Source organism: Spirosoma litoris (assembly GCF_054776755.1).
In genome coordinates this window covers 57,672-115,342 of record NZ_BAAHBI010000029.1, presented here as the reverse complement: position 1 = coordinate 115,342, position 57,671 = coordinate 57,672, and the positions used below count along the sequence as shown (strand labels likewise).

At 48.2% G+C, this 57,671-nt stretch carries 50 protein-coding genes (2 of these 50 cut by a window edge); 26 read left to right on the top strand and 24 right to left on the bottom strand.

Annotated features, from left to right (window positions below; translation table 11 throughout):
* Together ACYVGR_RS17450 and ACYVGR_RS17445 are read right to left on the bottom strand one after the other, a co-directional pair.
* On the bottom strand, window positions 1-378 hold the start of the coding sequence (locus ACYVGR_RS17450) for a PDDEXK nuclease domain-containing protein (protein WP_460958934.1). Its footprint begins 618 nt before the window's first position; 378 of the gene's 996 nt are visible here — the first part of the coding sequence; the start codon lies at window positions 376-378; the stop codon falls past the left edge of the window.
* An 82-nt stretch (window positions 379-460) separates the two neighbouring features.
* Window positions 461-1,804: a PQQ-dependent sugar dehydrogenase gene (locus ACYVGR_RS17445; protein WP_460958932.1), complete on the bottom strand. Its 1,344-nt coding sequence runs from the start codon at window positions 1,802-1,804 to the stop codon at window positions 461-463.
* Between the two features lie 160 nt (window positions 1,805-1,964).
* Here ACYVGR_RS17445 and ACYVGR_RS17440 point away from each other — a divergent pair, with 160 nt between their 5' ends.
* The 17 genes from ACYVGR_RS17440 to ACYVGR_RS17360 all read left to right on the top strand — a co-directional run bounded on the left by ACYVGR_RS17440 (window position 1,965) and on the right by ACYVGR_RS17360 (window position 26,689).
* Entirely contained in the window at window positions 1,965-3,650 is a 1,686-nt protein-coding gene (locus ACYVGR_RS17440; RefSeq protein WP_460958930.1) for a PA14 domain-containing protein, read from the top strand.
* Between the two features lie 118 nt (window positions 3,651-3,768).
* Window positions 3,769-4,107: a tRNA-binding protein gene (locus tag ACYVGR_RS17435; protein WP_460958928.1), complete on the top strand. Its 339-nt coding sequence runs from the start codon at window positions 3,769-3,771 to the stop codon at window positions 4,105-4,107.
* Window positions 4,108-4,139: 32 nt separating this feature from the next.
* The gene (locus ACYVGR_RS17430) at window positions 4,140-6,170 is read left to right on the top strand and encodes a plastocyanin/azurin family copper-binding protein (RefSeq protein ID WP_460958926.1); all 2,031 of its coding nucleotides are present in this window, start codon (window positions 4,140-4,142) and stop codon (window positions 6,168-6,170) included.
* Between the two features lie 115 nt (window positions 6,171-6,285).
* Window positions 6,286-6,819: a hypothetical protein gene (locus ACYVGR_RS17425; RefSeq protein ID WP_460958924.1), complete on the top strand. Its 534-nt coding sequence runs from the start codon at window positions 6,286-6,288 to the stop codon at window positions 6,817-6,819.
* Between the two features lie 82 nt (window positions 6,820-6,901).
* Window positions 6,902-8,287, top strand: a complete 1,386-nt coding sequence (locus ACYVGR_RS17420) for a M28 family metallopeptidase (protein ID WP_460958922.1) — start codon at window positions 6,902-6,904, stop codon at window positions 8,285-8,287.
* 287 nt (window positions 8,288-8,574) lie between these two features.
* Window positions 8,575-9,849, top strand: a complete 1,275-nt coding sequence (locus ACYVGR_RS17415; RefSeq protein WP_460958920.1) for an aminotransferase class V-fold PLP-dependent enzyme — start codon at window positions 8,575-8,577, stop codon at window positions 9,847-9,849.
* A 68-nt stretch (window positions 9,850-9,917) separates the two neighbouring features.
* A complete protein-coding gene (locus ACYVGR_RS17410; RefSeq protein WP_460958918.1) occupies window positions 9,918-11,912 on the top strand; it encodes an alpha/beta fold hydrolase in 1,995 nt (664 codons plus the stop codon).
* Window positions 11,913-12,080: 168 nt separating this feature from the next.
* A complete protein-coding gene (locus ACYVGR_RS17405; protein WP_460958916.1) occupies window positions 12,081-12,542 on the top strand; it encodes a hypothetical protein in 462 nt (153 codons plus the stop codon).
* A gap of 468 nt (window positions 12,543-13,010) precedes the next feature.
* A complete protein-coding gene (locus tag ACYVGR_RS17400; protein WP_460958914.1) occupies window positions 13,011-14,183 on the top strand; it encodes a pyridoxal phosphate-dependent aminotransferase in 1,173 nt (390 codons plus the stop codon).
* Between the two features lie 109 nt (window positions 14,184-14,292).
* Window positions 14,293-15,867 (top strand): flavin monoamine oxidase family protein, encoded by a 1,575-nt coding sequence (locus ACYVGR_RS17395; protein ID WP_460958912.1) that lies wholly within the window; start codon window positions 14,293-14,295, stop codon window positions 15,865-15,867.
* 87 nt (window positions 15,868-15,954) lie between these two features.
* Window positions 15,955-16,971 (top strand): Hint domain-containing protein, encoded by a 1,017-nt coding sequence (locus tag ACYVGR_RS17390; RefSeq protein ID WP_460958910.1) that lies wholly within the window; start codon window positions 15,955-15,957, stop codon window positions 16,969-16,971.
* 189 nt (window positions 16,972-17,160) lie between these two features.
* Window positions 17,161-17,619 (top strand): RidA family protein, encoded by a 459-nt coding sequence (locus tag ACYVGR_RS17385; RefSeq protein WP_460958908.1) that lies wholly within the window; start codon window positions 17,161-17,163, stop codon window positions 17,617-17,619.
* 176 nt (window positions 17,620-17,795) lie between these two features.
* Window positions 17,796-20,663: an ATP-binding protein gene (locus tag ACYVGR_RS17380; RefSeq protein WP_460958906.1), complete on the top strand. Its 2,868-nt coding sequence runs from the start codon at window positions 17,796-17,798 to the stop codon at window positions 20,661-20,663.
* A 585-nt stretch (window positions 20,664-21,248) separates the two neighbouring features.
* Entirely contained in the window at window positions 21,249-21,647 is a 399-nt protein-coding gene (locus ACYVGR_RS17375) for a LytR/AlgR family response regulator transcription factor (protein ID WP_460958904.1), read from the top strand.
* 296 nt (window positions 21,648-21,943) lie between these two features.
* The gene (locus ACYVGR_RS17370) at window positions 21,944-23,152 is read left to right on the top strand and encodes an acetyl-CoA C-acetyltransferase (RefSeq protein ID WP_460958902.1); all 1,209 of its coding nucleotides are present in this window, start codon (window positions 21,944-21,946) and stop codon (window positions 23,150-23,152) included.
* Window positions 23,153-23,240: 88 nt separating this feature from the next.
* The gene (locus tag ACYVGR_RS17365) at window positions 23,241-25,409 is read left to right on the top strand and encodes a 3-hydroxyacyl-CoA dehydrogenase NAD-binding domain-containing protein (protein WP_460958900.1); all 2,169 of its coding nucleotides are present in this window, start codon (window positions 23,241-23,243) and stop codon (window positions 25,407-25,409) included.
* 71 nt (window positions 25,410-25,480) lie between these two features.
* Window positions 25,481-26,689, top strand: a complete 1,209-nt coding sequence (locus ACYVGR_RS17360) for an ATP-binding protein (protein WP_460958898.1) — start codon at window positions 25,481-25,483, stop codon at window positions 26,687-26,689.
* On the opposite strand, the gene ACYVGR_RS17355 is transcribed toward ACYVGR_RS17360, so the two are convergent.
* The 3 genes from ACYVGR_RS17355 to ACYVGR_RS17345 form a co-directional block, all read right to left on the bottom strand.
* Entirely contained in the window at window positions 26,658-27,716 is a 1,059-nt protein-coding gene (locus ACYVGR_RS17355) for an AraC family transcriptional regulator (protein ID WP_460958896.1), read from the bottom strand. The genes ACYVGR_RS17360 and ACYVGR_RS17355 overlap by 32 nt on opposite strands.
* A gap of 79 nt (window positions 27,717-27,795) precedes the next feature.
* Window positions 27,796-30,546: an outer membrane beta-barrel protein gene (locus ACYVGR_RS17350; protein ID WP_460958894.1), complete on the bottom strand. Its 2,751-nt coding sequence runs from the start codon at window positions 30,544-30,546 to the stop codon at window positions 27,796-27,798.
* Between the two features lie 110 nt (window positions 30,547-30,656).
* Window positions 30,657-31,448 carry a GLPGLI family protein gene (locus tag ACYVGR_RS17345; protein WP_460958892.1) on the bottom strand — a complete coding sequence of 264 codons (792 nt, stop codon included), beginning with the start codon at window positions 31,446-31,448 and terminating at the stop codon, window positions 30,657-30,659.
* A gap of 123 nt (window positions 31,449-31,571) precedes the next feature.
* Here ACYVGR_RS17345 and ACYVGR_RS17340 point away from each other — a divergent pair, with 123 nt between their 5' ends.
* From ACYVGR_RS17340 to ACYVGR_RS17330, 3 genes are all read left to right on the top strand, one after another.
* The gene (locus ACYVGR_RS17340) at window positions 31,572-33,080 is read left to right on the top strand and encodes a sensor histidine kinase (protein WP_460958890.1); all 1,509 of its coding nucleotides are present in this window, start codon (window positions 31,572-31,574) and stop codon (window positions 33,078-33,080) included.
* Between the two features lie 3 nt (window positions 33,081-33,083).
* Entirely contained in the window at window positions 33,084-33,761 is a 678-nt protein-coding gene (locus ACYVGR_RS17335; RefSeq protein WP_460958888.1) for a response regulator transcription factor, read from the top strand.
* Between the two features lie 228 nt (window positions 33,762-33,989).
* Window positions 33,990-34,388, top strand: coding sequence for a nuclear transport factor 2 family protein (locus ACYVGR_RS17330; protein ID WP_460958886.1), 399 nt, complete (start codon window positions 33,990-33,992; stop codon window positions 34,386-34,388).
* A gap of 12 nt (window positions 34,389-34,400) precedes the next feature.
* On the opposite strand, the gene ACYVGR_RS17325 is transcribed toward ACYVGR_RS17330, so the two are convergent.
* The 4 genes from ACYVGR_RS17325 to ACYVGR_RS17310 form a co-directional block, all read right to left on the bottom strand.
* Window positions 34,401-34,976 carry a ribonuclease HII gene (locus tag ACYVGR_RS17325; RefSeq protein WP_460958884.1) on the bottom strand — a complete coding sequence of 192 codons (576 nt, stop codon included), beginning with the start codon at window positions 34,974-34,976 and terminating at the stop codon, window positions 34,401-34,403.
* A gap of 233 nt (window positions 34,977-35,209) precedes the next feature.
* The gene (locus tag ACYVGR_RS17320; protein WP_460958882.1) at window positions 35,210-36,271 is read right to left on the bottom strand and encodes a VWA domain-containing protein; all 1,062 of its coding nucleotides are present in this window, start codon (window positions 36,269-36,271) and stop codon (window positions 35,210-35,212) included.
* 5 nt (window positions 36,272-36,276) lie between these two features.
* Entirely contained in the window at window positions 36,277-37,305 is a 1,029-nt protein-coding gene (locus tag ACYVGR_RS17315; protein WP_460958880.1) for a hypothetical protein, read from the bottom strand.
* 7 nt (window positions 37,306-37,312) lie between these two features.
* Complete coding sequence (locus ACYVGR_RS17310) at window positions 37,313-38,173, bottom strand: DUF58 domain-containing protein (protein WP_460958878.1); 861 nt, start codon at window positions 38,171-38,173, stop codon at window positions 37,313-37,315.
* A gap of 84 nt (window positions 38,174-38,257) precedes the next feature.
* Between ACYVGR_RS17310 and ACYVGR_RS17305 the strand changes: the two genes are divergently transcribed.
* The 3 genes from ACYVGR_RS17305 to ACYVGR_RS17295 all read left to right on the top strand — a co-directional run bounded on the left by ACYVGR_RS17305 (window position 38,258) and on the right by ACYVGR_RS17295 (window position 40,075).
* Window positions 38,258-38,641: a DUF4296 domain-containing protein gene (locus ACYVGR_RS17305; protein WP_460958876.1), complete on the top strand. Its 384-nt coding sequence runs from the start codon at window positions 38,258-38,260 to the stop codon at window positions 38,639-38,641.
* A 256-nt stretch (window positions 38,642-38,897) separates the two neighbouring features.
* Window positions 38,898-39,710 carry a polyprenol monophosphomannose synthase gene (locus ACYVGR_RS17300; RefSeq protein WP_460958874.1) on the top strand — a complete coding sequence of 271 codons (813 nt, stop codon included), beginning with the start codon at window positions 38,898-38,900 and terminating at the stop codon, window positions 39,708-39,710.
* Between the two features lie 176 nt (window positions 39,711-39,886).
* Complete coding sequence (locus ACYVGR_RS17295) at window positions 39,887-40,075, top strand: hypothetical protein (protein ID WP_460958872.1); 189 nt, start codon at window positions 39,887-39,889, stop codon at window positions 40,073-40,075.
* A 112-nt stretch (window positions 40,076-40,187) separates the two neighbouring features.
* Here the strand turns inward: ACYVGR_RS17295 and ACYVGR_RS17290 are convergent, their stop codons facing one another.
* The 5 genes from ACYVGR_RS17290 to ACYVGR_RS17270 all read right to left on the bottom strand — a co-directional run bounded on the left by ACYVGR_RS17290 (window position 40,188) and on the right by ACYVGR_RS17270 (window position 43,297).
* Window positions 40,188-40,448: a DUF167 domain-containing protein gene (locus ACYVGR_RS17290; protein WP_460958966.1), complete on the bottom strand. Its 261-nt coding sequence runs from the start codon at window positions 40,446-40,448 to the stop codon at window positions 40,188-40,190.
* A 4-nt stretch (window positions 40,449-40,452) separates the two neighbouring features.
* The gene (locus ACYVGR_RS17285; RefSeq protein WP_460958870.1) at window positions 40,453-40,842 is read right to left on the bottom strand and encodes a tautomerase family protein; all 390 of its coding nucleotides are present in this window, start codon (window positions 40,840-40,842) and stop codon (window positions 40,453-40,455) included.
* Window positions 40,843-40,949: 107 nt separating this feature from the next.
* Window positions 40,950-41,852 carry an SDR family oxidoreductase gene (locus tag ACYVGR_RS17280; protein WP_460958868.1) on the bottom strand — a complete coding sequence of 301 codons (903 nt, stop codon included), beginning with the start codon at window positions 41,850-41,852 and terminating at the stop codon, window positions 40,950-40,952.
* 73 nt (window positions 41,853-41,925) lie between these two features.
* Complete coding sequence (locus ACYVGR_RS17275) at window positions 41,926-42,648, bottom strand: peptidylprolyl isomerase (RefSeq protein ID WP_460958866.1); 723 nt, start codon at window positions 42,646-42,648, stop codon at window positions 41,926-41,928.
* A gap of 22 nt (window positions 42,649-42,670) precedes the next feature.
* Entirely contained in the window at window positions 42,671-43,297 is a 627-nt protein-coding gene (locus ACYVGR_RS17270; RefSeq protein WP_460958964.1) for an ATP-binding cassette domain-containing protein, read from the bottom strand.
* 144 nt (window positions 43,298-43,441) lie between these two features.
* Between ACYVGR_RS17270 and purN the strand changes: the two genes are divergently transcribed.
* Window positions 43,442-44,014 carry a phosphoribosylglycinamide formyltransferase gene (gene purN / locus ACYVGR_RS17265; RefSeq protein WP_460958865.1) on the top strand — a complete coding sequence of 191 codons (573 nt, stop codon included), beginning with the start codon at window positions 43,442-43,444 and terminating at the stop codon, window positions 44,012-44,014.
* 20 nt (window positions 44,015-44,034) lie between these two features.
* A complete protein-coding gene (locus ACYVGR_RS17260; protein WP_460958863.1) occupies window positions 44,035-44,433 on the top strand; it encodes a hypothetical protein in 399 nt (132 codons plus the stop codon).
* 53 nt (window positions 44,434-44,486) lie between these two features.
* On the opposite strand, the gene ACYVGR_RS17255 is transcribed toward ACYVGR_RS17260, so the two are convergent.
* Together ACYVGR_RS17255 and ACYVGR_RS17250 are read right to left on the bottom strand one after the other, a co-directional pair.
* Window positions 44,487-44,720, bottom strand: a complete 234-nt coding sequence (locus tag ACYVGR_RS17255) for a DUF4834 domain-containing protein (RefSeq protein ID WP_460958862.1) — start codon at window positions 44,718-44,720, stop codon at window positions 44,487-44,489.
* 128 nt (window positions 44,721-44,848) lie between these two features.
* Window positions 44,849-46,402, bottom strand: a complete 1,554-nt coding sequence (locus ACYVGR_RS17250; protein ID WP_460958860.1) for a M28 family peptidase — start codon at window positions 46,400-46,402, stop codon at window positions 44,849-44,851.
* Window positions 46,403-46,495: 93 nt separating this feature from the next.
* Between ACYVGR_RS17250 and ACYVGR_RS17245 the strand changes: the two genes are divergently transcribed.
* A complete protein-coding gene (locus tag ACYVGR_RS17245; protein WP_460958858.1) occupies window positions 46,496-48,223 on the top strand; it encodes a DUF6044 family protein in 1,728 nt (575 codons plus the stop codon).
* Window positions 48,224-48,288: 65 nt separating this feature from the next.
* On the opposite strand, the gene ACYVGR_RS17240 is transcribed toward ACYVGR_RS17245, so the two are convergent.
* From ACYVGR_RS17240 to ACYVGR_RS17205, 8 genes are all read right to left on the bottom strand, one after another.
* On the bottom strand, window positions 48,289-49,185 hold the full coding sequence (locus ACYVGR_RS17240) for a LysR family transcriptional regulator (RefSeq protein WP_460958856.1): 897 nt from the start codon (window positions 49,183-49,185) through the stop codon (window positions 48,289-48,291).
* 2 nt (window positions 49,186-49,187) lie between these two features.
* Window positions 49,188-49,850 carry a DUF3226 domain-containing protein gene (locus ACYVGR_RS17235; RefSeq protein ID WP_460958854.1) on the bottom strand — a complete coding sequence of 221 codons (663 nt, stop codon included), beginning with the start codon at window positions 49,848-49,850 and terminating at the stop codon, window positions 49,188-49,190.
* 3 nt (window positions 49,851-49,853) lie between these two features.
* Window positions 49,854-50,963, bottom strand: coding sequence for an AAA family ATPase (locus ACYVGR_RS17230; protein WP_460958852.1), 1,110 nt, complete (start codon window positions 50,961-50,963; stop codon window positions 49,854-49,856).
* A 171-nt stretch (window positions 50,964-51,134) separates the two neighbouring features.
* Entirely contained in the window at window positions 51,135-51,593 is a 459-nt protein-coding gene (locus tag ACYVGR_RS17225) for a DsrE family protein (RefSeq protein WP_460958850.1), read from the bottom strand.
* Between the two features lie 28 nt (window positions 51,594-51,621).
* Entirely contained in the window at window positions 51,622-52,692 is a 1,071-nt protein-coding gene (locus ACYVGR_RS17220) for a c-type cytochrome (RefSeq protein ID WP_460958848.1), read from the bottom strand.
* 3 nt (window positions 52,693-52,695) lie between these two features.
* Window positions 52,696-56,343 (bottom strand): ABC transporter permease/M1 family aminopeptidase, encoded by a 3,648-nt coding sequence (locus ACYVGR_RS17215; protein WP_460958846.1) that lies wholly within the window; start codon window positions 56,341-56,343, stop codon window positions 52,696-52,698.
* 54 nt (window positions 56,344-56,397) lie between these two features.
* Window positions 56,398-56,757, bottom strand: coding sequence for a four helix bundle protein (locus ACYVGR_RS17210; protein ID WP_460958844.1), 360 nt, complete (start codon window positions 56,755-56,757; stop codon window positions 56,398-56,400).
* Between the two features lie 77 nt (window positions 56,758-56,834).
* Window positions 56,835-57,671, bottom strand: the 3' portion of a protein-coding gene (locus ACYVGR_RS17205; RefSeq protein WP_460958842.1) for an ABC transporter ATP-binding protein. The gene runs 63 nt beyond the window's last position; only the last 837 of its 900 coding nucleotides appear in the window; the start codon falls outside the window, past its right edge; it ends in the stop codon at window positions 56,835-56,837.

Here is a 57,671-nt window from a genome sequence, read left to right as displayed (position 1 = left end):
AGTTGCCTGCATATAAAAAAGGCGCTCCTTTTTATCTCTTGAATTAGACATAATAGCCAAATGATGGCTCCAGGGAATTTGTGTCAACACTGTTGACACAAATTCATCATGTTTATAAGCTTCATAGAATTGCCTCATCCGGTAGAGGTTCCGACGATCAAAGCCACGCAGTGCTGGCTCTTTCTTACGAAGATGATTGGCCAATTCCTGAACAGTTGCATCACCCCATTCTGCCTGAGCAATTTTATCACTTACATACTGCCCAATGCGCCAATACAAATCAACTAATTCGGCATTTACAGCCCGGAGTGCCCGTTGTTGGGCCTGCCGGATTAGGTCAAGAACATTATCAAATTGCTCGACAAAGGTTACGGACATAGATGTATAAGCAGGGGAATAAAAAACCCGCGCCGAAATAAACGATTTCAGCGCGGGCCAAACAAGAATTTGTATCTATTATTTATTTTTTAGCATACTTAACCTTCCAGACTTTCCCTTTCACAGAATCACTAATGTATAAGGCGCCATCAGGACCTTGCGCCAATCCTACAGGCCGGGCTACCGCATCGCCGGGGCTAGCCAGATCGAGTTTTCCGGCATTCACGTCAGTACCTGGCTTGCCGAGTTCGGGAACACCTGCAAAGTTTTCGGCAAAGACTTCGTACTTACCCGACGGACGACCATCTTTCCCGAACGGAATGAAGGCCACAAAATAACCGCCCTGTTTCAGGGGTGCCCGGTTCCAGGAGCCGTGGAAACACACGAAGGCACCGTTTTTGTAACGAGCGGGGAAGCTATTGCCGGTGTAAAACAACAAATCATTAGGTGCCCAATGGCCGGGAAACGCCATGATGGGTTTGTCTTTTCCAGCGCAACGATCCTCTTTGGTGCCATCGCCACCATATTCAGGAGCCAGAAATTTCTTGTTCTTGTAATGGTCGTTGTAACAATAGGGCCAACCAAAATCCGACCCCTCTTTTACCATCAGAAATTCTTCGGAAGGCAGTTCGGCACTTACTTCATCGGTAAATACACCGCCCCAGTTATTCAGATTATCCCGGCCATGTTGCAGGGCATAGAGCGTATTGGTGGCCGTGTTCCAGTCGAGGGCAACGGCGTTCCGAATACCCGTTGCATAGCGTTTGCCATCGGCTTTGTGTTGGTTCAGTTTATTCGCGTCGAAAACCCAGATGCCGCCGTACTCTTCCAGAATGGGGCAAGGGTCCATCCCCTTCGAACCTTTCTGACGGTCTTTCTCCTGACAGGCATTCGATGGCGCGCCGAAATTCACAAACAGTTTTCCATCCGGCGAAATAGCCAGTGATTTACTCGCGTGTTGGCGTTGGAGGGTCAGCCCTACAATAATCGGTTCGGCAGGTGTGGTTTCCAGAACCTTCCCGTCGGTCAGTTTATAGCGGTAAACCGACGTATCTGAAGAAGCATAGAGATAATTATTATAAATCCCCATTCCAGTACCGGTATTGGTACCAAACATCACCGTCTGGTCGGATTTCCCGTCGCCATTGCTGTCCATCAACTCAACAATACCTTTGCCCTCATTGAGTTTTTCTAGTTTAACAAAAACCGTTCCCGCTTTATCCACAGCCATGTGTCGTGCTTTTCCGAGGTTATCGGCAAAGACCGTTGCCTGAAAACCACTTGCTAATTTAATAGCTCCGTTATCAGGAGGGCTTACAGACTGGACATGCGTAATAGCTGTTGATGAAGGCCGTGATTTGATCGGTTTCTGGGGGCCTGCAACGACTGAGGTTACAGCCGTCAATAAAAGCAGAGCTGCTTTCATAATGAATAGGATTGAGTTTGCAGTATGCCTACCTAAACGGGCGATTTTCACTAAAAGTTTTTTAATCAAATCCGCAAACCGTTCTATTTCGGTAATTTTGGAAAGTATCTATAATGACCCGGCTATTTTTCCCAGGCAAATGAATAAACTCGTCACCTTAATGACTCGACAAATAGCCGCATTATCGTTAGGCTGGCTACTGTCGGTACCTGTATACGCTCAGAGTGATTTACCACCCGTATCACTAGCTCAATTAACCCGTCCGGCTGGCTGGCAATTGGTAGGGTCGGTGTCGCCAAATGCAGAGAGCACGTCCATGAAGACCACATCAGGAGCCAATGTGTTGGTCGGTTCCAGCGCCCCCTTAACCCTGCTGACACCAACAGCTGACTTTCGCGTGCGTTTCGAGACGCTGATGACAGCTGGTGCCGATGTCGTGCTTACCTTACCCAACGGCCAGTCGATTAGTCTGGCTCATTCGCAGGAAATTGCCCGGATACTGAAAGCTCCTGGTTTGTGGCAGACAGTTGAATTGTGGTACAAAATCGGTACGACCAAGTCATCTTCTATGCTCGAAAAACTCGCGATCAACGGAGTAACCGTACGCGAAGGACAAACGGTAGCAGGAACGGCACTTGGCCCCCTTACAATCATGGCAAAAACAGGATCGGTGGCGTTACGAAACGTTGGTTACCGGGTAATGACGCCCCGCATTGTCGCGCAATGGGCCGGTCCATTGAGCTACACCATTGTCGAAGGGGGATATATCCAGAGTCCTGAAGAAGCTGTGAAGAAGAAAGTCCTGAAACAGGATACGACCGCCCTGTTGAACTACGAAGTCTCGTATGGTCAGCCTCGCCAATACACTATCTTTTTCACAGGAAAATTAAACGCTTTGCAAACAGGCGATTACCGTTTTGATCTGAATCAGGGCGGACTAGCCGCTTTATGGATTGACGGCAAAGAAGTATTGCCGATTAACCACCTTGAATTGGGGATGCCCAATGCGAATACTATTCCCCTAACGGCGGGGCCTCATGACATAAAGGTCTATTTCTCTCGCTCCTGGTTCCGGCCAGGTCTGGGCCTGTATGTATCGCAGGCTGGTACACGCCCACAACCGCTGCACGCACCGACTTCGCTCCCAGAACCTGATCCGGTGGCGGTTGTTAGCGTAAACCCCGATTTCAGCGATGCCGGAAACCAGGTTCAGCGCATTCGTTCATTTGTGCAACTGCCCGGCGAGAAAACGAAACGGACGCATAGTTTGTCGGTTGGTTCGCCCGTTGGCATTCACTACACGGTCGATCTGAATCAGATGGCGTTACTGCAAGTCTGGAAAGGCGACTTTGCCAATACAACCGAAATGTGGTACGAACGTGGTGAGCCGCAACTCTTAGCGCCACTGGGACCTCCCGTTTATTTGCCCGCTCAAACACCATTGATGGTGCTAACGAACGACGCGGCAGCCTGGCCCGATAGTGTGGGCGAAAACATTCTGCAATACAAAGGATTGAGCATCAATAAGCAGGGAGTTCCTATGCTTACGTATACGCTAGCGGGCGCCACTGTTACAGACGCTACGCGAGCAGAAGGGAACGCGCTGGTTCGGACGTTAACATTGGCAGGCTCACCCACGGGAGCGCCTTATTGTCGGGTGGCTTCCGGATCAGTGATAGAGGAAGTCAGCAAAGGTTTATATGCCGTTAATGACCGGAGTTATTACATTCAGATCGATCCAAAAGCGAAAGTAAAAATGCGCCAGAGCAACGGCAAGCAAGAGTTGCTCCTGCCTGTCGACTTAAAAAACGGAACTGGTTCGGTGCACTATTCGATTGTATTTTAGACGGGCAAGTATTGTCAAGATTGGTCAAGTAGTCGTCAGGAATCGACTACATACAACTTTTGACTATCATCTGACAATTGCCTGACCACTTTTGACCATTCCTGACCACCCTTTGACTATGAATGACCAAATCACTTGGGCAGACTTTGAGAAAGTGGAAATCCGGACGGGCACCGTTATTGCGGTCGAATCGTTTCCACAAGCGCGCAAACCAGCCTATAAACTGACGATTGATTTCGGCGAATTGGGCACGAAGCGAACATCGGCGCAACTAACCAAACTCTATCAGTCAGATGATCTGATTGGCAGGCAAGTCGTGGCAGTAGTCAATTTCCCGCCCAAACAGATTGCCACCTTTATGAGCGAATGTCTGGTGCTGGGAGCCGTTGCCGACGATGGTACCGTAACCCTGCTCCAAACCGAACGCCCAACCCAAAACGGATTACGAATTGCCTAAACTAATTGACAATGTATACTGTACAATGCAGAATGAATAAGCTAATGCGTGTAGCGGTGCTTATATTCGCTCATTCACTCATTCTCTCATTCTCTCATTTTTCTTTCGCCCAACGCCCGGCGAGTGAGGAAGATTATTACCGGATCATCACCATACCCATTCCTGAAGATATCAAACTCGAAGTGGGCGGTATGGCTCCGCTACCCGATGGCCGATTAGCGGTCTGTACACGCCGGGGTGATGTTTGGTTAATCAGTAATCCCTACATGCAGGGCAGCCGGGTGGCTACCTTCAAAAAGTTTGCGTCGGGTTTGCACGAGCCGCTGGGTTTAATATGGCATCCCAAAGGATATTTTCTGTGTACGCAACGGGGTGAGGTAACCAAGCTGGTCGATAACGATGGCGACGACGTAGCCGATGAATATAGTTCGTTCTACAAATGGCCGCTATCGGGTAACTACCATGAATACAGCTATGGCCCGCTTCTGCTGCCCGATGGCGATATGGTCATTACGCTCAACCTCGACTGGATTGGTTATGGAGCCAGCCTGGCTAAATGGCGCGGCTGGATGCTCAAATTGACCGAAAAAGGGGAAATGACGCCTTGGGCAACCGGTCTTCGCTCACCAGCCGGTTTCGGTATTCTTCGCGATGGCAGTATTCTCTACACCGAAAACCAGGGCGACTGGGTCGGATCAGGCCGGATGACTCATTTAACGAAAGGCGCTTTTGCGGGTAACCCAGCCGGTCTTCGCTGGTCGGGGGAGCCGGGTTCGCCCTTAGCCCTCAAACCCGAAGATGTACCGAGTACGGGCAAACCTATGTTTGAAGTCGCTAAAACGATCAAAGAGTTGAAGGTTCCGGCCGTGTGGTTCCCGCATACACTCATGGGTATTTCCACTTCCGATTTCAAACAAGACACAACAAATGGCGCTTTCGGTCCCTTTAGCGATCAGCTTTTTGTTGGTGATCAGGGCCACAGCAAAATCATGCGCGTAGCCCTTGAAAAAGTAAACGGCGAGTGGCAGGGCGCTTGTTTCCCCTTCCGCGAAGGCTTTCAATCGGGCATTATCCGTACTGTTTGGGGGCAGGATGGCTCCATGTTCGTGGGGATGACAAGCCGAGGCTGGGCGGCTACCGGGAAAGACCCATACGGTATCCAGCGGTTGGTCTGGAGCGGCAAAACACCCTTCGAAATGAAAACGATCACGTCCAAACCCGACGGTTTCGAAGTAACGTTTACGCTGCCTGTTGATCGTAAAACGGCTGAAAACCCCGAAAGCTATAGTCTGAACAGCTTCACCTATCGGTATCACCGAACCTACGGCAGTCCGATTGAAGATGCGAAACCCGTCCCTATTCGCGGGGTAGTGGTTGCTCCCGATGGCATGAGTGTCCGCATCGTTGCCGATACCGTTCTTCGGGAAGGCTTTATTCATGAATTAAAAGCCGAAGGCATTCGATCAGCTTCGGGAAGCATGCCACTGTTGCATGCAACGGGTTACTACACGCTGAATGCTATTGCGCCAGGTGAAAAATTAACGCTCTCTGCACGGGCTGTTGCCATCGCGAAATACGAACATGCCGATATGATGGCGATGGAGAAAAAGGCCGCTACAACAGCTGCCAAAAACGTGAAAGCCGTCAACGCCAAACGCGTTGTAACAATGCCCGCCGATTGGACCAACGGCCCCGATCAATCCCTGACCATCGGCACCAAACCAGGGCTAAAATTTGACGTCGATAAGCTGGAAGTAAAAGCAGGCAGCAAGATCAAACTCGTGTTCAACAACAACGACGATATGCTGCACAACTGCGTCATTACTAAACCAGGCGCAGCTAATGCCGTTGGCGATGCAGCTTTGCGATTGAACCTGAACGGCCCTAAAATGAATTACGTCCCCAATTCGCCCAACGTCTTGTTTCACACAAACATTCTTCAACCCGAAACATCCGAAACGATCTATTTCCTCGCCCCTACTGAACCCGGCGATTATCAGTTCGTTTGCTCATTCCCTGGCCACTCATCACTGATGCAGGGAACGTTGAAGGTCGTGAAGTAGCGCCGTACAGGGCTATTCCTTTCCGTTTATCATTTACAAATGACGCTTTCTACGAGAGCGTCATTATTTTTACATTCTGCTGTAGCTCTAGTGTGCATTTTTCCGTTTTACTCCTATGCGAACCGTTTTACTGCTCACCACACTACTCCTATCGTTATCAACGTACGCCCAGCAACGACGACGTGACGACGATACCTCACACTATCGTAACATACCTGTTCCGGCGCATCTGTTGCCTATCGAACGCGCCTTCGGCTCATCGTCAATTGGAAGTGTGTATTTCTATGGTGGGAAAAGGCTCTCGTCACCCTATTCGCTGGAAATCCCGTTTTACGAACTAAATGATCCCGATGTATCGCATCATTTCCAGGCATTTCGCACCCTAACAACCTTGAGTCGTTTGACGGCCATTGCTCCGTTAGCCTATATCCTGTTAACCAGTAATCGAAATAATGGCACCTACTGGTCGGTGTATGGTGGCTCCATAGCGGCCTCGCTGACACTCGCTATCATCGGTAATGGTCAGGTGAGCAAGGCCGTTACGCGCTATAACGAGATGCTTCGGCAACCCCGGGTGAGTATATCGGCCGCTCAAACACCAATAAGCGGGCAATTTGCCGTAGGAGCAGGTTTATCCTGGTCATTCTAGGCAACATCTCGGGCATTTCCTGGTAGCGTAGGCCCTTGGTTTGCGCTTTTTTGTTAGCTTCGCTGAGATAATCAGCAAACACATGCAAACCAGAACGTTACTTCCTTTTTTTCTTCCATTCTTTCTTCTTTCTCCCCTACTCAACGCCCAAACGATTTTAAATCGAGACCCGCAAATCGCCGATCTAGTCAGTCAGGTTTCGGCCGATAGCCTGCGGGCGCACATCAATGGACTTGTTAGTTTCGGAACCCGTCATACCTTGAGTGTCCCTACGGATGCCAATGCGCAGGTTGCCAAAAAAGGCTTAGGGGCCGCTCGCCAATGGATTCTGGGTAAGTTCAATCAATATGCCAAACAATCGGGCGGCCGCATGACCGCTACCCTCGATACCTGGACACTACAACCCGATGGCAAACGTGTGGATAAACCCGCCAATATGGGCAACGTGATGGCCACCCTGAAAGGCACCGATCCTAACGATGACCGGGTTTTCATTGTACAAGGCCACATGGACAGCCGCGTTACCAACGTCATGAACCGCGAATCAGACGCGCCGGGCGCTAACGATGATGGCTCGGGAACAGCTGCCGTCATTGAGCTTTGCCGCGTGATGAGCAAATCGTCGTTTCCGGCTACGGTTATTTTCGTTACGCTGACGGGCGAAGAACAGGGTCTGCTTGGTGCCGAACACTTGTCGGAGCGGGCGGTTAAAGAAAAATGGAATCTGGAAGCTGTATTGAACAACGATATTATGGGCAGCAACAACAGCAGCGATACCCGTATTATTGACAATACCCGACTCCGCGTTTTCAGCGAAGGTCTGCCTGCCAGCTTGCTCAAAGATACCACTGGACGAATCGGTCAGATTCAACGATTTGGTAATGAAAACGACGGAAAAGCCCGTACGCTCGCCCGTTATCTGAAAGAAATTGGCGAACGCTACGTCGAGAATCTGGAAGTGGTGATGGTGTACCGCAACGACCGCTACCTGCGTGGGGGCGATCATACACCTTATGTTCAACGGGGTTTCGCAGCTGTGCGTATGACCGAGATGAACGAAAACTACGAACACCAGCATCAGGATTTACGTACCGAAAATGGTACAGAGTTCGGTGATTATCCCAAGTTCATGGATTTCGAATATCTGCGTAAAAACACAGCGGTCAATCTGGCAACACTCGCCAATCTGGCCAAATCGCCAACGGTACCTCAGAAAGTGACAGTTGATGTGCGGAATTTAACCAACGCGACGGTGCTGTATTGGCAGGCTCCTCAGGCGGGCAAGGTGAAAGGTTATTACGTACTGATGCGCGAAACGTACTGGCCTTTCTGGCAGAAGAAATTCTTCACAACCAAACTTGGAATGACCCTGCCCTTCTCAAAGGACAATTATTATTTCGCAGTGCAGGCCGTTAGCGAAGATGGAAATGAAGGTTTGCCCGTATTGCCCGTACCTAATTTGCGGTAAATAGAGAACCTGTTTAAACTTTTTCTAATCCAGCCATAATTAGTGCTTTTTTGTCATCCCGACCGGTCCGCCGGTGCGGCAGGAGGGATCTTCGGGGACAGATTAGCCAATAGACTCACCCGAAGATCCCTCCTGCGTCGGGATGACAAAAAAGCCATTGAAAGAAAAGTTTAAACAGCCTCATATTTATTGAACACAGAGCCACAGAGAACACAGAGTTTTAATACTTTTTTCTTTGTGATCTCTGTGTTCAATAGTTTTTTCTTCACAACCTCAACTCCTTTCTCATGCCTTCCCTCTCTAAACGACAATTTCTTAAATCCCTCGTCGGTACGGCTGCCTTATCGACCTGGGCAGATCTGGAAGAAACGCTGGCGAATGTGGCATATATACCAGCCCGTACGCTGGCAAAAGAGGAAGAGTTTTGGGGCAAAATCCGAACGGCATATCCCGTAACGGATAAGTTTATCCAGCTCGAAAACGGCTATTATTCACTGGCCGCGCAACCCGTGATGGATAGCTACCTGAAACACATTCAGACTGTAAACGCTGTATCGTCTTATTATATGCGAACCCGCCAGTTTGCGGATAAGCGTGAGTCGCAAACGCAACTGGCCAATTTACTAGGCTGCTCACCTGATGAACTCATTATCACCCGAAACACCACCGAATCGCTGGATACGGTTATTGGTGGACTGAGCTGGAAAGCAGGTGACGAAGCCATCATGGCGATGCAGGATTACGGTGCCATGCTCGATATGTTCAAGCTTCAGGCGCGAAGGCATGGTATTGTCAACAAAACGGTTTCGTTGCCCAACCACCCCAAGTCCGATGAGGAAATTGTGAGTCTGTACGAGCAAGCCATCACACCCAAAACCCGCCTGCTCATGGTTTGCCACATGGTCAACATTACGGGTCAGATTTTGCCGATTCGTAAGATAACCGAGATGGCCCACAAACAGGGTGTTGAGGTGTTGGTCGATGGCGCGCACGCCTTTGGACAGTTCAATTATAAACTAAGCGACCTCGGCAACTGTGATTATTACGCCAGCAGTTTACACAAATGGCTGGGTACTCCCCTGGGGGCGGGTATCCTGTATGTTCGGAAAGACAAAATCGCTTCCCTCTGGCCGATGTTCGCCGATAGCAGCGTTCCCGACAACGATATTCGTAAACTGAATCATACCGGAACCCACCCGGTAGCCACCGATCTGGCGATTCAGGACGCCATCCGATTTCAGGAGTCCATTGGTCTCGAACGAAAAGAAGCCCGGCTTCGCTACCTGCAACACTACTGGACCGATCAGGTGCGGCACCACCCCAATATTGTACTAAATACCTCCGAAGACCCAGCTCGCTCCTGCGCCATTGCCAACGTTGGGATAGCCGGAAAGCCGCCCGCCGACTTAGCAAAAGTGCTGTTCGACAAGTATAAAATTTTCACCGTTGCCATTGATTACCCAAGCGCTGGTATACAGGGGGTGCGCATAACTCCTCACCTGTATACGACTACTGCCGAGCTGGACCAGTTTGTAAAAGCGCTGAAAGAGTTAGCAGGATAATGTAGGATAACGCGAACGTCTACGTTCGTGCTATCACAGATACAGATACATAGTCTCTTTTTATCAATATGACCCGATCAATCTTAGTCTTCTCCCTGACCCTATCGGCATTTGCCAGCCTTGCGCAGGCGCCGACTAAAAAGCGTCCTATGACGCCAAAGGATATCTACCGATTACAGACCGTCAGCGATCCGCAGGTTTCGCCCGATGGCAAATGGATTAGTTATGGCCTATCGACGGTGGATACCACAAAAGATAAACGTAATTCTGATTTGTGGATGGTGAGCTGGGATGGTAAGGAGTCCGTTCAGCTCACGAATAGTCCGGATGGTGAATCAAGAGCTCGGTTCAGTCCCGATGGAAAATACATCTCCTTTGTATCGGCGCGGCAGGGTGCTACCAAAGGGCAAATCTGGCTAATGGATCGCCGGGGGGGTGAAGCCAAAAAACTCACCGACTTAAAAACCGATCTGGAAGATTACGTCTGGTCGCCGGACGGTAAAAAGATCGCCCTGGTTCTACGCGATCCCGATTATGCCGACTCCGCGAAAACCAAAGTCCGGAAACCCTATGTACTCGACCGGTACCATTTTAAGGCAGATGTAAAAGGCTATCTGGAAAAAGGCGCTGTTCACTTGTATTCATTTGATGTCGCCACGAAAAAGATCGATACATTAACGACAGGCATCTATGATGAAACATCCCCGGCCTGGTCGCCGGATGGATCGCAACTAGCGTTTGTGAGTAACCGAAGCGATGATCCTGATCGGAATGAAAACACGAACCTATACGTAATGGAGGCCCGTAAAGGGGCAGCCATGAAGCAGCTAACAACCTGGACAGGTTCCGACAACAACCCGGTCTGGAGTCCCGATGGCAAGTACATCGCGTATCTTCGGTCAACGGCATCCGGCAATTTCATCATGTATGATCAACCTATTCTGGCCGTTATTAGTCGGGAAGGTGGCGAAACTACCCTTCTTTCCAAAACGCTGGATCGTCCCGTTCGTAACCCGAAGTGGTCCAAAGATGGCCAATCGATTGCGATACAAGTACAGGATGATCGGCAAACGTACATTGGCCGCTATACCTTTCCTGAAGGAAAATTTGCTGGGCTAACCGGCGGCAATCGGGTATTCAGCAATCTGGAATCAACACCCGACGGTAATTGGGTTGCCCTTATGACCGACCCACAAACACCCGGCGAATTATACGCGATTGAAAACGGAACTCCCCGGCGACTGACACGCGTCCATGATGATTTCCTGACCCCGCTTGAGTTGGCTACTGTCGAAGGGTTTAGTTCGAAAAGTAAAGACGGCACGCAGGTATCCAACGTCCTCTATCGCCCAGCCAACACACCATCGGGCAAAAAACTGCCGACCATTTTCTACATTCATGGTGGCCCCGTGTCGCAGGATGAATTTTCGTTTGACCTGACCCGGCAACTACTCGCGGCTGGTGGCTATGCGGTAGTTGCAGTTAACTATCGGGGTAGCAATGGCCGTGGTCTCGACTACACCAAAGCGATCTACGCCGATTGGGGCAACAAAGAGGTGCAGGATATTCTGGGCGCTGCCGATTATGTTGTTGAGAAAGGTATCGCCGACCCCGACCGACTCGGTATTGGCGGCTGGAGTTATGGGGGTATCCTGACCAATTACACCATCGCTACCGATACCCGTTTTAAAGCTGCGGCTAGTGGTGCCGGGAGTTCACTACAACTCTCGATGTATGGCATCGACCAATACACCAACCAGTACGAAACGGAATTGGGCGCTCCCTGGAAAAACACCGACAAATGGCTGAAGCTGTCGTACCCATTCCTGAAAGCGGATCGGATCAAGACACCAACTCTGTTTATGGCGGGCGAAAAAGACTTCAATGTACCGTCGGCAGGTAGCGAACAGATGTTTCAGGCGTTGCGCTCATTAGGTATTCCGACGCAATTAATCATCTATCCGGGTCAGAATCATGGCATTACGGTACCTAGTTATCAGAAAGATCGTGTGGATCGATATCTACAATGGTTTGATAAATATTTAAACCCTAAAAACCTGTAAAACAGAATTTTATTACAGATTTCCCTATACATGCAAAGACTATTATGAGTTAGCATTGCATCAAAAAGTCTACTTTCGGCGTATAAGGGATATTGTTTTATTCGTTTTTTCTGTAGCTTACCAGCACTTATTCTTTTTTTGACTCGCATCCATCAAAATCAACTGCTTATGAAGCGTTACCTGTATCCTCTATGTTTTTTTGTAGCAGCCATAATTGGCTTGAGTGCCTGTTCTAAATCAAGCGATCCAGTAGCAGCTTCACCAGTAGTAGGCCGTTGGGAGCTCAACAGAGGCATTGCAAGTGGTTTCCCCGCTTCTTTAAGCGCTATAAATGGGCAAGGAGTAGATTTATATTATCTGGATTCAGAAGGTTCCACTTTAGATATATATTCAGATAACACGTTTACTGAAAACTATCGTAATCTTTACGTACAGGATGGTACAGGAACATGGGATTATACGAATAACACGTTGAATTTAAAATATGATGGAGGTGCCCAAGATGCGTATACTTATGCTAAAACTAAAAATGTTGAAGAGCTAACTCAAGTTACTCCTTTAAGCTATACTATCCCTATCTCCAGTACAGCAACGGCTACGGGTAAGATTCAATGGATTTATAGAAAATAGAGCTAACTCGTAGCAGCCAGTAACGCCTTGTGAGGGTTTGCTAGTTTTATCCGTAAACAGAAGAAGGTCGCTGAGCACTCAGCGACCTTCTTCTGTTTACGGATAAATCGACCTTGTATTTTGAGTATAAACGCACAGGTAATCCTTGCAGCAAGCCAACTAATACAGAACTAATCCGAGCAGGTTTATCATGACTAACCCAATAGCTTCACATTGCGAACTAAGTACCATTCACCCAATCCCATATATAAAACAATCCCTCCTAAAACCAACGTCTTTTATTTCGACAATACAGAATTATACTTATATAAATTTCGATCAATATGTAATTATCGAAATAATTTAAAGGCGTTTTCTAGTCGAAGACGCTTTTTTGTTGGCATTAATTCGTACTTTCACAAAACCCTATCTACTAAGGAGTTATATTTGTCTTTACTCTTATTTTATCCGGAATTAATACAAAAAACCATGTCATCACAACTAACTCGCCGGGATTGGCTACGCGCCAGCGGCCTTTTAACAGCTGGCCTTGGCCTCAGCCGATTCACTCCCGCCGAAGCCGCTCGGCCTACTGCACCATTGGTTTCAGGGTTCACCAATGAGTTTGCCTTTGCCGATGACCCTTTCGACAAGATGCCCAAACTGCGGGCACGACTATTTGCCAATGAAAATCCGTTAGGTATTTCTGCCAGTGCCAAAGAAGCTATCATTAAGGCAACTGAAGTTGGCAACCGTTACGCCTGGATGGAATTCGGGCAATTGAAATCGCTTATTGCTACCGACGACGGCGTAAAGCCTGCTAATATCATGATGGCTCCAGGTTCCTCAGATATTCTGATGGCGGCAGCCGATCATTTCGCCAAAGGGGGCGGCACAATCCTGACCAGCACCATGACTTACGATGACCTGCTCCAGCGGGCCGAAAAACAAGGGGCGAAGATCAAGGCGTTGCCGATGACGAAAGAGTATAAGTTTGACCTGAACGCAATCAAAGCCAACATTACGCCCGACGTGAAGCTGGTTTATATCGTTAACCCAAACAACCCAACGGGCACGATTATCCCAACCCCTGAACTCGAAGCGTTCATTCGGGAGGTGTCACCTAAAGTTCCTGTATTCATCGACGAAGCCTACATCGATTTCTACGAACCTGCCGACCGTCCAAAGCTAGGTAAACTGGTGGCCGAAGGTATGAACGTTATTCTGGCTCGCACCTTCTCGAAAATTCATGGATTTGCCGGTTTACGTCTGGGCTATGCCATCGCACAACCCGATACGCTGAAAACGCTGAAAGCCTATACCAACGGCGATTTTGCCGTGAGCATCACCACGCTGATGGCCGGTATCGCCAGCTACAAAGACATCGACTGGCAAAATCATTGCCGCGCCGAAAACGCCAAAGCCCGCGCTTATACGACCAAAGCACTGTCTGATCTGGGTTATGAGGTGATTCCATCCTCAACGAATTTCATCCTGTTCCCGATTCGCATGAAAACCAAGTCGTTTGAAGGTCAAATGTTTGCGCAAGGCATTGGTATCCAAACCCGCGATTTCAATGGGCAACCCTACTGCCGCGTTAGCGTTGGCACCATGGACGAAATGGCCATTTTCATGGATGGATTTAAAAAGGTAGTGGGATAAGAAGTAGTAAGGAGTTAGGAGCGAGTAGTGAGAAGATCGACCACAACGAACAGATTATGCGTCAGCAACTCCTCACTACTCGCTCCTAACTCCTCACTCCTGATAAACTATGACAAGACGCGACTTCATCAATTCAACGAGTGCCAGTTATGCCAGCATGTTGGCGTGGGGAATGCTACACCCTGCGCCAGCATCGGCTATCGACTTACCCGCTAATGGCCTGAAAAGTGACGGCAAAGGTCGAAAAGTAATTATTTTAGGAGCAGGTCTGGCCGGAATGACAACCGCTTATGAACTCGGTAAATTAGGCTACGACTGCACCGTACTGGAAGCCCGCGCCCGCTCGGGTGGGCGCGTCTGGACGGTTCGGGGTGGAACCAAAGAAACAGAGTTAGCAGGTGGAACGGCGCAAACCTGCACGTTTGAAGAAGGTCAATATTTCAACGGTGGGGCCGCTCGTATTCCGCACCATCATCAGATAACCCTGCATTATTGCCGCGAACTGGGCGTGCCACTCCAGATCTTCAACGGCGCCAATGAGTCAGCTTACCTTTACAACGATGGCGGAACTGGCGATTTCGCCAATCGACGTATGCGCATCAGCGATTATCATCACGATATGCGCGGTTATACATCCGAACTACTCGCCAAAGCACTCGATCAATCGTCGCTGGATCAGCAATTAACTAAGGAGGATGTCGAAAAACTGATCGACTTTCTGAAAAACGAAGGCGATTTAAATACGGCCCATCTGTACAAAGGCACAAATCGTCGGGGGTACAAAGCGAAAAGCGATCCTGGTGCGGGGAACACGCCCGGTTCACTCACCGATCCCTATGGCCTTACTGATTTACTACGGTCAGGGTTCATGCAACCCGTTTTTTATAACGTAGGCGATTACGCCTACGAACAGCAGGCTACCTTGTTGCAACCCGTTGGTGGCATGGATGCCATTCCGAAAGCGCTGGAGAAAAAACTGGCGGGTAAGATTCTCTTTAACGCTCCCGTTAGTGAGCTTCGGAAAACCGACAATGGCGTTCGGGTCGTTTATCAGAAAGACGGTAAACCTGTTGAGATCACGGGCGAATTCTGTGTGTGTACCCTCCCGTTGCCGATGCTTAAAAACCTTGAATCGGACTTGTCGGGAACAGTGAAGCGAGCCGCCGATTTCGTGCCCTACATGAAAACGGGCAAAATCGGGTTGCAGTTTAAACGACGTTTCTGGGAAGAAGATGACGGTATTTACGGGGGCATTTCGCGTACCAATATGGATATTAACCAGATTTGGTACCCGTCGTTTGGCTTGCAAGGCAAGAAAGGTGTACTGATCGGCTATTATAATTTTTATAGCCGGGCCGAAGCGGTGGGCGCTTTATCGGTTGCTGAACGGGAAAAGCTGGCGTTGGCTCAGGGCGGCAAAATCCACCCGCAATACGCTGCCGAGTTCGACAATTCGTTTTCATTGGCCTGGCACCGCTTGCCCTATAGTGGCGGAGGCTGGGCCGTGTACGATGATGCAACTCGCAAAAAATATTACCCTTCGTTACTCGAACCCGATGGTAACATTTATTTTGCCGGTGAACACACAACGTACCTGACTGCCTGGATGGCGGGTGCATTCACATCCGCTCGTCGGACTGTTGAAGCACTTCACGCCCGAGTAGGTGAATACACGAAGAAATAATGGCTGCAACAGGCTCCGGCTGTTGCCCAAACGATTAGATTATTGACTCAGAAGCAACAGCCGGAGCCTGTTACAGCCCTAAATAGCATGAAAAACAACCTGTTTTCGCTCTTCATTTTCCTTGTTTGTGCCGTAACAACTCAGTTACTCAGCCAACGCGTTTGGGCTCAGACAGCTTCGGCTTCGATGACCGAAACCCAGCTGAAAGCCATCAAAGCCATTAAAATCGCGAATCTCGATAAGGACACCTATTTCAAATCGGGCGGTTTTATTCTGGATCGCTACGAAGAACGCCCTGCTTACGTGTTTACCTATAGCGATGGCATTACCCGGAAAATCTACCTCTATAAAGTATTCACCGCCGAAGACACCAAGGAGCTTGGCCTGCTGGCGATTTATCAGAACGCCAAAACTAACGAGGTAAAACCCTTTGTTATCCCCGGTGCTTCTGCCGACCGCAAAGCCTGGGATGCTTACATCGACGATCTGAAATATGTCGGCGAAAAAGAACCCGGCCTGATGTCGACACTAACGTTTGTGTTGTCGCGGGAAATGGCGAGTCTACTATCGGGCGGTGGCGCAAAAACTGAAGAAGGCAGTGGCAAGAAAAAAGAGGAGTACAACTTCTGCTTTGCGCCCGATGCTCCTGTAACACTGGCCGATGGCTCGTCGAAAGCGATTAGCGATGTCGCAGTAGGTGATGTTGTTCTTGGTTACGATGCCAAAACGAAAACCCTTATGCCAACACACGTTACCCGCGTAGACACCCACCAGAACACCGAAGGTGAGTTTACGCTAGCCGGTGTATGGATCACTGCCAACGAACTTACGGCCGATAACCGTCCTGCGTTAAGCGCGCCAATTCTAGTGGAAGCAACTGCCAACCACCCTGTTTTGACCGCTTCAGGCGAATCCACACCGGAGCGTAAGGCGTTGGGTGAAGTAAAAACAGGCGACGTTATGTATCGCTACGAAAATGGTAAGGTAGTCGCTTACAATGTCGTAAAGACAGAAAAGGCAGTTCGCTCGGTAAAGCGTGTTTATAATCTAGTGACCGAATCAGGTGCTTACCTAGTTGGTGAAACCGTCGTACTGGACAAATAATTGCCACTTTTTCCCAGTCAAAGGTCCTGTTTAGTCTGCTGAATCAATGATTTGGCTCCTAAACAGGACCTTTTTTAGTAGCAACATACCGTTGCTCTACGATCCCACAACTATAACTTCGTCAATCAATCATAAATTACAGTAACTTCATGTATTTATTGGTGGTATATCAGTAGCTTACTCAATACGATGATGAAGTACTTACGTAGTCTATTCCTCCTGGCAATACTAACGTCGTGTAGTAAGGACGAGCCGGTCGCAACCGTTAAGGTGCCCAGCGGTTATCTTTATAAAGTGGAGCCAGCTATTTCGGGCAAAACAGCTTATATATGTGGCGAACGGCCCTTTAATGACACGGGCGCTTTAGTCGGTGGAACGGATTTAGGTGCTCAGACCCGGCAGGTATTCGACAATGTAAAAACATCGCTGGCAACGGTTGGTATGAGCCTGACGGACGTTGCGCAGGTGACCTATTCGATTAAAGAAGCCTCCGGTGTGACCCAGGTTAGTGCCTCCAAGCTAGAAACTGTAAAAGCCGTAGAGGCAACCTATTTTGCCAAAACACCATCCATTGTAACGGCCAAAGCAGTTTCTCAAACTACTCGCGAAGATGTCCTGATTGAAGTGGAAGTGATTGCCATAAAGTAAACAAGCGGCAACAAAATCGCCCTGAATAGTATCTTTAACCGATCCAGTACGGTGCGTTTAGCAAGTCTTACTCACCAGAATCTGTTTTTGTGATTCAGCCTTCAGCAAACGATATCATTCACACCACGTCTACCTAACTGGTAATACCCCAATCGGGTAGTTTAGTAAAAAGGCATATGAACGCTTGGTCTTCAATCGGTGAGCAATACAGAATTTGGAGTAGCCTCTTCTTTTTCTGTCTTCTGCTGCAACTCCAGGCGAAAGCTCAAGCACCCGTTACACAGTTACCAGCGACCCAGGCTACTAAACCTACGCCTATAGTTTTTCAGTATCTGGTCGACACGACCGATCAGTTGTCCATCGAGCAATTGGCAAATAGTCAGCTCCACTGGAAATCCCCAATTGACCAATCGCTAATTCTGGGGTTTACAACGCATCCAGTCTGGTGTCGATTTACGCTGACGCAGGCCACCGATACAACCCGCAACTACGCGCTGGAGCTAACCAATTTCTACGTCGACAGTTTAACTCTTTACCAACCCGATTCGCTTAAAGGCTGGCATGTTCAGTATTCGGGTGATTGGATACCCTTTGCCCAGCGTACTCCCCCAACACGCTATCCCTCCATTTATATATCGGAGTCGGGCAAGTCTCCTCAAACGTTTTATGCGCGTATACTATCGTCGCAACACCATAGCTATCAGTGGCGAGTGTGGGACCGGGCCACGTTTGTAACGAATCGGCTACCCGATATCGAACGATACGTTATGTTTACACTAGCTACCATGCTAGCTTTATTTCAGGTTGCCATGCTGTTGTTTATGCATCAGTATATTGTTCTTCGCTCTTATGCCATTTTTGCCTTTTCTATTTGCCTGAGCGTACTCTTCGCGACAGGTTTCTCGGGGGTTTTCTTTCCGCATTCTCCTTACTGGACACACACCAGCCATTACGTAACGGTTGGCTTATTACTACCAACGCTGGCCTATTATGTTATTCAGGCATTTCAATTACGCCAATATATGCCGCGCCTGGTTTGGTTATATGTGGTTTTTGGAACAATCGGCCTGTTCTATGCAATCCTGAGTTTTTTTGTGCGCCATCCGTACATCACCTGGGCATTAGTGGCTACCCTGGCGATTATGCTTGGGTTTACGCTGTCGCTTTTGCTGGTTCTGTATCTGCGAAAAATCCGGCCGGCTATCTGGAATGTACTGGCAATGGTTGTCACGCTACCCATTTATACCTACTTCTACGGACGCAATGCGGGTTTCTTTACGGGCTCTCTCAGCGAAGAAACAATCGGTCTAATCATGTTCGTTAGTTTTGCGAGTGAACCCTTTTTCGTGGTGTTAATGCTTTGGCAGGCAACCCGAGAACGCATTAATACCACGAACGTATTGCAGCTCGAACAAGCGCATCGCGAAAACATTCAGGCACTCGACCGACTCAAAACCGATTTTTTCACCAACGTATCGCATGAACTGCGCACCCCGATCACGTTATTGCTGGGGCCGCTACAAACGCTGCACAGTCGCTTTCCCGACAACGAGTTGTACGCGCTCATGCACCGAAATGCCAATCGGCTCCAGACGCTTATCAATCAACTACTCGATCTGGCGAAACTCGATGCCCATCAGGTAAAAAATTCGCCCAGTCCCGGAAACCTGACCGACGACATTCGGGTTTGGGTAGCCCTGTTCGATGCGCTGGCACAAAGCCGATCAGTTACCCTTTCCTTACGACAAAACCAGGTCCATTGGGCTACGTTGTATGATGCTGATAAAGTCGAAAAAATAGTTACTAATCTTCTCAGCAATGCGATCAAACACACGTCAGCTGGTGGATTAGTCGAGGTAGACGCTATCTATAGCCCAACGAATGTGACCATTACGGTTCGCGACACTGGCGAAGGCATGCCTCCAGAGGTACTCTCGCATTTATTCGATCGCTTTTATCAGGCATCGGGCTCTCAGTGGAAAGATATGGGTACTGGCGTAGGACTGGCCTTAACCTATGAACTTGTTCAACTCCTCGGCGGTACGATTACGGTGAACAGCCGCCCGAACGAAGGCTCGTCTTTTTGCGTAATTCTCCCTATTCCGCAAGGCACTGATTTGTTATTCCCTAACGAAAACGACCAATCGAATAAATCATCAGCCACTCACCAACCCATCCAGGAAGCATCAGTCACGCCAGAAACTCTGTTGTTATCCGAAGCAGACCCTTATCTTGACTCCCCGGATACACAAACCGACAAACCGTTGTTATTGCTGGTTGAAGACAACGACGATCTACGCGCCTATGTCCGCTTAATTCTGGCTCCGCACTACACACTGCTCGAAGCTAGTGACGGGCAACAGGGTCTGGAAATGGCCCTCGACGCACTCCCCGATCTGATTGTGACGGATTTGATGATGCCTCAGCTCGATGGGCTGGATATGTGTCGCGCCCTACGTGCAGATACCCGGACTGATCATATTCCGCTGGTTATGCTCACCGCCAAAGCGAGCGTTCAAAACCGGCTAATTGGTTTCGAAACGGGTGCCGACGATTATCTTACCAAGCCATTTCTACCCGCAGAGTTACTGGTACGCTTGCTGAACCTGCGTCGTAGGCAGGCAACCCAACAAGCCTATTGGCAACGTCTCTTCGCCAGTTCGGTTTCACAAGCAGAGCCAATCGCCCCCGAAGAAGTTGAGGTAGTAAGTCAACCCCTTCCCAACACATCCCCGTTTATAAAGAATCTCTACGCCATTCTGGAACAACACCTCGACCAGTCTGATTTTGACGTAGATCAACTGGCCGACGCGCTGGCCATGAGTAGCCGTAATCTTAATCGAAAGCTAAAAGCGCTGCTAGGGTTTAACACGCGCGAAACCATTCGTCATTATCGACTCCGGCGGGGCAACGACATGCTGGAGCAAGGCAGTCAACCAACCCAGGTAGCTTACGCGGTTGGATTCGGTAGCCTGTCTTCCTTTGGCCGGGCTTATAAGGAGCAATACGGCTACGCACCATCGGCAAAAAAACACAACGCATAGCTGGTTGCTCGGTGTATTTTTCCGAATAGCCGAACGGCATCACATTTTCTTCAACAGCACAATTACCCGTGCAGGTTTAGATATCTGTGACCAGTATGACCTCGGTGGGGTCACACAAAATATATGTTAATATAATTCTGCTCGATTGCATAAGTACACCATTTTAGTCAATTCAATACAAAAAATCATAAAAAGAGTGCCTTTAAGCAGAAAAGAGCAAACATATGGCCATTTGGGTAGAGCTTTTGTCCGATTCGGTAGAGTCCGTTAAGTAGCCCATACCGAATTTTGATGGTACAAAAACAGCAGCGGGTACGGCTTCCATCATAGCTCGATAAGCAGAGTTGCTAGCACCCATGCAGTCACGTAAGAACCTTTCTCTTTTCACTAATCTAATACGGGTATGATTACCTCCGATTTCTTGTTTCCGTTCCACACTTATAGGCTCCCAAAGGCTCCGTCTCGCCCGCTTCGCAAGCGTCCATTTCCCAACAAACGAGTTAATCCCGTTGGCCTGTACCTACCGGCCCCTGGCAGTTGTCGCCCTGGCTTATTTTCGGCTGTTTCCACCTATTCATCCACACTATGAAACGTTCAGCAGCCGCCCAACTTCAGCATAATTTTGACCCGACTCAGGTAATTTACCTAGCGGGCGACGTTAATTATTGTTTCGTTTATCTGCTCAACGGCGAACGGATTCTATCGAGCCGAACCCTAAAATGGTACCATACCCGATGGCCTCATTTTGTCCGTATTCACAAAGGATACCTGATTAACCCTGCGCATGTGCATCGTAGTGTATTGACGTCGCCCATCATAGCGTCTATCATTATGTCCAATGGAGCTTCACTTCCTGTGGGTCGCCGACGTATCCCTGAGATCATGAATCAACTGGAGAAGTCGTCACCAAAGCGACTCTCTCGCCCTCACATTGGTAGAGTTAACCGTAACGCTAGCATAAGCAGGCCACTAATGGCCACCTGATATAAACCCCACCGTAATTACCTATTCTCGAAAATAGACTAAAATTTAACCTATAAGTAGCTGATAAAGAAAATTGTAAGCCAATATATGAGGCTTGTATAGACTCCCTTCCGGGTTAGATGAGTGATGGAAATCCCCTTTGGCAATTGACCGGATGGGATTTTTTGTTTGCCCTAATCAATGCATCTAGCCTTACTATTGTTTTCATGCGCACTCATTGCCTGATTCAGCTTTTGCGTTTACTTTTGTTTGACCGAAAACGTATGCATGCATACTAATTTCACAACAGCAAAATCATGGCCGAAGCTTTCATTTATGATGCCGTCAGAACACCTCGTGGGCGAGGTAAAAGCGACGGTTCGCTGCATGATGTGCAGCCTGTTCAACTCCTTACCAGCGTTTTACGCGAACTCCGCGACCGCAACCAGCTCGACACCTCGCTCGTGGATGATGTGATCATTGGGTGCGTAACGCCCATTGGTGAGCAAGGGGCCGATATTGCCCGCACGGCTGCGCTCGAAGCCGGTTATGACGAGTCGGTAGCGGGGGTGCAACTCAATCGCTTTTGCTCGTCTGGTCTGGAAGCCATCAATATGGCCGGGGCTTACGTAATGTCGGGGCAGGTCGATGCGATTGTGGCCGGTGGAGTCGAATCAATGTCGCGGGTGCCGATGGGATCGGATGGCGGAGCCCTGTTTATGAATCCGCAGATTGTAGCCCGTCATAATATTGTACCACAAGGCATTTCGGCCGATTTGATTGCGACCAAATACGGATACACCCGCTCGGATGTAGATAGTTTCGCTGCGGAGTCGTACCGCCGGGCCGTAGAAGCGCAGTCCGCGAATCGATTCGCGAAAACGATGATGCCACTCAAAGATGAAATCGGCATTACCGTTCTCGACCGAGACGAAGGTGTTCGCCCTGGCACAACTGCCGAAAGTCTGGGCAAACTGAAACCTGCTTTTGAGAGTCTGGGCCAGATGGGACTAGATGCACTGGCGCTGCTCAAATATGCCGAATTCGACAAAATCAACCACGTTCACCATGCTGGCAATTCCTCACAGATTGTCGATGGAGCTGCTGCCGTATTGGTAGGTAGCCAGGAATTCGGCGAAAAATCAGGGCTGAAACCACGTGCCCGGATTAAAGCTTTCGCGATTGTGGGTTCTGAGCCAACAATCATGCTAACCGGTCCCATTCCAGCCACTCGCAAAGTACTCAAACGGGCGGGCATGAGCATTAGTGATATTGATCTGTTCGAAGTCAACGAGGCCTTTGCTGCCATTCCGATGCTGTTTATGGACGAATTTGGGGTCGATCACAGCAAGCTCAATGTCAACGGCGGAGCCATTGCATTAGGCCACCCGCTGGGGGCAACAGGCGCCATTATTTCGGCCACCCTCATCGACGAACTCGAACGCACCGGCAAACAATTCGGTCTCTCCACCCTCTGCATTGGGGGCGGCATGGGCATCGCAACTATTTTCGAAAGAATCAATTGATATATAGGATGTATAGTGTATGATATAGAGCTCACGCAATCGACATATATCATACACCATACATCCTATATCCTACATCATCCATCCAATGATAAACTACACCCTCGACCAAGATATAGCGATCATTTCGTGGGAGATGACGTCGTCTCCCATGAATGTCCTCAACGACGAGTCCATCCCTCAGTTTGAAGCGGCTTTACAACGGGCTTTTGCGGATGACTCCGTGAAAGGACTGATTATTACCTCCGCCAAGCCCGAGTTCGTGGCTGGCGCCGATCTAAAAATGATCCTGCGAAACAACGATAAAGATCCGGCCGAGATGTTAAAAGTCTCATCGGAATTGAACCGCGTATTTCGCAGCATCGAAACGTCTGGGAAGCCAACTGTTGCCGCCATTAACGGGACAGCTCTCGGTGGTGGTTACGAAATCTGCCTGGCCTGTCATCACCGGGTAGCCCTGAATAATCCGAAAACGGTCATAGGGCTGGTCGAAGTCACCATTGGGTTATTGCCGGGTGCCGGTGGTACGCAGCGCCTTCCGCGCATGTTGGGTATTCAGACAGCCTTGCCGCTTATTCTGGAAGGCAAAAAAGTAGGCGTTCAGGAAGCGAAAAATCTGGGCATGGTTGATGACATTGCCGATAGCCCAGCCGAAATGCTGGAAAAAGCCCGCGCCTGGATTGACGCCAACGGAACGTCCGCCCGGCCAAAACCGCTCAAACCCTGGGACGAAATCGATCGGAAGACTGGAAAAATTATTGGCAAAGACAATTTCAAAGTTCCAGGTGGTAACATTCAGAGTGTTGTTGGCGCGCAAACCTTCGGAGCTGGAACGGCCATGCTGATGGATAAAACCAAAGGCAACTATCCGGCTCCACTCGAAATTATGGCTTGTGTGTACGAAGGTCTGCAAGTCAATATCGACCGGGGGTTGATTATTGAAGCCCGCCATTTTGTGAAAGTAGCGACGTCAAAAGTGGCTAAAAATCTCATCCAGACTATGTTTCTGGGGATGAACGAAGCCAACAAAGGTGCCAGCCGTCCAAAAGATCAGCCCAAAACAGATGTTAAGAAACTCGGAATTCTGGGCGCGGGTCTGATGGGGGCAGGCATTGCCCATGTATCGGCCCAAGCTGGTATCGAAGTTATCCTGAAAGATGTATCGATCGAAGCGGCCGAGAAAGGTAAAAACTACTCACGCCAGTTACTGCAAAAAGGGGTTGAGCGAGGCAAGGTCGATGCCAGTAAAGTAGAGGGCATCTTAAGCCTGATCAAGCCAACGGCTTCGGTGCAGGACTTACAGGGCTGCGATCTGATTATTGAAGCTGTCTTTGAAAACCGTGAACTAAAAGCGCAGGTCACAAGAGAAGCCGAACCTATGCTGGCCACCGATGGCCTGGGTATTTTCGGCTCGAATACCTCTACCTTACCCATTAGCGGACTAGCGCAGGCATCGGCCAAACCTGAAAATTTCATTGGCATCCATTTCTTCTCGCCCGTCGACAAGATGATGTTGGTGGAGATTATTATGGGTAAACAAACGTCGGATTACGCGTTGGCAGTTGCCATTGATTTTACCCGCAAGATTCGCAAAACGCCCATTGTGGTTAACGACTCGCGTGGCTTCTATACCTCGCGCTGTTTCGGCACGTATTCATCCGAAGGAATGGAGTTGCTGAAAGATGGCGTGAACCCGATTCTGATTGAAAATGGCGGCAAAGACGCTGGCATGCCCGTTGGTCCATTGGCCGTAACCGACGAAGTAGCGCTGGATTTAGTCTATAAAATTGCCAGTCAGGGCATCAAAGACGGCGCCATTCGCGAAGACGACACCAGTTATCAGGTTGCCAAACAATTCGTTGATCTCGGACGATTGGGTAAGAAATCGAAAGCGGGTTTCTACGACTACGCCGACGACCGAAGCAAGAAACTCTGGCCGGGTTTACAGGATATTTTTCCGCAGACCGCCCAGCAACCCACGCTCGATGAAGTAAAAACGCGACTGCTCTATCGACAAGCCATCGAAGCGGTTCGCTGTTTTGAGGAAAATGTTGTGCGTACAAAACTAGATGCCGACCTCGGCTCTATTCTGGCCTGGGGATTTCCAGCCTACACAGGCGGAGCCTTATCCTTCGTGGATTTCGTCGGTCTCGAAACCTTCGTCAACACCTGCGACCGGCTAGCCGATGCCTACGGCGAGCGTTTCCGCCCAACGGAGAAATTGCGTGCGCAGGCTGGAAGTAAGGAGTTGATTTAGCGTACATCTAGGTATTTACAATCATAAAGTATTACTTTGTGTACATAATTTTACACACAAAGTAATACTTTATGATTGTAAGGGCTCTTTATAGTGATCTGGAAGCTCATTTGACGAAAAAACAGGCAACTGTTATTGTGGGCATGCGACGAGTTGGGAAGACTACAGCGCTGCATCATTTGCTTGCTAAAGTACCGCATACCAATAAGCTCTTTCTGGATTTGGAGAAAGCAGAGAACAGGTATTTGCTTAATCAGCCTATGTACCGTGATATTGAACTGGACTTACAGATTCAGGGAATTGATCTATCCAAACCGGCGGTAATTGCTATCGACGAAATTCAGTTAGTCAAAAACTCGCCTAGCGTTATTAAGTATCTATATGATACCTATTCGATAAAATTTCTACTAACAGGCTCAAGTTCATATTATCTCAAAAATCATTTTTCGGAAAGCTTAGCGGGTCGAAAGCGTATTTTCGAAATGTTTCCACTAAGTTTTCCTGAATACGTAGCGTTCTGCGACGAGGATACGAGGATTATCAACCAGTTTGCTCGTCAGCCCTTTAACCAAACCTATTATCTGAAATACAAAGCCTTCTACGAAGCTTATTTACAATTCGGTGGCTTTCCAGAAGTAGTGCTGGCAGAAACAGATGACGATCGAAAAAGCTATTTGAGTGACATTATCAACGCCTATATCGAATTGGATATTCGGCTCTTGTCTGATTTCTCAGTAAGCGACAACTTAGTGCGGCTCGTTCGCTTAGTAGCTGCGCATACTGGTAGCAAGCTCGACTATCAGAAAATTGGAAGCCTGATGGGCATCAGTCGTCAAAAAATCAAGGACTATCTGACATTGCTTGAACACACGTATTTTATTCAGATGGTATCCGCTTTTAGTCGAAGTGCCGACCGCGATATTGCCCAACAACGAAAAATCTACGTGGCTGACACAGGCCTATTGAATCAACTGGCGAAAATAAGTGGTGGGCAACTTTTTGAAAATGCCATAGCTAATCAATTACATTGGCTCGGCACCGTACAGTTTTATCAACGAAAGTCTGGCCAGGAAATTGACTTTATTCTGAATGAGAAAGTAGCGGTAGAAGTAAAAGAAACGCCTACACCCATTGATTTGAAAACCTTACAAAAACGGGCAACAAGCATAGGCTTAACAGAAACTATCTTGGTTAGTCGACACCCGGCTCCTGGCGATTTTAAGGATTTTGTATGGGGTGGCAATTTGGTTAATCTACCTGGTGCGAGTATCTACTCGTGACATACGGAATTGTGCCAACATGCTGTTTCCGATAACTAACCGGCGTGGTGCCCGTCCAACGCCGGAAAGCCCGATTAAAGGCACTTAGTTCGTTGTATCCCAGAATATACGATACTTCTTTTATAGGATACTGGCCTGCCTGCAGGTAATGCAACGCTAACGATTTTCGGATTGAATCGGTCAGTTGCTGATAGGTTACGCCTTCTTCCTGCAATTTCCGCTGCAAGCTCCGACTACTCACATTCAGATTAGCCGCAATAGCATCGAGGGTTGGAACGCCCAGATATGCGTTCGCCAACAGGAAATGACGAATCCGTTCACTCAGCGATTTGGTATTCGTGTAGGCTTCATCCAATGCACTCACTTTTCGCAACAAAACGGCCTGTAAGTCATAATCGGCGGCCAGAATGGGCTCATCCCAAAACTGGCTATCGAGTTCCATCTCATACGTCGAAACGTTTTGAATAGAGTGGCACCGCAATACCCGTTCATATTCAGCCAGTTCGACCAGCTCAACGGGAAGCTTGACTGTAAGCGGCTGTATTTTTTTCAGAATAAGCCCATCCACTTCATGCAGGGTAAACGCCAGGAAGAAATCCATCACCTGACGAAACATCAGCGGAGATTCTCTTCGCGCCACCGCCGAAGGAATGAATCGAATGATGAAGGATTTCTCGTTGCGGGTTACCTCCATTGTCAATAGATCGGTGATTAGATGGGAAAAAGCCGCAGCATGGGTCAGTGCTTCGCCAATCGTACGACTATGCCGGATGAGTTCGCCCACAACACCCAGCGCCGACACCTGCAACGACTCACCAAAATGAAGACCAAACAAGGAATCATTACTCAATTTCGTGGCAGTCAGCCAAAGCGCATTGATTTGTTGCGTGGTTGGACCAGGGCTAGATTCACTCCTAAGTTCCGTCAGATCAAGCCCTGAGCGATTACACAACTCGGCCAGATCGACATTCTTCTGGACAGCATAAGCCAATAAATTAAGCGCCAACCGTTTCTGATAATCCTGCATAATGCAAAGCTACAGAAATAGAACCTGCTGTTTTTCCGCTGGCGTAAAATGGTAATAGATTGGCGGATAAGGCCTAATCTTACACCCCAAATTTTCGGAGGTTATAGACAAAGCTAACCATAAAATAGCGCGTCAGAACTCGGCTTTGGACGTCTTCTACGTACGAATCGCCCGTGTTTCGAATGACACTTCGGTTCTGGTTCAGCAAATCGAACGCCTGAACACGAAACTCTCCCTGTTTTGCTTTCAGAAACTGCCAGGCAAGGGCTGCGTTCCAGAGCATAAATTGCTGGTTGTAGCCAGTTGTCCGACCCGTTGTGGCCGTATAAGTCAAATCGCTGGTAAGGACGAAATTGAACGGGAGTTGCCAGTGAACATCGGCCGTTGCGTACTGCGACCAGAAGGCTGAATTCTGCTTTGACAGGAGCGAGTAGGTGGCCGTCTGATAACTAATGGTACCACTGAGACCATAATCCAGTTTGCCGTTATAGGCCGATTGCAACCGCACACCCTGGCCCAAAAATACATTTTTAGCCTCGTTGGTCTGGTCATTGATTAAACTAATTGCCCGACTGAAGCTAGCATTCGTTGTCAATGTAAGCCCCAGTTTCGTTGGCTGAAGCGTACGGCCAATCGACAGTGATCCGTTTGCTGCCACATACCCACCCGCATTAATGGGCTGAGTTGTTTGGGCGCCAGCGCTATTGATCGTTGTGGTTGTACTGATGCGATTAGCACTCTGATTCAGGCTGGCAAATAAAAACAGGCTTTTTCCTCCGGTCCCACTCGATCCATTGTAGGTCAACGTAAGGTTATTATAATACTCCGGTCGAAGGTCGGGGTTGCCTAGGCGGATAGTCAACGGATTGGCATTGTCGACAATAGGTTGTAATTGTGTCACCGAAGGCGGAGTTATCCTCGTCCGATATTGCAACCGAAGGCTTCGGTTTCTCGAAAACGTGTAGCTAAACAGCGCATTAGGAAGCAGATTCAGATACTGACGACTCCTACTTGTGTCAACAGAGCGATTGTCAACCTCTAAATTGGCCTGTTGCAGATCGAAACCCAGTGCATACGTATACCGAAGTCGGCGCGTCTGTAAGGTGGTGCCGATGCGGTGTGTTGCAAAAAGGCTACTGAAGTGATTGCTTAAAGCAGCATTGGGCTGGTCATATTGTTCCGTTGCTTCACTCGCATCAATCACATCGCGCTCGGCTCGGTTTCGATTGACTGCGTAGGCGTACCGAAGTTCTAATTTTTGCGTGAGCGACAGGGGCTCTGTCAGCGATAGGGTCAGCGTATTCTGGAGCGAGTAGCTATTCTGGCGATTACGCTGGTTCAGTCGGATTGTAGTCAGCGGAGTCGTCCCTGTCGAATCATAGAATTGATTAATCGACTGATTGAGGGCATTCGTCAGCCCATTTGTCAGCACAGTGTTCAAGTTTACCGATAAGGTTCGTCCTTCTTTACGAAATTTCCGCATGAGTAACAGGTTATTATAGCCATTAAGACCGTCGCCGGTTGAACCATAACGAGTGTCGCCATCGTTGAGCGCCTGCCCCGTCGGCAAATACGACCGACCTGTAATCCGGCTATCGTAACCAGTAGTTTGCCACGAAACGTTCGGGCTTATACGTAAGCTGGTTAGCGAATCAAGTTGCCAATCCAGCCGACCATTGAAGCGATGCGTTGTCTGGCGATTTTGCGAATAGGTATGCTGATCGGTCAGGAATGATCGGTCGGGTAGCACATTTTCCCGCCGACTTTGCTGATCGGTTGTGGTGATGGCCTGATTCAGAAAATAACTCGACGACAGTTCTGCCCGCTTACCTACTTTATCCCGAAAATTGAGCCCTGCGGCCTTGATTTCAATAATATTCGTTGGTGATTGATTGGCCGAAAGGTCAGTGCTACCTGGCCCACCAACTGTTATGGGACCACCCGTGCCGCCACCGAGCGTAAAGTTCTGCTGGTTCAGGTTATTGGCCTGCCCAATCAGCGATAACTGTCGGCCCGGTCCGTCGCCACGGTTATTAAAACGATTCAGGTTTAATCTTCCCTGATAGCGCTCATCAGTCCCTGTACCAATGGAATTCTGTCCGAAATAGCCTTTCTGCTTGTTTCGCTTAATGGTGAGGTTAATGGTGCGTTCGCGATTACCATCGTCGATACCCGAAAACTGAGACTGATCCGATGACTGATCGTAGAGTTGAACCTTATCGACAATATCGGCAGGAAGGTTTCGAGTAGCCATTTTGGGGTCATTTCCGAAAAAAGGTTTGCCGTCGACCAGCACTCGATTTACGGTTTGCCCCTGCGCTTTTATCGTGCCATCACGTGCTACCTCAACACCGGGCAGTTTTCGCAGAAGCTCTTCCACCTGCGCATTGGGTTGCGTTTTAAAGGAACCCGCATTAAACTCTACGGTATCGCCCTTAACGGCAACGGGGCTGCGTTCTTGCCTGACTGTCACTTCATTAAGTGTGCTAGCCTGCTCAGTCATTCGTATGGTCCCCGCATGGATCGGCGTTTCGCGACCGACAGTTATGTACGATGACGCGTTTCGGTACCCTAGAAACGTCACCAGAATACGGTAACGACCTGGGCCGACATTGCGGAGTCGGAATTGGCCATCGCCGTTTGTAATGGTGGCATCTACATAACTGGAATCTCGATCCGTCATCAATGAAACGGTGGCCATTCGTAGGGGTTTCCCACTAACCGAATCGACTGCAACGCCTATGACTTCAGCTCTCCCAGATACTTTTTGGGCAAACGTAAGCCCGCTTCCAGCCAGTAGCAGGAGGACAAAAAGAGAGAAGGATTTCATCTTGTATTCAGTATATAGAATTTTTTCTGACAGGATTTACAGGATAAACAGGATTGGTCCTATTCAGAAAAATCCTATTTATCCTGTAAATCCTGTCAGAAAAAAGTGGATCAGTTTCGTTCACCCATCATTATCTGTTGCTGAAAATCAGCGGTGGCCTTTTGGCGGAGGTCGGCTAGTTGCTCAGTCGTGACGGATTGAGCCTCTGTAGGTGGTTGCACGTCTTTTGCATCGATAGCCGATAAATTCACTTTGGTGGCTTTAAATTGTTCGCGGCTACTTTCGATCAGTAACGCTACGCCCGTTTCAGGAGTTAGCTCACGAATGGGTGAATAGGTAATGGGTAATTCGGTCGTAAACCAGACCGTATACGTTTCGTTTTTGAACGGTACGATAGCTTTTCGGCAAGTGTAGCCCGCAATCTTCTTGGTCTGATCGGTCAATTGCCAGCCCGAAACGCGTTGAATAGGGGCATCGGCTCGATACGTTTTAGCGTCTTTGTCTTTCCCCACTGTCATTATGGTAACCGTTTTTTGATTAGCCAGATCGACGAAAATCTTCTCTTCGAATGGACGACCAAAATTCGTATTTCGCGGAGGCCCGCCACCTGGACCACCCGGACCTACTGCCCGAATAGTAATACCTTGCTCGTCCCGTGTTTCTTTAGCGTATTTATCGGTAAACGTCACCTTCTGCCCAAAGGTCCGTGTATCAGGAATATCGGTCGGAAAATTAGGGTCGCCGGGTTTGACCTGTTCACCATTGATCACAATACGTATCGCCGACAGGTCTACTTTTCGAGCTGCTTCATAACTGATCAGACCAGTTGTTTGCGCCAACGTGGGTCGTGTGGCGGCCAGTAACAAAGCGAGGATAATGGTTAAAATAACATGCGTTTTCATACACAATCGTCTGATTTGATTTGACGAATCAAAGGTCAGGTGATCGTTTGTAAAGCACTGCTATATAATGTTAACCAGTGTTAACAGTGATACAAAGGCCATTTGCACGACGTAGATTTGTATATGACCCGACGCATACGTTCGATTTTCTGGCTAATGACAGCCTGCATTGTGGGCATCAATGCCTTTCAGGGATATTGGCTCTGGACAACCTACCAGCTCAATCGGCAGCAGTTTGTCCGTACCGTTCAGGATGCCTTAGTACAGGCACTGGAGCGCCAGCAGGTGATTGATACGAAACAACTGATGCGTAAGCAACCACCGGGGAAACCGAAAAGAACCCCTACGAAGGCAGGCTCGGAAACCCGAATCATTGTGCGTCGCTTCGATAACCCTCAGGCAGCATCTCGCGCAGGAGAGACCCGAGTTTTTGTTCAAAGACATAGTGATAGTTTGCACGCAGACAAATCGCCCGAGCGGCTTGTGGTTACCTATAATCGAATTGATCCTGTAAAGCTTCAAGACCCTGCCGATACACTCGCCCGGCGCATTTCCAAGTTAGTCTTACTCGACTGGGCCGCAGGTACTATTACGAACCTGGGCCATCTGACGGTTATCTATAAAGACGAACTTCATCGCCGAGCCATTGACACCGAGTTTCAGCTCGACACGTTAAGAATCCGTTCTCAGCAAACTCATCAGCAAGGCAAGGATAACATTTTTATTTTTCGACGGGACATCAATCCTCAGGCTGTCAAAAACACCAATGTTCTACAAACAACACCCGAGCCGTTGAATCCCTTACAAAACCTATTTGTACAGGCAACATTCAGTACACCAACATTTTACCTGCTTCAACGAATGGGCTGGCTCTTGGGGAGTTCTGTGATTTTATTGATCCTGACAACCAGCTGTTTTCTGTTTATGCTGGCTACTATTCTACGTCAGAAGAAGCTATCAGAAGTTAAAAATGACTTCATCAACAACATGACCCATGAGCTGAAAACGCCCATTGCAACAGTATCCGCAGCCGTCGAAGCACTCCAGAATTTCGGCGTCTTGAACGATCCGCAGAAAACCCAGACGTACTTAACTATCTCCCAAAATAACCTGCAACGGCTATCAGATCTGGTCGAGAAAGTACTGAATCTGGCCGTCGAAGAAAAACGTGATCTGGTCTTACACCCCGAATCCATAAAACTGGCCGATCTGACCAATGACCTGATTACCAATCATCGGCTTCGGGCGTCTAAACCGCTGCATGTGGTGACCCATATACCATCCGAAGCTACTATTTCCGTTGATCGTATCCATTTTAGCAATGCCCTGAACAATCTGATCGACAATGCAATAAATTATTCTCGTGATCAGGCTGACATTAGGCTAACATTTCAGCAACGACCTAACGATGGCTGGAAACTAGTTGTAGCCGATAATGGTATTGGTATTCCGAAAGCGTATCAATCCGCAATTTTCGACCGTTTTTTCCGGGTTCCTACGGGCAATCTACATCCCGTAAAAGGATTCGGTTTAGGGTTAGCCTACGTACAGCAGGTGGTCGAACGACATGGTGGACGAATCCGAGTGCAGAGTGAGCTGGGCAAAGGGAGTGAATTTATACTAGAATTTTAACGTATGCCGACTGTTTTGCTGATTGAAGATGAAACTGCTTTGGGCATGATTGTTCGTGATAGCCTCGAAGTGCGCGGGTTTACTGTACTGTATGCCAGCGAAGGAATGGAGGGTTTAGCGCTCTTCCGGCAGCATCAACCCGATATTGTTGTGGCCGATGTTATGATGCCACAGATGGATGGATTCACACTAGCCGAACACATCCGCCAGGATAATCCCGATGTGCCAATCATGTTTCTGACAGCTCGCTCCCAAACCGCCGATGTTGTCCGTGGCTTTGAGCTAGGTGGTAACGATTACCTCAAAAAACCCTTTAGTCTGGATGAGCTAATCGTTCGGATCAACGCGTTACTACGCAGAAAGCCCTCCCCGCAGCCAACGGCAACTCCGCTGTTAACCATTGGTCGTTATCAATTCGACCCTTCGAAACAAAAACTCCTGTTAGGTAGTCAGGTTACGCTTCTGTCGCACCGGGAAGCCGAACTACTTCGGCGTCTTTATGAACAACGCAATCAGGTCCTCGAGCGCAGCGCTGTATTGATGGAGCTTTGGGGTGACGATTCGTTTTTCAACGGGCGTAGTCTGGATGTATTCATCACCAAGCTCCGACGGCATTTACGTGACGATCCACAGATTCAGATTATCAACATTCGGGGTATTGGCTATAAGCTGATTGTTTGACCAATATATCTCCCTATTTTCTACTGGCGCCAAATGGTAATTGTGTGGCGGTTTGGGGTAAAACTCAGCCGCGATACGTCCGGTACTTTTGTCAAAAAAAACGCCATGAAACCAATCATCATTGCTCTCCTGCTTAGCCTGGGCAATTCAGAAAATGCTCCCAGGCCCAATCATCAACAGCCTGACTCATTCAATCAATCATCACATAAACAACCCAAAATAACCACTATGGAAACACAATCAATGCAAGTTGTTCGTACGTTTTTAACCGCTATTCAACAGGGCGATCAGGCCAAATTAGCTGCCCTTATCCACCCAGCCATTGAATGGAACCAGCCGGGGAACAACCGTTTTTCGGGCACCAAAAAATCGGGCACCGAAGTCTTTCAAATGGTAGGTGGCATGTTTCAGGCAACCGATAATAGTTTGGCCTTAACCGACATAAAGGTGTTAACAGCCAACGGCAACAGTGTCGCCTGTCTGGTTCACTGGAAAGCCGTGCAGCCCAACGGCGGTGTCCTCGATGTGGATAATATCGACGTATATACCGTAGAGAACGGCCAGATTATAAAAGCCAAAGTGTACTCGGCCGATGTAGCGCAGGAAGATAATTTCTGGCTGAAGTAGCCAATAAACGGTCTATAGTAATCGAAAGCTCATCCGGTGGTACTTCGTTGGCCCGAACTGCCGGATAGCTTCTCGATGGACAGGTGTTGGATAGCCTACATTCTTCGCCCAGCCATAGGCAGGAAACTCTAGTCCTAGTTGAGCCATGAGGTCATCACGATACGTTTTAGCCAGTACGGATGCGGCTGCAATGGACAAATAGTGCGCATCGCCTTTAATAATGCAGGTGTGCGGAATCATCGGATAAGGCACAAACCGATTGCCATCGACTAGCAGATGTTCCGGCTTGATCATCAATGCATCGACAGCTCGGTGCATGGCCAGAAAACTGGCTTTTAGAATATTGATCTGGTCGATATCGGTATGCGATACTTCGGCAACAGCCCAGGCCAGCGCATCGCGCTCAATGTCTTTTTTCAGTGTTTCCCGCTGCAGGTGCGATAACTGTTTCGAATCGTTCAGAATCGGGTGCGTATAATCTTTGGGTAGGATAACCGCAGCCGCTACTACGGGTCCAGCCAGACAACCCCGACCAACTTCATCTAAGCCCGCTTCAACAGCCTCGGCATTGTAATATGATTTCAGCATGGTTTCATGTTCAATGTTCCAAGTTTCAAGTTCAATGTTTCATGCTCCAAGTTTATTGAGGCTACTAACCTAGTACTCGGCCAATTTAGTTTCTATCGATTCTTTGGATTCTATCATCTTTGATTATCAGCACAATAGGACCAACCGCGGGGCGGCCCCGAGAATCTATAAAATCCCCTAGAATCTAGTTTGCCAAAGCCCTAGAACATGAAACATTGAACTTGAAACAATAATCAATCTTCCAGCACATTGCCAAAAATTGTGTTTTTCCACAGCAGTGCCAATAAGAGAAACGCGATTCCCCAGTACAGATAAATGCGGTAAAAATCCTGCACATCTTCATAAACTCGGACGCGAATTGGTGATTTTTCCAACTGGTTAATCTGCGCAAATACCGACTGCAGTCGGCGGACATCAGTTGCCCGGAAAAAACTTCCATTGCCAATCGTTGCAATTGTTTTCAGGATACCTTCATCAACGGTCGTGGCTTGCGAGGCCGACGTAACCAGGCGCCCGACAGCAATGGTATAGAGTTTAATATCAAACGCTTTGGCCAGTTTCGCGGCTGTAACTGGGTCGAGATTCCCCGCAGTATTATCACCATCGCTCAGCAAAATAATAAGCTTGCTCCGCTTATTTCCTGTCTGCGTCGTATCTGTTAACAATGGGGCGTGTTCACGCATTCGATTGATACAGCGAGCCAGTGCATCGCCAATAGCTGTACCCGACGTCCGAATCATATGGCTATTCAGATCATTCAAGTATTGCGTCAATAATCCATAGTCTGTTGTCAGTGGGCAAAGTGAGAAAGCTTCTCCGGCAAAGACCACTAGTCCGATTCGGTCATTTTTTCGACCATTCACAAATAGCTGGGCAACCCGACGCGCGGCTGCCAGGCGATTGGGAGACATATCCGTTTCGTCCATCGACTCCGAAACATCAATCGCCAGCATAATATCAATACCTTCCGATAGTTCCTCGCGCTGTGTTCGCACAATTTGCGGGCGAGATAACGCAATCAACAGAAAACTGCTGCCTATAAATACACTTAGCGGCAATAGGTACCGTAATAAACTAAGCCACGAACCACGCGCCTGAACGCGTCCGGTAGGCGTTCTGGCATAAAGCTGACCCGTCGATATATTTAGTCGTTGCTGTGAATTCCGGTTCAAATAATACCGAATGAGAAACAGGACCGGAATGGCCGGAATCAACGATAAAGCTAATGGATAGACTACATGAAATTGCTGCCATTGCGCTGGACTTAGCCAGTGAAGTGAATACCAGGGTTCCATGTGATTCAGGAGATAGTTGGCGTTTCGGTCGATTGACTTGTGGGTTCGGAGTCCGTATCTGCAGTCGTCTGCACACTGGCCCGACTCCGATGGTACGCATTGGTTGCCACCTCGCCCAATAGCCGTAAGGCAGGCAGGGATTCGGGCGAATAGGTTCCTCCATAAATCATTCGATCAGCTTCACGCAGTGCATTAGCAACCCGTTCGTCATTTATTCGCACCGCTAACTCGGGCGTAGTTAAGGATGTATACGGCTGTTTATCAAGACGCTCTAGATACGACTTCCACATAACAACAGCCTGATTCGCAATCTCGGCAGCTGTATAGGAATTAATCGTCCGGGTAAGCCGATTATAATCATTCAGAAACACCAGATGCCTACGTTTCAGCTGATAAAGTCGCCACTGCCGCTTGATCGCTTGCCCGAACAGTCCGTATAATAGTAATGTCGTCAGAGCTATCGAGATGACTCCCAGGGCCAACGCCCAATAATTAAACTGCTGCTGAAGCGTAACCAGATTTGTATCGGTAGTGAGTTTTGGTCTATTTAGTCGCAACGAATCTACTTTTGCCAGAGGCAGCTTCGACCGTAAAAAGACGGTATCAATTAGCGTCCATTGCGCCGTACAATCGGTCTCATTGATAACTCGAATGGGCACACGCAATAACTGAATAGAGTCCGTTTCGAACGAAACCAGGGTGTATACCGCGCTATCACGGCTGACCGCATCAAAGCCAATTCCATTGGTCTCTGTAGCAAAAACAGTCACTTTCTGCACCCGATAAGGCGCAAAGTGTTTGGCTGTATCTGGAAATAATACATCGACTATCGGAGCGTGCCGATAGGTTACTGCATATTGGAATGGACGCCCTATTTCAATGCTATCGGTCAGAAAATAGCCCGATAATGGCGATTTACGTGCCGGTATCTTCTGAATCAGTGATAGAGGTGGGGCAGGGCGCGCCGGTTCGTTCGCCCGAATTGACAGGGGTACTAGTAGCAGGAAAAGAATAAGTCGAATGGCGTATGTCACAACTATGTTATTTCCTCACTCTAAATAATTCGACAAGTTTTGGCACAAAGTCCTCCTGCGAATCGAGCGCGAGGTAATTGGCATTGTACTGTTTGCAAAGTCGTTCCAAGCGAATCTGATTCTGGCGAAATGTCTCATGCAGGCCGTTCCGAAACGACATTGACGATGTATTGACCCACACCGTTCGGCCCGATTCGGTATCGTGTACCGGAATAATGCCCAATCGGGGCAGATTCACCTCCCGCTGATCGTATAAATGAATAACGACCAAATCGTGCTTTTTGGCCAATGCTTTCAGGTTATGCTCGTAATTAAGGTCAATAAAATCGGAAAGCAGAATCACCACACTCCGTCGCTTAAGCGCATTGAGGGTAAATAAAAGCGCATCGGCAATACTCGTCCGGCTCGACTCCGGCTGCAACTTAAACAGACTCATAATCAACTGATAGCCCGTTTTGAGTCCATTACCTGGCTTTATGTAACGCTCTTTCTTTTCCGAAAAGCAGTACAGACCCACATGACTGGCTTCGCGAATTGCCGACATGGCCAACACGCCACATACTTCTTTGGTAGCCATCAGTTTGTCGCGGTGGCGTGGCCCAACCTGCTGCGACGCACTCACATCTACCACAAAAAACACTGTCTGGTCTTTCTCCTCCCGAAACACTTTTACAAACGTACCGTGTCCTTTCGACGAAACGTTCCAGTCGATAGCCCGCACATCATCGCCATACTGGTATGTTCGTAAATCACTAAACTCCAAACCAGTACCCTTGAAAATAGAGCGAAAACTTCCGCGCATCTGCGAGTTAACTGCCTTGCGGATGCGGATATCGAAATTACGAAGCCTGGCCAAGAACTCGTCCATACGAAACCGGCGTTATACTATTTTAACAACCAATCCCGAACTTTGCCCGTAGGGATTAGCTTACAAAGCTATCGATTTAAACGTATGCATCTAAACCGATTTTGCACTCATCTGTGGATTCTGTTCCTAAGTGGCTGGCTGATTATGGCCTGTACAGCCCCGGAAGATGAAAAGCCGGATAGGCTGATTGACATGGATAAAATGGCCGATATCCTGACCGAAGTCCACATGGCCGAATCGCGTGTGAGTCGCCTGGGTTTAGCCTCCATTGACTCCTCAAACATTGCTTATAAACACCTGGAAACGAATATCTTCAAGAAATTCGGAGTGGACACGGCTGCTTATCGAAAGAGCTATATTTTCTATTCGTCGCACCCTAGAGATATGGAAGTTATCTATAAGCGGGTTACCGACAATCTACAAAAAAAGATTGACGTCAAAAAGGGGCAACAACAGGCAAAAGGTTGATAAAGCAGACCCAGCCACATATAGTTACGGAATAGCGTATTGATAGAATATGGTTCGTAGAACTTATCTATTTGACAATGTGGTTACCAACTGATATGGTAACGTATCTTTGTCTTACTGGATGCAAAAAGCGCAGAAATTAGCCCAACAATTAACTAATAGTAAGGGCATTAACAATTTTTAATGATTATCTTGTACAAAAACCACTTGTTTTGGTGTTGTAGAGATAATTCCTACTTACAAACCTACTTGTACCGTGAAAGAGCGATTAGTCGTTATCCCAACCTATAATGAAATCGAGAATATCGAAGCGATCATTCGGAAGGTGTTCAGCCTTTCGACGTCATTCGATATACTCATTGTGGACGACGGCTCGCCTGACGGGACCGCCCAACGCGTCCGTGATTTACAGGAAGAATTTCCGCCTACCGGTTCTTCGGTGCGGGGTTCGCTCCCTAAGCTGCACCTGCTCGAACGCCGAGGCAAATTAGGGCTAGGCACCGCTTACATTGATGGGTTTAAGTGGGCATTGTCGAGAGGCTATCAATATCTGTTTGAGATGGATGCCGATTTCTCGCACAATCCCGAAGACCTGATCAAGCTTTATCACGCTTGTGCCGACGAAGGCCCTGAGCGGGCCGATGTGGCCGTAGGTTCTCGGTATATTCGGGGAGTTAATGTAGTAAACTGGCCAATGGGGCGGGTGTTGATGTCGTATTTCGCCGGTGTCTACGTTCGGTTTATCACAGGCATGTCGATCATGGACCCAACGGCTGGTTTCGTGTGCTACCGAGCTGAAGTACTGGAGGTGATTCTGCATAATCCAATCAAATTCGTGGGGTATGCCTTCCAGATCGAGATGAAATTCACGTGCTGGAAATACGGGTTTCGCATTAAGGAAGTCCCCATTATTTTCACTGATCGTACACGAGGGGTCTCCAAAATGTCGTCCAAAATTTTCAAGGAAGCGGTCTTTGGTGTACTCCAGATGAAAATCAGCAGTTTCTTCCGCCATTATATTCCCCGTCGGGAGAGTGTGAAGAAGGTTGAAGAGCCGGTTGGCGTATAGGGGTTTCGATTAATCATACGCTCGAAATATAAAGAATAGATTCAGCTCTGACGATTCATCCGCTGAGTTAGCAAAAGCTGGTTAGGTGAGATTATGATAATCTCACCTAACCAGCTTTTGCATAAAAGATTTGTGTTTTGCGGGTGCCTTAAGGCTTTCTTCGCCAGACCTGCGTTATGGTGATCAGCACACAAACAGGTCGACAATCTGCCCCTGGCATCGAAGCCGTGAATGTTGTAGTAGCCGGAGCGCCAATTCCCGCACTGTTTCGAGTTACAGCCGTTACAGTTCTGCTCACGGGAATAACCGGAAGCAGGTTATTCTACCGTAAATCGTCACGCATTAAGCCTGTTGATGTATTGTAAGCAGCACGTGCAGATTTAGGACAGCCAATGGGTCTACTACCGTGATGGCTGTGGTTACGTGACACTAACGGGAGCTATACACGTCAACGGGACTGTGCTGACAGTAGTTCAATTAGGCTAGTGTGGCTAGAAAACGCTCGTAGGCTTCCGGCGATATCGCAATCTCAATCCGTTTATGCGGATTGGTAAAACCAGCAACAATCGTTACGTTCGATTTGGCAATATCCAGTTGCTTGGCGAGGAATTCTACTAGATAGGCGTTGGCTTTCCCATCCTGTGCAGGAGCCTTGATTTTGGCATTGAGTTGCCCGGCAGCATCGTAAAAGAGCTGATCAACCTTACTTCCGGGCTTGGCTTTCAGGTGAAGCGTCACGAGATTATACATTAACGGTATAGCTAAGCTTAATTTCGTCGCCCGTCATACCCCGAAAACCCCAATTATGCGCCGGACTTTCCAGAATACAGATTTCAATATCTGTAACCGCCAGCCCAAGTTGTTCTCCAATGCGCTCGTAGAGTAGATGAATCAACTTCTTTTTAGTTTCTACGGTGCGCCCTTCCATCATCATAAATTCCAAAATGATGTAACGTTCGGAAGCGGTGGCTGGCCGAAAAAAATCATCGTTATCGAGGTAAAAAAATCGGTGTGCTCGTTTATCGACCGGAAACTGGAGCGCATCGACCACACTGGTATGAATCACCTCCGAAAGTTGATTCCGAATGGGCAGGAGATGCTCACGAACGCCATAAATTTTAACCTGACTCATATTTATAAATGGATTCTCTCGATTCTGTTGATTCTGCCTAGATTCTGTTGCTCAAAAGCATCAATAGAACCCAAAGAATCAACAGAATCCGAAGAACCCCCAGATAGCTATTTATTGAGCTGACTCGCTAATACGGCAATTCCTTCCTCGAAGGTGTGTGGGTCATAACCAAGCACCGTCCGGGATTTGTCTAAAATAAATCCTGTACGAGGAGGCCGACGAGCCACCTGCGTAAACGTGGAGGCATCAGCCTGCGTAATCAACGATTTATCAAGATTGAAATAATCAGCGGTTCGAATCGCCATTTCATAAGGGGTCAGAACCTCTTTGCCCGATATATTGAAAATACCTTCGGCCTCCTGATCGGCAATGAGGTAGCAGCCCATAGCAAGGTCTTCGGCCAGGGTTGGGCTACGCCACTGATCGGTTACGACTTTGATCGTTTTACCATCTTCCAGCGACTTTTTCACCCACAAAATAATGTTACTTCGGCTCATATCATGGGCAATGCCATACACAAGCACAGTTCGGGCAATAGCCCACCGTATATCAGAGTGCTTGACCGCCGATTCACCCGCCTGCTTACTCCAGCCATAAAAACTGATTGGATTAGCTTCAGCCGTTTCATCATAGGGACCCGCAGCCCCATCGAATATAAAATCGGTTGAAACATGGACCAGAAAAGCGCCTACAGTGCGGCAGGCCTCAATGATGTATTCAACTGCCGAAACGTTCTGCGCCCAGCAGGCATCTTTCTGAATTTCACACTTATCCACATCGGTCATAGCTGCCCCGTGGATAACTACGTCCGGCTGAACTTCCGTGATTACATCCAGCACCTGCTGCCGGTCTGTAATGTCCATTGACCGGTAGGTATATCCTTCCGAAAACGGTAAGCGGTTATCGCCCCGCGCCGTGGCTACTAACTCAACGTTAGGCTGCTTCGTAAGCAATCCAACTAATTTCTGGCCTAATAAGCCATTGGCACCAGTAATAAGTATTTTTTTCATAAATAGAAGTGAGGAGCGAGGAGTGAGGAGCGAGAAGTACGAACACGAATAGATTTTTCGCGGCAGTAATTCCTCACTTCTCGCTCCTAACTACTACATACTGATAATTATACTGCTTTGTAATTTTCTTTTTCTTAATCCACTCGCCGGTCATCGTCATGCGAATATCTTTATCCGGGCGATTCATTTCGTTGCGAGGCTGTTTGGCAATGCTATCAACAATGGCTAAGCCATCAATTACTTCGCCAAAAACGCTGTAGTTGCCATCTAAATGCGGAGCGCCACCAAGCGTTTTATAAACCTGTTTTTGTTCATCAGTTGGCAAACGCCCTTTCATGGTTTGAATGCGATCCAGCTGAGTTTGCAGACTAGCGTCATCCCAAACACGTCCCTGCACGATATAAAACTGGCAACCGCTCGATGCTTTTTCAGGATTACCGTCGCGGGCAGCCGCCAAAGCGCCTTTTTTATGAAAGAGCGACGGGACAAATTCTGCCGGAATTTTGTAGCCCACATCACCATTTCCGAGTGGCTGATCGGGCTGGGCTTGCTTCGATTTTGGATCGCCCCCCTGAATCATAAACAGAGGAATAATTCGATGGAATAACAGGCTATCATAAAACTTCTGATTAACGAGCTTTATGAAGTTTTCTTTATGCTGGGGCGTTTGGTCGTATAGCACCAGCCGCATGGTGCCAAATGTAGTATTGAGTGAAACGAGATAGTCTTTCTTCTTCCGATTTTGAGCAACAGAAAGAATGGGAATCAAGAAAAGCAGAACCAGAAATTTGCGCATAGATGAACCGGACGGAATGCCCTTACAGGATAACTCTATTTTGAAAGGCATCTTTTAAACGTTGATCGTGCGTAACAACAATCAGGCTGGCCCCAATTTGCTCCGACTGTTCGCGCAAGAGTTGCACAACACGGTCTGTATTCTCATCGTCGAGACTAGATGTTGGCTCATCGGCCAGAATAACATCGGGCTGATTCATAACGGCTCGCGCAATACTTACCCGTTGCTGCTCGCCCTGACTAAGTTGGTTGGTTTTCTTATTGAGGTGATCACCGAAACCTAATTGATTGGCCAGCTCTCTGGCACGGCTTTTATCCTGTGGTTTGTTCGCCAGATAATTCGCCATTAGCAGATTGTCCATAACAGACAAAGCGCTGACAAAATGGGGCTTTTGATAAACAATTCCGACGTGTTTAGCCCGGAATGCAGCCGTTTCGGCCACACTGAGTTTTGTCAGATCGGTTTTGTCAATCACGACCGAGCCGCTTTTCGGCTTTAGCAGTAAAGCCAGTAAATGCAGAAATGTGGTTTTGCCAGTGCCAGACCTTCCCAGAATCAGAAGGGCTTCGCGATTAGCACATTGGACACCTGGAAACGTAAACTGTTTCGCAGGACCGTATTCAAACGTGAGTTGATTCGTTGCCAGCATCAGATTCGAGCGAGTATCCACAAAAATAGGCAAAAGTTGTAATTTTGGCTCTGTTCTGTGATGTCGGATTCTCAAACCCGACATACTGGCTGACGCGAAATGTCGGGTTTAAGAATCCGACATCACATTAATGATCAAATCCTCTTGAAACGCATCGTCCTGTTTGCTTCCGGTTCCGGCTCGAATGCCGAAAAAATTGCTGATTATTTTGCGGGTAACGCCGAAGTAGAGATTTCGCTGATTGTGTCAAACAATCCGAAAGCCGGTGTAATCGACCGCGCCCGCCGACTGCATATTCCGGTTTTGCTCTTCGATCGAAAAACTTTTTACGACACAAATCGCATTACACAACTTCTTCTTAACCAGAACGTTGACTTAATTGTATTAGCCGGTTTCATGTGGCTGATGCCAGCCGATTTAGTCCGGGCATTCCCGAATAAAATTGTTAACATTCACCCAGCTTTATTGCCTAAATTTGGTGGGAAGGGCATGTATGGGCACTTCGTTCATGAAGCCGTAGTGGCCGCTGGCGAAACTGAGTCTGGCATTACGATTCACTACGTAAACGAGCATTACGACGAAGGTCAGATTATTTTCCAGGCTCATTGTCCGGTTGTACCGACCGATACCCCCGATGATGTTGCTAAAAAAGTACAGGTATTGGAGCATGAACATTATCCGAGAGTAGTCGCAGAGGTTTTAGCCGGACTGATTTAATGACTATAAAATGAACCACTATGAATAGATTATACGTGTTTCTGGTGTTGTTATTGGCCCTAACAAGCTGTTTTCAACCTATCGCTTATTTAAATCACAAGACCCACTATCCGGTTGATGTTTTTTACGACAATCAGCGGCCCGACCGTCCGTTTGCACCTATGCAAGATTTGGAAGTAAAAGGCGAAGTGCCGCTAACCGACCGTCAATCAAAAAATCAGCGTATGGTTGGCCGGGGAAACGATATGCAGCAAAAAGACCTGATGCTGGCCCGCCTGACCATGCAGGCCAAAAAGCTCGGTGCTGATGCGCTGGTAGCCGTTAAATATACCTACTACACCTCGACAACCGATAATGGCTATCTGATGACCGGTGTAGCGGTCAAGTATAAGAAAGAAGAAGAGACGCCTGTAAACTAAATATGTCCGCCGAACCGAGGTTTGGCGGACATATTTAGTTTATGCTAACATCGCTATTTCACTTCCTCATAATCAACGTATTCACCCCCTTTAAAGCGGGTGCCTGTATCTTTTGCGGAGCGGTTCTCTACGCGTACTTCACCTTCCCGGTTACCACTTCGGCTACCACCCTGCGCCCTCTGCTGTTTCACTAATTGTCGGCCTACCAACAGGTAAAATACAAATCGGCGTACCGGCGGCACAAACAGAATAATTAGGGTGATGATAAACAAATATTTAAGCAACATATCGGCGTATCGTTAATAGTCAATAAACGTTGACTTTCGATGTTTAGTTTTCTCTTTTGTCGGACGGTTTGTATCCGGGTTAATCGGCAAGCGTATTCGTAGTAAAAAGCATTTCAACGCAAACTCTACTAATATCCGTACAACGCTTTGGCTGCCGCTTCGTATTTATCTCCTGCCGACCATTGTGGACGGGTTGGGCGATTGGCAATCAGACGGGCAGAATGGGCATAAGCCTGACAGAATCGGAGGAGATAACCAAAATCCAATGATTCGGGATTGTCGGCAGCTTGATGATAATATTTGGCAATCTCGGCATCAAACGATTTGAAACCCGGTGCAAAGTCTGGTGCCGGAACACCTTTTGCGGCAAAATTCGCATTATCCGACCGGTCGAATAAGCCTTGTTCTGGGGCAGGTTCAGCAAAAACGCCCAAGCCAAACGCTTTAGCTCCCGCTTCGATTTCGGCTTTTGCACCGGTACGTTCAAGCCCAATAACCGATATAACTGTTGTATCGCTATAACCAGCGCCGTCAGTATTCAGATCAAAAACCGTTTGCTTCAAAGGTATTAAGGGATGTTCGGCATAATACTTACTCCCCTGTAAACCAACTTCTTCGCCAGTTAGCGCTAACACGAGAATCGATCGGCTGGGGCGTTGCAAGCTCAGGGCTTTAGCGGCTTCCAGAATGGCTACAGTACCAATTCCATTATCGCGTGCGCCATTAAAAATACTATCGGCAGGCTGGTAAGGAGCACCACCCTGTTTACCTATCCCCACATGATCGAAGTGCGCCGACAGTATAACGTATTCATCTTTCAGCTTTGGGTCAGTGCCTTCGATAATACCCGCCACGTTAGATGAAACCGCCCTGGTACGCAGGCGTCCTGATGTTTGAAGCGAGACACGCTGCCCTGCCTCCTTTAGCTGCTTATACTTATTGTTGGCGTTATTGATCCATAGATGCGCAATCGGCATGGCGGCACTGTTATCGCCCGTGGCAATACTCATTTGCTCTCGGTTGAGATACTGGCTTACTAAGCCCCAGGGCGATGCTTCGCTGTATAGTTCAATCAGGGCAGTCGCCCCTTTTTCGGTCGCCAGTTTTCGTTTTGCAGCCGATGCACCGATAAGTTCGCGAGGGCTTTTTGCCTCAGGCGAACCACCCTGTGCGATCAGAATTCGGCCTTTTACATCACGCCCTTTGTAGCCGTCTTCGCCATCGGTCAAGCCATAGCCGATATACATCACCTCACCCGAAAGAGACGTTGGTCCACCCGCCATTACCAAAATATCTTTGCCAAGCTGCAGGGTATCTTTACCCACAATCATGGTAGCTGTGCTAGCCGCCTTAACTCGTTCGAAGGTTATGGGTTGCAGGTAATCGTGCTGTCCATCAGTCGTTACAGCTGGCTTCAGGCCCAATTGCCGAAACTGTTCGGCTATGTAACGGGCAGCAACCCGATTTCCCTGTTCACCTGTCCGACGGCCTTCCAGCTCATCGGAAGCCAGAAAGCGCATGTGCCCCTCTACTTCAGCCCGAGACATGGTGAATTCAGGAAGTTTAGGCGTAACAACGACTTTGGCCGTAGACGAGGCTTTTGCAGAACGGGTTTGCGCCTGTACTGAAGTTACGGTCAGGACAATTGCGGCTACTAACTGTAACGTAGATGGTGTTTGCATGATGATTCGATTTCTGTCTGTAAAAGTACAAAAAACCAAATGGCTTATAGACCATCCAGTCATCTCAGCGAATTTCAGTACTTTCGCAATACTATGCCTTCTCGTTCATCTTCTGAAAAAACGTATCTACTCGTCGCTATTGGCTTATTAGCCCTTTACGTTTTCCCCTATATCTGGCTTGGCGAAGGTGCTCACCTGACAATTCACGATAATCTGGACAGTGATTTTCTGTACTTATACCTGCTCAAACTCACCAAAACCGCCTTCGATTTTGACCTGAAAACGATCATTCCAAATATGATGAGTGGAGGGCAATTTACAGGCATTCCACGATCGGCGTTTCGGACAGGATTGAACCTTGAAGTACTCTCGTTTTGGTTACTTCCTCCCTATGCAGCGCAGGTCGTCAATTTTGCAGCGGTTCACGGTATTGGGTTCATCGGGATGTATCTGTTGCTAAAAAGGCACGTTTTAGCCGAATCCAAGTGGGCATTCACACGAGTGGCACTGGCATTTCTGTTCGCGCTTGTACCCTGTTACATTGTTCATGGCGCGTCGGTAACCGGGCAACCGTTGTTGCTATTTGTATTCATCAATCTGTTACAAAAACGCTCGCACTGGTCCGATTGGCTGATTATTGCCTTGTTCCCGTTTTACTCCTTTTTCGTTTGGGCAGGTCTATTTATCTGCGTTGCGCTGGGCATTATCGGTCTTTGGAGCATGCTTCGGCTTCGACAAATCAATTGGGGCTACATAAATGCGTTATTGCTACTCTCGCTATTATATCTGGCCAGCGAATGGGAATTGATTTATGGCTTCGTCAACCAGACCTATATTTCGCAGCGCATCGAATTTGACTATAGTCAATTGCGCTCCATGAAACTCGTTGACAGCCTACGCCGAAGCATCGATTTATACCTCTGGCCGATGTTCAACACGGGTGCTTTTTTTACAGCCTGGATTTTGATTGTTGCGGGATTGAGTGCCTGGAGAGCTTATACACGACGCGATTTCAGGGCTGTGCAGTGGCTCATTGGCTTACCGATTCTGGCAATCGTTATCTGCCTAATTCACGGACTCTATCATTATCTGGTCGTCTGGTTGGGCGACAGTTCGTTGGGGTTAAAATTTCGCGTTTTTCAATTCGACCGATTCTATTTCCTGCTTCCAACGCTCTGGTTTTTTCTGTTTGCGTGCTCACTGCGCCAGTTCCGGCCAAATACAGCTTTGAACCGACTGTTTCTGGCTGTACAGCTTGTGCTGATGATTTTTGCCAATAAAGAATGGCGAATTAATATTGAGAAGATGACGGGCTCGATCAGCGAAGCCAAACAACCTTCATTTCGGGCGTTTTTTGCAGAGAAGCAGTTTGCACAAATCCGCAATTACATCGGCCGACCGCAGCCTAATTACCGGGTTATTTGTTTGGGGATGCATCCGTCCGTGGCGCAGTTCAATGGGTTCTATACGCTGGACAGTTACCAGAACAATTACCCCCTCCCCTACAAATACGCCTTCCGAAAAATCATTGCGGCCGAGCTAGCAAAAGGCACTCGACAAATGCGCGTTTATTACGACGCCTACGCTTGTCGGGCTTATCTCTACACGGCAGAGTTGGGTATGAATTATCTGTTCGGGAAAACGCAGAACCGGTCAGTAAGTCATCTGCAAATCAATACCAATGCGCTAACGGCTCTGAATGGCCAATATGTGATTTCGGCCGTGCCCATCCATAACGCTGCTGAAAACAGACTCCATCTGGAAAAAGTGTTTGACGAACCTGAAAGCTATTGGCGAGTGTGGTTGTATAAGGTGGGGTAATATGTGGCGTGGAGCAGGGAGCGCGGTGCGTGGAGGTCGTTGGAAACCCTGCTCCACGCCACATATTACCCGCGCTTATAATGCTGGCGGGCGAAACGCATGAATGTGTCGGCCAGCCCTTCGCTAACGCCTTGTAATTGGATCGAGTAAAAATCCCGGTGGATCGACAGGTTCTGTACGTCCAGGATTTTCAACGTTCCTGCCTGTAATTCGTGCTGTACTGCAAAGACAGAAACAAACGCCATACAGCGCGAACTTCCAAGGTATGATTTGATACTTTCGGTACTCCCTAACTGCATTTCAACCGTTAAATCCGTCAACCGTAGACCAACACCCCGAAGTGCGTGCTCAATTACTTCCAACGAACCGGACCCCCGTTCGCGCAGAACGATGGGGACTTCCCGCAGTTCTTCCAGCGTAATCTCATCGCGGTCGGCCAATGGGTGATCGGCACGGCAGATGAGCACGAGTTCGTCTTTTACAAAGGACGTGTAGCGAATGTCGCTGTGGTGCGTTCGACCTTCTACCAGCCCTAAATCAATATCGTTGTTGAGCAATCGCTGCTCAATCTGTTCGGTATTACCGCTCAAAAGCGAGATGGCCACATCGGCAGACTGCTCATGGAAGCGAGCCAGCACCGGCGGAATCACATACTGAGCCACAGTTGTACTCGCCCCAACCCGAAGCGCCCCAGCCGGTTTCCCTTTGAGCGCATTCATATCGAACTCCAGTTGCCGATATGTGGCCATGATGGTTTCGGCATGACTGAGCAGCAAATTTCCGGCAGCCGTCAGGCTAATCTGGTTGCCCCGCCGGTCGAACAGGGCCGTACCAAACTGGTGTTCAAGTTCCTGAATGTGTTTTGTGATAGCCGGTTGTGTCACATACAACTCAGCAGCGGCTTTAGTAAAGCTAAGTCGCTTGGCAACGGTGTAGAAGACATTCAGGCGAAAATCAAGCATGGCTATTGGGCGTTAAAGAGCAAATTCAGCCAGTTGACGAAGCGACGGCAGAGGTCGGCATCTGTTGTCAGAACTCTCTTAGAGATAGCAACGCCAAATGACATTTCAGGTTTTTCCTGCCAAGCTAACCAAGTTCGAATAAACGCTTTGGGGCGATGAACATTCGTAAATAATTGCAATTCTTTCGTTTGAAGCGTATGTAAGGCCGCATCAACTTCTGGCTGTAGTTTATCCTGTTCGTGAATTAATTCGCGGATGAAATTTTCAATGACACCTTCTTCCTGATTGTCAGGCATAATCCACAAACCAAAGCGTGGCAATATGTCATTCGTCGGTATGACTAAGCCATTCGGAAAAGTATCTGGGAGGTTTTCATACCCTGCATCGGTCAGGATTTTTCGAATTCGTTGCCAGCGGCCAGACGAATTAATATCTGCATCAACAACTATTCCGAGAATATGATCGGGGTCGGTTGCTCTAAGTGTGACAGGCAGATTTCTAAGTAACGTGTAGATTCCTTGTTCATCCGCCTTCAAGCCGATTTCGTGCTTTTTTTTGAATGGCTCGATAACAACGTTTCCGGCTTCATTCGGCGTTTGCCTAATCAGCTCACCAATAAAGTATTTGTCGAAATCGCCCTCGACTAATAAAAGTTTCTCTGGCATGGATTAGCGTAAGTCGAGGTAATCTGTTTCTGTAGCGATTTCAACATCTTGTGCATTAAATAGCACCGCCGAAATTTCACCTTTTATATTTCTCAGCCGAATTAATTGAGCGTCATTATAGGCAGACTTCGAATTAGAGACTTCACCAAACGCTTTTATCGTATCGTTACTATGTGTTGTTGCAAACACCTGAATATTAAGGCGTTCAGCTAGATAAAAGATGATCTCCCAGAGTTTTTCCTGAACGGAATAATGGAGGCCATTTTCGAATTCGTCGATGAGTAGATAGCCGTTTTCACAATTGACCATTGCGAGGATTATTGTGAGAATGCGGTTGATGCCATCGCCCATTGAACGTAAATAAACAGGTTTGTCAGAGCCTTTTAATTGTACTCTTCCTATTCGTTCGTCTTTCTTCCGAGTTCCATAAGATTCAACATCAGGAAGTACATAACGTAAACCGACCACATCAGGCTCAACAAGCCTTAAAGCATCTTCAACATATTTATTCCTTTCAGGTGATGTTATTTTATCCCATAAACGACCGTTTGACTCACGTGTCACTCCGCTTGATCTAACAAATTGTACATTCTCCGATATACTGCCGAAACGTAAAGGCCGACTCAGATTTCTATCGAGTGTTATAACTTGAAATGATTTATCTGCTATTATCTCTATCCCTAATCCTTCAGACTCATTTGGTGAATTAACCGTAACAATTCTTGAATAAGACCCTTCCTCATCTTGAATTTCTTCTTTTACATAATAAATAAATCTAAGGCTTAGAAATGTCTCTTCAGAAGATATTAAAATAGATGCCTGTTTTTCTGTACTATATTCTCTCCCATAAAACAAACCTGACAGTAATTCTAGGTTGTATTCGATCCTCCGCTCAATTCCCATCGTAGAAGTTCGAGAAGCATCTTCTCCTCTCTCTTCAAAGATTTGACTAATCCATTGAAGATTTGCTTTGTGTACTAAAATACTAATCGCTTCCAGCACCGACGTCTTCCCCGTATTATTTTTCCCCACCAGCAAATTCACCCGGCCTAACTTTTCGATAGTCAGGTGGCGAAGGTTGCGGTAGTTTCGGATTTCGAGCGAGCGTAACATAATGGCTTTTGTTAAACGTATGCCAAAATACGAGTTTATACCAGCATTAACCAAAAGTGCCCGCTGCCGGAATTACCATAGCGGGCACTTTTGGTTAAATATTCTAAAGGTTTTGAGAAACCTTTCCGTGTCGGTTGTAAGTAACCGACACCACTTATATATAAGAAATTACTACGGGCGAATAATTGTCCAGCCTTCCTGATCACGGATGATTAACTCACCGTTGGCGCTGGGTACATAACTGACAATTGGGAACAATTCCTCACGGCTGATTTTTCGCATGCGCATGGTATTCTCACACATGGCCATGATGACGCCCTGCTTGTGCAATTTGGCAATATCCTGTTCAAAATAAGGTTTGTCTTTCCGATAAACGATGTTGGCACCGCCATAAACCACTAACTCAACCTCTAACTTTCCTTTGAGACGAGGGTCATTCAGCGCATTTTGAATATTGGCCAACGCATGCCGAATGGTAGCCGTATCGGCGGTATTCAACTGATAAACAGCGCGATAGTGCGACTTGGTTGGCTGAGCTCCCTGAAACGTACCTGTTTCACTCGTTTGCGCTATAGCTGGCACTACAGCAGTCAGGAAAGCCAGAACGAACAGGTAAATGAAATTCTTCATGATTCTTAGTTTTTGATTTTGAGTAAAGTTACTTCGCTTTTCGCGCATCGGCAATTGGCTGATACGGACCATATTTGTGTTGGCGCTCACTGAATGAGTCGGCGTAGGGACCTAATGGAAAATCAACGGGTTTGCTGGCAAGTTTAGGCCAATCGCTGCTTTGATCTTTGTGCGGGCGAGGCATCGAATTTACAAAAGCCGCTACATCCCAGGCTTCCTCATCGCTCAGTTGCGGGCTTTCGTACGTGGCCCCGAAAGGCATGTTGTTTTTTACGTATCCCGCAAAACCCGATAAGCGGAATAACCCAGCGCCGTCGTTATAGCTGTTCGGTCCCCACATGGGTGGATAAACGTATTCGGTCGAGCCCGCCACTTTCATGCCTTCACCTTTCGCTCCGTGACAAACCTGACACTTAGCCACATACACCATGCGTCCTTTAGTTGAATCAGCGGCCCGATCCAGATAGTTGAGTTTCGCAAGGCCGACGCCTTCAGGCCGTTGCCCTTTGGGGACGTCAGTGCCCAACCATTGCATGTAGGCTACAATCGCTTTCATCTCGCGGCTTGTGCTATCGGGTGCTTTACCGGCCAGACTCCGCTCAAAACAATCAGACACCCGCTTGACAATAGTTTCGACAGCCCCAGACCGCTCCCGAAACTTGGGATAGGTCGAAAACACGCCGGAGTAATTGTTACCCAATACTTTCGTACCCGCATCAAGATGGCAGTTCTGACAGTTCATGCCATTAGACAACTTCTTAACCGAACCCTTTGGTCCAAGGTATTTGGCGGTATGTGCGATCAGCTCACGCCCATACCGGATTTGTTTGCCAAGCTCCCCAACCGGAATACGGCTATCGGCAGGGGGGTGCCAGTAGCCGGGGGGAGTTAGGGCGAGTAAAGCAAGTACGCAAGTGAGGGAGGTGAAAGCAATGGCGCGAGTAAGTAATTGACGACGTTTCACCTCACCCCCAGCCCCTTTCCTAAAACTAGGAGAGGGGAGAAAGATCTGCCGTTTTTTAGCCCCTCTCCTGAAAACCAGGAGAGGGGTTGGGGTGAGGTGAAATCTCGCGAGTAGTTTATCCAAATATCTATTCATGACTTATAACATATCAACCTTCACCAGATTATCATCAGAAACGCGGTCGATCAGCTTATTGTAGGGGTCGATACCCGCTTTCACGGGCTTTCCTTTTACGGTTACTTCAAGCACATGCTCACCGGGTGTCAGGCTGCGTTTTTGCATCAGCAAAGGCACTTTTGTCGTTAAGCCATCTTTGTTTTTGCCATCGTCGGTCAGTACTGCAATATCGGCAATTACGGGGCCTTTTCCTTTAGCCAGTTCTTTACCGGTCTTGTCATAATACTCGGTGGCCGTTCGAATGTAGAGCTTCACGCTGTATTTCCCGTTGCCTATCGACTTGGCTTCGGCTTTGGTGATGCGGTTGTCGTAGAGCGTCAGCTTCTCGAAATTATCCGTCAGCCAGGGTTTCAAGGAATCGGGCGTGGCGGCTTTAAGGAAACTGTACCATTCGAGTGAGGTGGTAAAAGGCGCTTTCTGACGGAAACGAGCCGCTTTCATGTAGTTGTTCATAGCCTGATTGACGCGCTCTTCACCGATGTAATCCTGCAAGGCATACATCAGCATTGATCCTTTCTGGTACCAGACATACGACCGTGTATCGTTGTCGAGCATATTGGCCTCGAACTTGTCTTCGTTGGCCCGGCCACGCAGGTAGCGATCCAGGCTATATTTCAAAAACTTCGGCATGGCATCGGCCCCGTAGCGTTGCTTAAGCACCATCAGCGCTGAATATTCGGCCATTGTTTCCGAAATCTGATTGGCTCCCCGCGTCCGGCTGGGCATGATCTGATGCCCCCACCACTGGTGCGCAACCTCGTGCGCCGTTACGTAATAGGCATAATCCGTCTTGTTTGGGTCGTGAAAATCGCCGACCCAGCCAAACTCCTCTGAATAAGGCACGGTTGTCGGGAAAGACTGGGCAAACGTAGCATAGCGCGGAAACTCCAGCACCCGCAACACCGGGTACGGGAATGGCGCATAGTTTTTCGTGTAATACGTCAGCGAGGCTTTCATGCTGGCAATAAACCGATCCAGGTTGCGATCGTGGCCGGGATGATGGTAGACTTCCAGAGCCACTTTTTGTCCATTTGGTCCCGTCCAGGTGTCTCGTTTTACGCCGTAGCGGGCGGAGCACATGCTGAAGAAATAATCCGAGAAGCCGGGAAGTTTATACTGAAAATACTTGCGCGGTTTTCCATCGGGCCCGTTGGCCGTCCAGGTTTTCAGTAACTCGCCGGGCATAATGGCTGTCTGATCGGGTGTCGTCGAGATGGTGCCCTCAAAAGTTACCCAGTCAGCATCGTCGGTAAACAGGAAGTCGCGTAGGCCGAGCGAGTCGTTTTGGGCAGGCACAGTCCATTGCTTAACGGGCAGCCCGTATTTCTTCCGGTATTTGTCGCTGGTTAGCTCCTGGCCCGCATCGTAGCCAAAGCCGGGGAAAATTCCCACATTGAAAAACGTACCATTCGAAACAACATCCCGGCTATCGCTTCCATTGGCAAACCCAACGTATTGGCCCGTTACGGTCATGTCCATTCGAGCCGTATCGCCGGGGCTTAGACGTTTTGGTAATCGGTAGATGTAATAGCCTAAGTTCGTGTCATTAAGAATCTTTTCTGGAGATTTTCCGTCTATCAAAAACTTGGTCAGTTGCCTGTGGAAATTGTCGGTGGGCATCGTCAGGTGCAGGGAATCAATCGGCTGGTGCCCTTTATTGACAATCATAAATACGCCTGTGGCCACCGCCTTAAACTCATCGGGAAATACATCGACATTGAGTTTCGCACTGGTAATTTTTGGTTGCAGCACATCGACGTATTTATGGTACTTCTTCTCAAACGTCGATTGCAATTCCCGCTGCTCATCCACCGATAAATAGCGATTTTTCACGCTTACGTTGGTATAAATCCAGGCCCCCATACTCACAAACACAATTAGGGCAAGCGCAAACAAAACCATTGATAATCGGCCCATGCGCTGTTTGGCCAGTTGCCAGCGGGCTTTAAAGGCCGTATCGGCACCACGATTCCAGAACCAGAGCGCCAATACCAGCAACATTCCCCCAAACGCATACCAATACAACCGGAACGACGCCAGTGCCGCCAGATAGTGGCCAAATCCATTCATGTCGGAAATCTGTACCGAACCACCCGAGAACGGAATGGCGAGTCGGTAGTTGAACTCGGCAAACTGAGGAATCGCCCAGATGACAATGTACGTAGCCAGTGTAACGATGTGCCCCACAAACTTCTGGTTGACCATCGTATGCACGAAAAAGGCGAGCATCACCAGTTGGAAATACTGAGTAAACGCAATGCCATAGATGTCTCGGAAATAGAGCGGGAACTCGTAATTGAAATAACCTTTGACGGTCTGGTTCAATACGCCCGAAATCATAATCAGCGTGCTCAACAGCAGACAGACGTACGTCATTGACAGCAGTTTGGCCCCGTAATTCATCCAGTCGGGTACGGGTAGCGCATCGGCAATGGCGTCGTAGTGAACAACTTTATCGCGGTGAACGACCTCACCCGTGTAGAAGATCAGGACAATAAGTACGAAGAAAAAAAACGTACCGTTTCGCGCTTCGAGCATGGCGTAGGTGGTTGGCAACGAAGGCGTGCCGTAGGTTTCGGAAGCAAACCAGCCATCCAAGAACAGGAACAAAACGGCACCCAGCAGAATGGCGATGAAATAGGGATCACGAACGATGCTCCGAAACTCCAGACTTGCCTGCTGAAACATCTGCCGAACGTAGGTTCCAACCTGAAATACGGGCGTTGGCGTTGGTAAACTCGCCAGCGCAGGAGCTTTCTCGGATTCAACCTCATCTTTCGCTTTTTTACCCAGCTTGATGGCCAGAAATCGGGGAAAACTAAAGCGAAGCACGGTAAAGGCAAACACCAGTAACGCGACTCCAAACCAGATCAATCGGTTGGTAAGCAAATCGCCTTCCAACGGTGCCAGCAGCGTATTCTGCTCCACCGGCGACCAGTATTTGGTGGCTGTATCGTAGGCATACGACCCAAACGGATCGAGCAGGTTGACGAGTTGTTTATTCTCCAGATCCTGCGAGAGCGTAGACCCCAACAGATAGGCGATGAACAGCAAAATACTACCCGCGTAGGTCGTGAATACCTGTTTCGAGTAGGCGACCAAGCCAAAGAAAATACTGCCGACCAGGAACATGTTCGGCACAACAAACACCAGAAACGGATAGGCATAATCGCGGAAACGAATCGGGCCAAAACGTTCGGTATTATCAGCCAGGTTAAAGACTGGCCCCAACAGCGAACCGATGACAATACCGAGCATTCCAACAGCCATAATGCCCAGCAACACCACAAACGACCCGAAATATCGGCCCAGCAAATAGCCTCGTTCGGTAATGGGAAAGCTGAAATAGTAGTTTTTGGTATTGTGTTCAATATCGCGATAAACCGGCACGCCCATGATGGCCGAGGCCACCAGCATCCCGAAAATAGTCATCACCACCACAAACTGACTGACGGCATAAGGCGAGTTGATATTCGTTTTCTCCGACGCCGGACCGCTGCCATAAATAACAAAGAGAAACGTGAACAGGAATAGAATGAGCGCGTAGAGATACGTAGCCGGTCGCTTCAACCGATACGCTAGCTCAAATTTGAAAATTTCGAGGAACATGGTTTTTGAAGGAGTTAGGAGCGAGAAGTGAGGAGTTGCTGACGCACAAAAATGTCAGCGCTGGTTATTCACGGCGGTGTAATATGCATTCAGCAAGCGTGCTACTTCTTCCAGGTCAGTTTGAAATGCTGTTGTATCAACATAGCCTAAATCATGCGCCAGAATTAAATAATAGTGCGTTTCATCCAGTGATCCTTGAGCAATGTTTAGAAATTTTGCTTTATCTGGGACTGTTCGTTTCCGATAACCTTCGGCAATATTAGCTGGAACAGAAACCGCACTTCTTCTTAGTTGAGATGTAAGACCAAACAATTCATCTTTAGGAAAAGCCTTGGTTAGATTATAAATGGTCAGCACAAGTTGATGCGCTTTTTGCCAGACGATTAATTCACGAAAATGTTTAGACTTCTCCATTCAAATACAAGTTTTAAGGTGGTAATTATTTAGGTTTTGCGTCAGCAACTCCTCGCTTCTCACTCCTAATACTACATTTACACCGTCACCACATCCATTTTCTCCGTAATCTTGGCGAAGTACAGGTCTTCCAGATCAGGGGTAACCGCATCGAAGTCGGTCAGCGGCACATCACTGTAAGCATGAATTCGGGTTTTACCGCCTTTAAGCTGGGTCGAAATAACCCGGTGCGTTTTGCGGTAGGTATCGATCTCGGATTTATCGACAAATTTCTGCCAGATTTTCCCGTTCAGGTCTTTAACCAGATCATTTGGATTGCCCGTTGCCACCACTTCGCCCAGGCAAATAATGGCCATATCGGAGCAAAGATTCGTGACGTCTTCGACAATGTGTGTCGACAGAATGACAATCGTGTTCTCACCAATTTCGGAGAGCAGGTTATGAAACCGGTTTCGTTCAGCGGGGTCCAGACCAGCCGTCGGTTCATCTACGATAATTAGTCTTGGACTGCCAATGAGCGCCTGCGCAATGCCGAAGCGTTGTTTCATACCACCCGAATAGGTACCGAGGTTCTTCTTCCGGACCTCATACAGGTTTACTTTCTGCAATAATCCCTGCACAATCTCTTTCCGCTCCCGGCTATTGGCAATCCCTTTGAGCGACGCAATATGATCGAGCATAGACTCGGCCGTCACGCGTGGATATACCCCAAACTCCTGCGGCAAATAGCCCAATACGCGACGTACAGCATCTTTTTGGGTCAATACGTCCAAGTCGCCCTCAGGCAAACCTGTTAGTCGGGCGCTGCCGCTATCGGCCTCCTGAAGCGTGGCAATGGTGCGCATCAGCGATGATTTACCGGCTCCGTTTGGCCCTAGTAAACCGAACATACCTTGTGGGATGGTGAGCGAAAC

Coding starts and splice junctions, on each gene's coding strand:
- ACYVGR_RS17445 (WP_460958932.1), bottom strand. CDS start 1,804: ATGAAAGCAGCTCTGCTTTTATTGACGGCTGTAACCTCAGTCGTTGCA.
- ACYVGR_RS17440 (WP_460958930.1), top strand. CDS start 1,965: ATGACTCGACAAATAGCCGCATTATCGTTAGGCTGGCTACTGTCGGTA.
- ACYVGR_RS17435 (WP_460958928.1), top strand. CDS start 3,769: ATGAATGACCAAATCACTTGGGCAGACTTTGAGAAAGTGGAAATCCGG.
- ACYVGR_RS17430 (WP_460958926.1), top strand. CDS start 4,140: ATGAATAAGCTAATGCGTGTAGCGGTGCTTATATTCGCTCATTCACTC.
- ACYVGR_RS17425 (WP_460958924.1), top strand. CDS start 6,286: ATGCGAACCGTTTTACTGCTCACCACACTACTCCTATCGTTATCAACG.
- ACYVGR_RS17420 (WP_460958922.1), top strand. CDS start 6,902: ATGCAAACCAGAACGTTACTTCCTTTTTTTCTTCCATTCTTTCTTCTT.
- ACYVGR_RS17415 (WP_460958920.1), top strand. CDS start 8,575: ATGCCTTCCCTCTCTAAACGACAATTTCTTAAATCCCTCGTCGGTACG.
- ACYVGR_RS17410 (WP_460958918.1), top strand. CDS start 9,918: ATGACCCGATCAATCTTAGTCTTCTCCCTGACCCTATCGGCATTTGCC.
- ACYVGR_RS17405 (WP_460958916.1), top strand. CDS start 12,081: ATGAAGCGTTACCTGTATCCTCTATGTTTTTTTGTAGCAGCCATAATT.
- ACYVGR_RS17400 (WP_460958914.1), top strand. CDS start 13,011: ATGTCATCACAACTAACTCGCCGGGATTGGCTACGCGCCAGCGGCCTT.
- ACYVGR_RS17395 (WP_460958912.1), top strand. CDS start 14,293: ATGACAAGACGCGACTTCATCAATTCAACGAGTGCCAGTTATGCCAGC.
- ACYVGR_RS17390 (WP_460958910.1), top strand. CDS start 15,955: ATGAAAAACAACCTGTTTTCGCTCTTCATTTTCCTTGTTTGTGCCGTA.
- ACYVGR_RS17385 (WP_460958908.1), top strand. CDS start 17,161: ATGATGAAGTACTTACGTAGTCTATTCCTCCTGGCAATACTAACGTCG.
- ACYVGR_RS17380 (WP_460958906.1), top strand. CDS start 17,796: ATGAACGCTTGGTCTTCAATCGGTGAGCAATACAGAATTTGGAGTAGC.
- ACYVGR_RS17375 (WP_460958904.1), top strand. CDS start 21,249: ATGAAACGTTCAGCAGCCGCCCAACTTCAGCATAATTTTGACCCGACT.
- ACYVGR_RS17370 (WP_460958902.1), top strand. CDS start 21,944: ATGGCCGAAGCTTTCATTTATGATGCCGTCAGAACACCTCGTGGGCGA.
- ACYVGR_RS17365 (WP_460958900.1), top strand. CDS start 23,241: ATGATAAACTACACCCTCGACCAAGATATAGCGATCATTTCGTGGGAG.
- ACYVGR_RS17360 (WP_460958898.1), top strand. CDS start 25,481: ATGATTGTAAGGGCTCTTTATAGTGATCTGGAAGCTCATTTGACGAAA.
- ACYVGR_RS17355 (WP_460958896.1), bottom strand. CDS start 27,716: ATGCAGGATTATCAGAAACGGTTGGCGCTTAATTTATTGGCTTATGCT.
- ACYVGR_RS17350 (WP_460958894.1), bottom strand. CDS start 30,546: ATGAAATCCTTCTCTCTTTTTGTCCTCCTGCTACTGGCTGGAAGCGGG.
- ACYVGR_RS17345 (WP_460958892.1), bottom strand. CDS start 31,448: ATGAAAACGCATGTTATTTTAACCATTATCCTCGCTTTGTTACTGGCC.
- ACYVGR_RS17340 (WP_460958890.1), top strand. CDS start 31,572: ATGACCCGACGCATACGTTCGATTTTCTGGCTAATGACAGCCTGCATT.
- ACYVGR_RS17335 (WP_460958888.1), top strand. CDS start 33,084: ATGCCGACTGTTTTGCTGATTGAAGATGAAACTGCTTTGGGCATGATT.
- ACYVGR_RS17330 (WP_460958886.1), top strand. CDS start 33,990: ATGGAAACACAATCAATGCAAGTTGTTCGTACGTTTTTAACCGCTATT.
- ACYVGR_RS17325 (WP_460958884.1), bottom strand. CDS start 34,976: ATGCTGAAATCATATTACAATGCCGAGGCTGTTGAAGCGGGCTTAGAT.
- ACYVGR_RS17320 (WP_460958882.1), bottom strand. CDS start 36,271: ATGGAACCCTGGTATTCACTTCACTGGCTAAGTCCAGCGCAATGGCAG.
- ACYVGR_RS17310 (WP_460958878.1), bottom strand. CDS start 38,173: ATGGACGAGTTCTTGGCCAGGCTTCGTAATTTCGATATCCGCATCCGC.
- ACYVGR_RS17305 (WP_460958876.1), top strand. CDS start 38,258: ATGCATCTAAACCGATTTTGCACTCATCTGTGGATTCTGTTCCTAAGT.
- ACYVGR_RS17295 (WP_460958872.1), top strand. CDS start 39,887: ATGGTGATCAGCACACAAACAGGTCGACAATCTGCCCCTGGCATCGAA.
- ACYVGR_RS17285 (WP_460958870.1), bottom strand. CDS start 40,842: ATGAGTCAGGTTAAAATTTATGGCGTTCGTGAGCATCTCCTGCCCATT.
- ACYVGR_RS17280 (WP_460958868.1), bottom strand. CDS start 41,852: ATGAAAAAAATACTTATTACTGGTGCCAATGGCTTATTAGGCCAGAAA.
- ACYVGR_RS17275 (WP_460958866.1), bottom strand. CDS start 42,648: ATGCGCAAATTTCTGGTTCTGCTTTTCTTGATTCCCATTCTTTCTGTT.
- ACYVGR_RS17270 (WP_460958964.1), bottom strand. CDS start 43,297: ATGCTGGCAACGAATCAACTCACGTTTGAATACGGTCCTGCGAAACAG.
- ACYVGR_RS17260 (WP_460958863.1), top strand. CDS start 44,035: ATGAATAGATTATACGTGTTTCTGGTGTTGTTATTGGCCCTAACAAGC.
- ACYVGR_RS17255 (WP_460958862.1), bottom strand. CDS start 44,720: ATGTTGCTTAAATATTTGTTTATCATCACCCTAATTATTCTGTTTGTG.
- ACYVGR_RS17250 (WP_460958860.1), bottom strand. CDS start 46,402: ATGCAAACACCATCTACGTTACAGTTAGTAGCCGCAATTGTCCTGACC.
- ACYVGR_RS17245 (WP_460958858.1), top strand. CDS start 46,496: ATGCCTTCTCGTTCATCTTCTGAAAAAACGTATCTACTCGTCGCTATT.
- ACYVGR_RS17240 (WP_460958856.1), bottom strand. CDS start 49,185: ATGCTTGATTTTCGCCTGAATGTCTTCTACACCGTTGCCAAGCGACTT.
- ACYVGR_RS17235 (WP_460958854.1), bottom strand. CDS start 49,850: ATGCCAGAGAAACTTTTATTAGTCGAGGGCGATTTCGACAAATACTTT.
- ACYVGR_RS17230 (WP_460958852.1), bottom strand. CDS start 50,963: ATGTTACGCTCGCTCGAAATCCGAAACTACCGCAACCTTCGCCACCTG.
- ACYVGR_RS17225 (WP_460958850.1), bottom strand. CDS start 51,593: ATGAAGAATTTCATTTACCTGTTCGTTCTGGCTTTCCTGACTGCTGTA.
- ACYVGR_RS17220 (WP_460958848.1), bottom strand. CDS start 52,692: ATGAATAGATATTTGGATAAACTACTCGCGAGATTTCACCTCACCCCA.
- ACYVGR_RS17215 (WP_460958846.1), bottom strand. CDS start 56,343: ATGTTCCTCGAAATTTTCAAATTTGAGCTAGCGTATCGGTTGAAGCGA.
- ACYVGR_RS17210 (WP_460958844.1), bottom strand. CDS start 56,757: ATGGAGAAGTCTAAACATTTTCGTGAATTAATCGTCTGGCAAAAAGCG.